Below are 56717 nucleotides of genomic sequence, written 5' to 3'. Positions count from 1 at the left end.
CGAGGCGCCGGTTGAGGGTGACGACGTACGAGTGCGAGACGGTGACGAGTCTGCGAGGCCGCTGCACGGAAGCTCCAGTGAGCGGCGGACGAAACCAGAGCCCCCCAGGGTGGTCAACCCGCGCGAGAGGCGGGCTGTCCGCCCAGCAGCGAGCGGTACACGGCGAGAATCTCGCGGGCGTAGCGCTGGCGGGAGAAGCGCTCCACGGCGGTGCTCCGGGCCGCGGTGCCCAACCGGGCACGCAGGGACGCATCCGTCAGCAGCCGACGCAGCGCCTCCGCCAGGGCATGGGCATCGTTCGGCGCCAGCGTGAGCGCATCCACGCCATCGGTGAGCGCCTCGGCCGCGCCGCTCGCGCGCGAGACGATGGAGGGGCGGGCACAGGCCAGGGCCTCCGCGATGGTGAGACCGAAGGGCTCGCGCCGCGTGCTGGCGTGTACGAAGACGTCCAGCGCGCGGTAGACGGGCGCGGAGTCGGGCTGGAAGGGCACCAGCCCGACGCGTCCGGTGAGGTTGCGCCGCGCGATGAGGCGACGCAGCTCGTCCTCGGTGAACTGCGAGCCCGCCGTCTGGTACAGCGGCGAGCCGACCACGTAGAAGCGCACGGGCAGCGACGGCTCCACGCGCGTCAGCGCCTCGGCGGCCTCCAGGAAGAGGTCCTGGCCCTTCCAGCGTGCATAGGTGGCGACGAGTCCCACGCGCGACGTCCCCACCGGGGCGGGAGGCAGGCCCGCGAGCGCGTCCAGGTCGGCGGTGTCTCCCGTGTCCGGCGCGAAGCGGCTCACGTCCACGCCGTTGTAGACGACCTGCACGGGCACCTTGGGGAGCACCTCACGGGTGTCGTCTCCCACGGCTCGCGAGTTGGCGATGGCCGCCGAGGCCAGTGGTGCGAGGGCGCCCATCGCACGTCGCACCAGGGGACGCTCACCGAGGAAGTCGTGGACGTGCCAGACGCGCCGGAGCGGCAGGCCCGCGGTGACGGCACTCAGCAGGTGGGACTTGATGCCGTTGGAGTGGATGAGGTCCGGGCGCAGGCGAGAGACCTCGCGTCGCAGCACGTGTCCGTGGCTCGCGAGCAGGGCGGGCACCGGGAGCAGCTTGCTTGCGAAGCGCAGCGTATCTCCCAGGTTCTGTCCGCGCAGCGCGCTGTCCCCCAGGCTCGACAGGCGCTCGGGCAGTGGCAGGCAGCGCGCGTCCACGCCCAGCCGACGGGCCTGCTCCAGCAGCGGCCCCTCTGTCCCCGAGAACAGGTGGAGCGACAGCCCCGCGTCCAGCTCGCGCAGGCAGGACATCAAATCGAGCAACGCGCGCTCCGCGCCGCCGACAATACCTACAGGATTGAGGAAGAGGACGCGCACGCGTGATGGACCGAAGCAGAGCCCTTCGAGGGCGTCAATGAGGGTTCATGAAGTCGTGCGGGACCGCACCCCTGGGTCACAGTCCGTCAAGGACTCATGGGGATGCCGCGATGTCTTGGAAATGAAATCAAGCCAGAGAAGTGAATCCAGAAAAGTGTTTTCCGAGCCGTTGGGAGACCCGCGGGTGAGATGGCTTCCGGCCTGCTTGCCGAGCCATGATGCGAGCGACGATGAGTCCTGCGCGTAAATGTCCTCGCTGTGGTGCGAACCACAGGCCGGGAGTGACGGTGTGCCCGCGCGAGGTCTTTCGTGCGGGTGTCGCCGCTGGCGCGGGGGCGTATCGCTCCGAGTCGCGTGACGACACGGATGAGGCCACGTTCAAGCGAGGCCGGCAGACGCGCACGGAGGTCGTGCGCCCGCTGGTGGCGAAGGCTCCCGCGGGCGACATGACGTGGGAGGACTCCGTCACCCGCGACGTGCTCGTGGGCACGAAGGTGGGCGACTACCTCATCAAGCGCCGCATCGGCCATGGCGGCATGGGCATCGTCTACGAGGGCGAGCACGCCGTCATCGGTCGCCGGGTGGCCGTGAAGGTGATCCGCCCGGACTACGTCGAGGGCGGTCGCGCCAGGGACCTGGCCACGGAGGCGCGCTCGGCGGCGGCCATCCGTCATCGCGGCATCATCGACATCTTCGGCTTCGGCACCATCCCCGACGTGGGCCAGTACCTGGTGATGGAGTACCTGGACGGTGCGCCGTTGGACGAGGTGCTGCTCCAGCGCGCGCCGATGCTGGAGGTGGAGGTCATCCGCATTCTCGATGCGCTGTTGAGCGCGCTGGGCGCGGCGCACGGCGTGGGCGTCATCCACCGCGACCTCAAGCCCGGCAACGTGTTCCTGGTGCGTGAGGGGGATGGCTCGGAGTCGGTGAAGGTGCTCGACTTCGGCATCGCCAAGCGCAGCGAGGCGCCGTACGGGAGCACGCCGCAGACGCACGCCAACGCGTTGGTGGGGACGCCGGAGTACATCGCGCCGGAGCAGGCCTGTGGTCAGCAGGTGAGTCCGCAGACGGACCTGTACGCGGTGGGGGTGATGGCCTTCGAGATGCTCACGAAGCGGCTTCCCTTCGAGGGGGAGTCGGCGATGGGTATCGTGCTGCAGCATGTCCGCACGCCGCCGCCGCCCGTGTCGCGTTATCGGGAGGTGAATGCCTCGCTGGCGGCGCTGGTGGCGCGGCTCTTGGAGAAGGCTCCCTCGGCGCGGCCCGCGTCGGCGGAGGCGGTGCGTCGGGAGCTGAAGGGCATCCTCGCGAGCTTCTCGGAAGGGGCCACGCGGCTCTCCATGGCGCCGTTGCAGGCGCCTCCCAAGGCGAAGGTGCGGCGGGCGAGGGTGCCTGAGCGTCGCGCCCCGGCTGCGGATTCGGACCAGCGCACGAATGTGGAAGCGCCCACGATGTTGCTGGAGCAGACGGCGTTGGACCACCGCACGGTGCGTCCTCGGCGTTCGCGCAAGTGGTGGATGGGCGGAGCGCTGGCGCTGGTGCTGGTGGTCGGAGGCTGGGCGTTCCTGTCACAGGCGCGAGCGGCCTCCATGCGTCGCCAGTCGACTCCGGCGCTGGTGAGCGAGGCGCCAGGGACGGGCACCGTGGTGCTCAGGGTGAGCGGGCCTCCGCTGAGGGAGGTGCTCGTGAACGGGAAGAGTCACGGGGAGCGCTACGTGCTCGAGCTGCCCGAGGGCATCCATCGGCTGGAGGTGCGGGGCCGGGATGCCGCGACGACGTACAGCGGCTCGCTGGAGATTCACGCGGGCGCGTTCATCGAGCACCACGTCACGCTGTGAGCCGTGTGTCGGTTTCAGCGCAAGAGGTGCTGATACGCGTCCAGGATGGTTCGACCGTGAGCCTTCCACGTGAAGCGCGAAGCGCGAGCGAGGCGGGCGTCTAGTGGAGGCGGGGACAGCTTCCCCGAGAGAAGTGCGTCAACGGTCATCGTCCACGCAGCGAGGTCGCCGACAGGGCAGTAGAGACACGTGTCCGCGCCCACTTCGCGCAGCACGGGCAAGTCACTCGCCACCACTGGGACGCCGCAGGCGAGGGCCTCGATGAGGGGCAGGCCGAAGCCCTCGGCCTCGCTCGTGATGAGCACGGCCTGGGCGTGTCGGTACAGTCCCGCGAGCGTGGCGCGAGGCTGGAAGGGGGGCTGCACGAGCGCATCGCCGAGCCCCAGACGAGCGACCTGCTCTCGCTGCGCCGCATTCAGCGCGCCACCTTGCTGAACGAGCCGCAGGTCTGGATGCCGTGCACGCAGCGCGGCGAACAATTCGAAGAGGACATCCAGTCGCTTGCGCGGAATCGCGCTCCCGACGTGCAACAGGTACGGACGGCCCTCGAGGGACGCGAGCACCTGTTCGCTCTGGTCGCCGGGAACGGGCTCGGGCCTGTACTCCGGCGAGGTTCCGAGAGGCGCCCAGACCAGGCGCGCGGGGTCGACGAGTCCGTGGGCGAGGAGCTCGTCACGAACGGCCTGGGAGTTGTGGAAGACGATGGCGGCGCGCTCGAGTCCATGGAGCTGCGCTCGCGCCAGGAGCCGGAACCACGCGGGCCGTTGCTCACGGTGCGGCTCCACGATGGAGCGGAACGCATCCAGGTCATGACAGTAGACCCCCGTGCGCGAAGCCGGGAGCGCGTGGACGAGCTGGGCATAGCTGTGGTCCACGACATGGAAGGCGTCGAACCAGGGCCGCGAGAGCAGCGCCCGAGCCGGGTAGAGACCGAAGCGGGTCAGCAGCCGGTCCACATTGAACGCGGCGTTCCGCGCGCCCACTCCCGGCATCCGTCGCGCCACGGAGGGGATGGGGGGACGAAGCGCATGCGCGGAGACTTCGGAAGGGTGTGCAGCGAGCTCCTCCAGGAGCGCCTCGCCCACCAGGTCCATGCTGTGCCAGCCCTCCTCACGAGGGTCCATCAGCACCGCGAGCTCGAGTGACGTCTTCACGAGCGACTCCCGATATCCGAGAGGAGCGTCTCCACGGTGTGCTCCAGCGCGAAGCGCTCCCGATACAGCCGAGCCGCGCGCTCACCGAGCGCCACGGGTTCCTCCGGCCGAGCGAGGAGCCGTTCGGCGACTTCAATCATCGCACCGGGGCTCGTGTCACCCGCAAGGGCGACGGCGTGCGACTCACGCCAGAGCGGCTCCGTCAGGAGTCCCGTCTGCGTGACGAGCGCGCGGCCCAGCGCAAGTCCCGCCATGGCGGACGTGCGTCGGGTGCTGACCCCATCCGGGTAGGGCTGGATCAACGCGTCCATCGCGGACAGATGGGCCGCAAGCTCCAAAGGCGCGAGGTCCTCGCGCGCGACGATTCGCGCGGTGAGCCCGGGATGTTGCTCGCCCAGCTCCCGCGCGACGTGACGACTGCCTCGGCCCAACAGCAGGAACCGCCGCCGCTCGTCCGCGCGCAGCAGCGACACGAGCACCGTCTCGAGCGGCCCGCGAATCGCGGCTCCATAGGTTCCGAAGTGGCCCAGCCAGAGGCCCGCGTCCAACTCCTCGCGCACCGCGCGCACGAGGTCCTCGGGCACCTCCGTGGGCAGCGTGCTGGGAACCGGTCTCCATTCCGCGCGTCCGCGAAGCGCGGAGGGCAGATGGTCCGCCCAGGTGGGAATGGAGACGAACATGCGCCGAGCGTCCCGGGCCACCAGTCGCGCCATCACACGGGTGACGCCCGCGAGCACCTGGTGCCGCACGGGCGAAGCCAGACTCCACGGGTAGACAATCTCGTGGAAGAACACCCAGCGCTCGTCCCGCACCCGCGAGGAGAACCAGGCGCAGAATGGCACGTTCATCGCCTTCATCCCGAAGGCATGCGGCACGTACTGGAGCAGCAACCGCCGAGGTCCGGGACACCGGTCCAGCTCACGCGTCAGCCGGACCAGGCCCGGTGGAGTGAAGATCCCGGGGATGCGGTGGACCGTGACGCCCTGCTCGTCGAGCGTGCCCGTGTCACCGGGAGCCCAGACGTGGACCCGCTGACCTCGGAGCGCGAGCCCCCGGGCGACGAGGGCCGTGTAGTCACTGACGCCGCCGGGCTGGGGCGGATACTCACCCGTGAGCAGATGCCACGTGGGGGCCTCCACGGCTCAGGAGGCCTCCATGTCGCGGACGGCGAAGAGCTGGAAGGCGAGCTGGGGAACACGCGTCGCCAGCGGCTCGGTGAGGATGGACAGGCGGCTGCCCAGGCGCGCGGGCCGGATGCGCGGCAGCGCGAAGTCTCCGCGCAGGGGCTTCAAGCCGCTCATGCCGGTGACACGGTAGCCGCGCAGCTCGAAGTCATAGACCTCCCAACCCGAGCGGTGCACCTGGTGCACGTTGTTGTCCCACTCGTCCTGCGGGAGGAAGCCGTTGGGCGTGAAGATGACGACGCGCTTGCGTGCGAGCGACTCCATCATCTCCAGCAGCCGATAGCCCTCGGGCTTGTCGAAGTGCTCGATGACGTCGAGCGCGATGACCGCGTCGAAGCTCTTGGGCGCGAAGTGCTGCCCCACCTGGAGCAGGTCCAGTTGGTGGTACTCCTGATGGATGCCCGCGGCGCGGCTGCGCTCGATGCTCGCGGTGTAGCCATCGACGCCGACGGTGCGCGAGAACTCGCGGGAGATGTGCTTCAGGGGAGAGCCCGAGCCACAGCCGATGTCGAGCACGCTGTCGCAGGTGCCCACGAGCGTCTCTCGCAGCGTGCGGTGGAACACCTCGTGCTCGGCGACGAGGACCTCGCGCTTGAGGAACTGGAAGAGGGATGGGCTCGGTGACATGGCGGGCGGACCGTAGCCTCGCGCCTTCCTGGGTGGCAACCACGAGTGAGGCACCCGGGCGACCGAGCGGGCCCTGGTCCTCTGGCGACCCACGCCGCACACGCGCGTGTCGCTTGTGAGGGGAGAGGTGCCTCGCTAGCATCGAGCCCTCATTCGAGCCTCGAGCGCGGGTGGGTGCCGTCCACGCAGGCCGGCCTTCTCACCGCGGCCCGGAAGCAGACAGCCCCCCATTGCGATGAATGCGACCGCGGCACCCCAGGTGGACACCGGCGAGGTCAAGGCCCGTGCCCTGAAGGGCATGGTCGTCCTCGTGCTGCGCACCGTGGCCTCGCAGGGCCTGCGGGTCATCAGCGCGCTGGCGCTCTCCCGGCTGCTGTTCCCCTCGGACTACGGCTTGTTCGGCATCGTCGCCTACGCCAGCTCGCTGGGTGTGTTCCTGGGCGACCTGGGGCTGAGCGCCGCGCTGGTGCGTCAGTCACACGAGCCCACCCAGGACGAGACCTTCACCATCTTCTGGAGCCACCAGGCCCTCACCGCCGTCATCGTAGCCGCGGTGTGCGCGATGGCACCCGTGCTCACCGAGGGCTACGCGCTGGGCGCGGAAGCCGTGCCCATGGTGTGGGCCATGGCGCTGGGGTTGTTCCTGTCCTCGCTGCGCGTGATTCCGTTGATGGCGTTGGAGCGGAAGCTCGCGTTCCCGACCATCGCGCGAGCGGAGCTGGTGGAGAACGTGGCGCAGGTGGCCGCCACCCTGGCCCTGGCGGCGGCGGGGATGGGGGCCTGGGCCTTGGTGGTGGGCTCGCTCGTCCGAGGCGCGGTGGGGCTGGTCTGCATCGCGTGGGCGTCCCCGTGGCGTCCGAGCGGGACTTTCCAGCGGGACGTGTTGAAGCGGCTGTTGGGATACGGGCTGGCGTTCCAACTGCCTCCGCTGGTGGCGGCGCTGGTCGCGGGCTGGGTGCCCTTGGTGGTGGGGCAGGTGCTGGGCAAGGACGTGGTGGGGTTGGTGAACTGGGCCTGGGCGCTCGCCTCCACGCCGATGATGCTGAGCGTGGTCCTCAACCGTGTGGCCTTCCCCGCGTACTGCCGGATGCAGGATGACCCGAGCGGGTTCGCGGAGTACCTGAAGACCTCGTTGCGACGACTGTCCGCGGCGCTGCTCCTGACGTTGCCGGTAGCGGTGCTGGGGATGCCGGTGTTGGTGCCGCTGTTCTTCGGTCAGCGCTGGATTGCCGCGGTGCCGCTGGTGCAGTGGTTCACGCTGGAGTGTCTGCTCATCACGCTCACGGGGCTGTTGGCCACGGCGCAGAACGCGGGTGGTCGGCCCTGGGAGCGCTTCGCGGTGGTGGTGGGCATCGGCGTGGCGAAGTGGAGTCTCGGCACCTGGGCCATCCATCGCTGGGGGCTGGAGGGAATCGGCCCAGTGGGCCTGGTGGTGTCGATGCTCGAGGTCGGGGTGACGGCGTGGCGGGTGTCGCACCTGAACCCGGGGCTGCGAGGGTTGATGTGGCAGGTGGTGGAGCCGCTGGTCTCGGTGGGGCTCCTGCTGGCGGTGTCCGCGCTGGTGGCGCTGAAATGGGGCCCTGAGGGAGATTGGGCGCGGTGGGGCGTGGGCGGGGTGTCGTTCCTGTTGCTCGTCCTCGCGCGTGAGTGGCTCCCGGGGCTGCGCTCCATGGTGGGCGAGGTGCGAGACATCATCGAGTTCGTCCGGGCGCGACGCGCGGCCCGGTCCGCGCCGGCGAGCCCGGCGTCATGAAGGACGTGAGGCATTCGATGTCGAAGCCCGACCTGATCATCTCCATCGTCAACCACAGCAACCCGGAGCTGCTGCACGACTGCCTGCGGACGCTGTACGCGACGACGCGCGAGTGCACCTTCGAGGTGTGGGTGGTGGACAACGCCACGGATGGACGGGGCGTGGAGGCGATGCGGCGCGACTTCCCGCAGGTGCGCTGGCTCTTCAACACCGCGCGCAAGGGGTTCTCCGCCAATCACAACCAGGTGCTGCGGCAGGCCTCGGGGCGCTACTTCTGCATCTTCAATGACGACACCATCGTGCACGAGGGGGCGTTCGACTCGCTCGTGCGGTTCATGGATGAGAACCCGCGGGTGGGGATGGCGGGCGCGCGGCTGTTGAACGCGGATGGCACCATCCAGAACTGCACCTTCCGGCCGATGTCGTTGTCGGGGCAGTTGTTCGACCTGGTGTTCCTGCCGCGTCCGTTGCACTTCTTGAAACGCAAGGACATCGACCCGGCGCAGTACGGGCACGAGGAGGCCCGAGTGAACTGGGTACTCGGCGCGTGCATCGTGGTGCGCGAGGAGACGCTGGCGGAGGTGGGGCTGCTCGACGAGGCAATGTCGCCCCTGGGGAACACGGAGGACACGGACTGGTGTGTCCGGGCGTGGAAGGCGGGCTGGGAGGTGGCCTTCTGTCCCGAGGCGGTGATTACGCACCTGACGAGCCGCTCGTTCCGTCCCTCGGCCACGGGTCCGGACAAGGTGCGCGTGGAGCTGTGGCGCACGCGGGTGGCGTACTTCCGCAAGCATCACGGTCGGATGCGCGAGTGGATGCTGCGCGCCATCTTGGTGGGGACGCTGCCGTACAACTCGCTGGTGCTGACGCAGACGTTGCTGCGAGGGCGCATGGAGTTGAGGGAGTATCGGCGGCAGCTCGCCACGTTCCTGCGCATCTCCGAGATGGGGCTGCGGACGCGGGTCTGAGGACATGCCCTTCTTCTCCATCGTCATCCCCACGTACAACCGGGCACGGCTGTTGGAGCGGACGCTGGCGTCGGTGTTCGCGCAGGAGGAGCGGGACTACGAGGTGCTCGTCGTGGACGACGGCTCCACGGACGACACGCTGGAGGTCCTGTCGCGGCTGGGCGAGCGCGTGAGGGTGCTCCAGCAGGTGAACGCGGGACCGGGAGTCGCGCGCAACCGGGGCATCGAGGCGGCCCGGGGCGAGTACGTGGTGTTCCTGGACAGTGACGACCTGTGGTTCCCGTGGACGCTGTCGTCGTATCGGCAGGTGATCGAGGAGCACGGGAGTCCGACGGTGGTGATGGGCACGTCGGTGACCTTCCGTGACGAGTCGGAGCTGGCGCGGGTGGTCCGTGAGCCCGTGCGCGCGTCACCGTTCGCGGACTATCTGGCGAGCGCCCTGGACCGGACGCCGCGCACGGCCTGTGTGCTGGCGGTGCGGACGGAGGCGCTGCGAAAGGTGGAGGGCTTCACGCCGCTGCGCATCGTCGCGGAGGACTACGACCTGCTGTTCCGGTTGGGGACGGAGCGGGGCTTCGCGTGGGTGCGCTCGCCGGTGATGGTGGGCTATCGCCAGCACCACGGCTCCGAGTCGACGATGCTGGAGGCGGCGCATCAGGGCATGGCGTACCAGTTGATGCAGGAGCGACTGGGCCGCTATCCCGGAGGCCCTGAGCGCAGGCGCGAGCGGCTGGAGATGTTGCTGTACGCCACGCGGCACGTGTCACACGTGATGGTGGACCACCAGCGGATGGACCTCGCGCTGGACTTGTACTGGCGGGGGCTGCCGTTCCATCGGGAGGTTCCCCGGTGGCGCTATCTGTTGGGGTTCCTGCCCAAGGTGGCGGTGAGGCGGCTGGCGCACGTCGTGCGCCGTCGCTGAGTCCGGCCGAGCGGCCAGGGCCTTGTCCGTCTTGAGTCTCTCCACAGCAGGCGGCCCTACGGGCTGCCGGACGGAGCGAGGTCTGCGCATCTTCCGAGGGACGTTTGTGTGGCCCTTGCTCGGAGGCTGGACATGGATCGGGTCCGCTCGAAGAGGACGGTGGCGTCTCGCAGGTCGCGAACTCCGCGACGCGGGAAGGTGTGGGGAGGCATCGACCTGGGCGGGACGAAGATCGAAGCCGTGGTCATCGACGGGCACGGCAAGCCGATAGGTCACGCGAGGCATCCGACGCCCACGCAGGGCGAGCCGGAGGACGTGGTGCGCGAGATGTACGGCGCGCTGGAGGACGCGGTGCAGACGGCGGGGCTGCGGCTGACGCGATTGGGAGGCGTCGGCGTGGGGGCGCCTGGGGCGGTGGATGCGAACGCGGGGACGCTGGCGCGGGTGAGCAACGTGGGGCGTGGATGGACGGCTCCGTTTCCGCTGGCGGGGAGTCTGTCCGAGCTGACCCGAGGTGAGGTGGTGTTGGGCAACGACGTCCAGGTGGCGGTGGCGGCGGAGTATCGGCTGGGGGCGGGGCGTCCCTATCGCTCGGTGCTGGGGGTGTGGTGGGGCACTGGGGTGGGGGGAGGATTGGTGTTGGACGGTGTTCCCTGGCGAGGCCGAGGGGCGGCCGGAGAGATTGGCCACATGGTGGTGAAGCCCGGAGGGGCGCGGTGTGGATGTGGCCGGCGGGGTTGCATGGAGGCGTACGCCGGACGCGGAAACCTGGAGCGTGACGCGCGTAAAGCGGAGGAGAAGGGCGAGAAGACGCAGTTGTTCGAGCTGATGCGCAAGAAGCAGCGCACTCGGTTGACGAGCAGCATCTGGAAGAAGGCGTTGGAGGAGGAGGACGCGCTGGCCACGAAGCTCATCGAGCGCGCGGTGCACATGCTGGGTGTCGGAATCGCGTCGGCCATCAACCTGCTGGACGTGGAGGCCGTCATCCTGGGCGGAGGATTGGGCTCACGCCTGGGCGCCAAATACGCCGGGCTGATTCACGAGGCCATGAGCCCCCATGTCTTCATGACGGAGCGACAGCCGCCGGTGCTGGTTGCGGAACTGGGTGAGCTCTCAGGCGCGATTGGCGCGGCGCTGCTGGTCGAGCCTGACGTGACGTAGTCCGTGCCACTCGTTCTTGGGTCGAGCGGCACAGGTCCGACGAGAGCGCCGCGGGTGTGTGGACACTGCTCCGCTGCGCCGGGCAGAATCATGTCACGTGGACAGTCCGCGTGAACGCTCGACGCGAGGGGACCGTGTACACCAAGGACGCCTTCTCGACGGTCGCTCTTTCAGGCGGGGTGCTGCTCGGATTGATTGGGATTCTGGGGATGCGCGTGTTTGTAGGGGCCGCCGTCATGGGGCGATTACCCCTGGGGTGGCGGGAGTGGGGGCAGTTCATGCTCCTGCTCGGGGGCATCAAGTCTCGCCGCTTCCAGTTGTTAGGCATCGCGTGGTTCTTCGTGTGCGGGGCCCTCGCGTTCGGGTTCATCATCGCGGTGATGCTCTACGGCCAGCGGACATACGGTTGGCCGTGAAGACCGATGACGCAAGAGTGTGAGGCGAAATGGATGCCAGAACCCTGGTGACCTTTCTTGCGTTCTCTGGCGGGACTGCAATCGGTCTGATGGGAATCTTGGGGATGCGTGTCTTGGCCGCGGTCGCGGTCACGGGCCAATGGCCGCAGAAGCGCAGCGACTGGGTGGAGTATGTGGTTTTCGTGACGGGCCCGGTTCGGCGTCCGCGCTTCCAGCTCTACTCGATACTCTGGTTCCTGGGATGCGGCGCGGCCTCGATGGTCTTCACCGTGGGCGTGATGCTGTTGGGGCGATGGCTGGGTTAGACCGGCCTTGATTGAACCCGAGGCTCCACGTGGGGCTTCACGGGTTTGAGCCGGATGCAGGGGTGCTCGACGAGTCGCCAGGACAAGACGGCGAGCAGGAGCGTGGGGAGGAACGCCAGGGTTGCGTTCAACCACCACGGCGTGGCGCCGTTCATCAGCGCCGCCACCGCCTGCTGCACCGGAAACGCGTAGATGTAGAGCCCGTACGAGAAGTCCCCGTAGCGCCCGAAGCTCGCGAGCCGGCTCGGGAGGAATGCGAGGTAGACCACCAGGTACGCGCCACAGGAGCCCATGGCGATGGACAGCCCCTTGCCCAGCAGTGACGTGGCCACGAGCACCAGCACACAGCCCGCGGCGATCCACGGGCTCATTCTCACGCGCTCGCGCCAGAGATAGAGCACCAGCCCGCCCCCGAAGGCGAGCCCCAGGTTCGGCCAGAACCCCAGCCGCCCGATGTGCAGCAGCGACAACCCCGCCGTGACACACCACCCGACCAGCGCCAATTCCTTGCGCAACAACCCCGTGACGCCCAGGCCCAGCACGAGCAGGTAGAAGCCCACCTCGTACTTCAGCGTCCACAGCGAGCCGTTGACGGCTCCTGGGTACACGTTCCCCTCGAACACCCCGGGCAACATCCACTGCGGCTCCACCAGGGTGAAGTTGCGCAGGATGAACGTGTACGTGTCCTTCGACGTGAAGTACTCCGCCAGCGGGGACGCGGTGAACACGGCGCCGAGCACGAAGACAGTCAGTAACAGCGACACCGCGAGCCCGGGGAAGATTCGCAGCGTGCGCGCCAGGAGGTACGCTCGAACGTCGGGCCTGCGCTCCCAGCTCCGTGTGATGAGCACGCCGCTGATGACCAGGAACACCGCCACACAGACCAGCCCGAGCGAGAGCTGTCCGCGCGTGAAGTCCATCAATGGCTCGGGAGCCTTCGCGGCGCCTTCGCCCAATGGGAACGCATGGCTGACGATGACGCCCGTGGCCGCGGCGAAGCGCAGGAAGTCCAGGTTGTTCCCCCGGCCTTCGAGACACTCACCCAAGGTGCGACGTGACCGGAGCGCCATGAGCGTCAATCAGCGCGACTCGTGCAGTTGCGCATACGGGCCCTGCACCTGCGCCCAGCGGCTCGCCAGCACGAACAACACCTCGCGCACCGAGTCTCCCCGGAGCGCCAGCGCCGGACTCGCGAGTCCCGCTCCCACCAGCCGCGCGCACTCCTTCAGCCGGGACAGCGCTCCCATGCGTCGCCCCAGGTAGCGCGCCTCGAGCGTCTTCTCGCTGCGCACCACGCCCATGATGAGCCGGATGAAGTAGCGCGTCTCGAAGCGGGTGCTCGGGATGACGTGCCACACCTTCAGCGTGGGCCCGTAGATGCGACGATGCCCCGCCTTGCCCAGCAGGTACCCGAGCTCGATGTCCTCCCCACTCACCATCAGCTTCCCCAGCCGGCCCGGCATGAGCCGCTCCGGCGTCCGCCAGGGGACCGCGTCCAATATCGCCGAGCGGCGCATCCACAAGCCCGCGCCAATCGTCGGCGCGAGCGTCGCCTCCGCTCCGAAGTCGATGAGCGCATCCCCCATCCGGTGGTTGATGGCCAGCAGGTGCTCGCGCCGCGAGATGCTCGGCGGAGGCGGCGTCTCGTACCGGGGATAGATGCGCGACACCACCATGCCGACGCCCGCGTCCTCGAAGTGCGCCAGCCCGTCGGCGATGAAGTTCGGCTCGGGGATGTTGTCGTCATCCAGGAAGCAGATGACCTCGCGCCGCGCGTTGTGGATTCCGCACAGGCGCGCGAAGAGCAACCCCTGGCGAGGCTCGGGGACCACGCGCACGTCCACGCCCCGGCGACGCAGCTCCGCGACGGACGCGCTCTCCTCCACCACGCGCGCCGTGCCGTCCGAGGAGTTGTTGTCCACCACCACCACCTCGAAGCACCCGCTCGGCGCCTGCTGCTCGACCAGGGCCTGCAGCGGCGCCTCCACGCGCCGGGCTCCGTTGTACGTGGGGATGACCACCGTCGCGCCCGGCGAACTCATGGACGCGCCTCGGCCTCACGAGGACGCGCCCAGAGCAGCCCGTTCACCTCGCTGCTCCAGATGCCTTGCGTGACTTCGTAGCCCAGCGCCGCGAGCCGCTGCTCGCACCAGACCTTGCCGTCCGGCCGCTCCCGGGTGCGATGCCACTCCATGATGAGCGTGCGGATCTTCAGGCGCGCGAACCGAGGGTCCTCCAGCAGCGCGTACTCCCCTCCCTCGATGTCCATCTTGAGCAGGTCGATGGGCTCGTCGCCGATGGCCTCGAAGAAGTCGACCAGCGGCACGCGCAGCGAGCGGCCCTCGCTCGCATCCACGATGGTGGACGCGCTCTCCGCGTCGAGCAGGCCCACCTCACCCGCGCTCACACCCGCCGCCGCTCGGTGCAGGGACACTCGCGGCGTCAGCGCGTTGAGCGCCAGGTTGCGCTCCAGCATCGCCAGATGGACGGGGTGCGGCTCGAAGGCGACGACGTGCGCGCGCGGGTAGTGCTTCGCCCAGAACAGCAGCGAGTGTCCGCAGTTCGCTCCGACATCGACGATGCGCAGCGTGGTGTCCGTCCGCACGGAGAACGGGGGACGGTAGACCTCCGCGACGAACATCTCGTACGCCGTGGCAAGGTCCTCGGCGGGAGGCGGCCTCAGGGAGAGCCTCTCTCCCGAGCGCAGCTTCACCGTCACCTCACGCCCCAGCGGCATCGCCCGCCAGGCGAGATACCGGAGCTGGCTCAGCGGCGTCAGGTGATCCCTCAGTCGTTGCATGGCATTCCTACGGAGACAAGACGCCGGGCGGGAGCGCCCCTCGGGTCAACAGCCAGTCTCGCAGCTTGAGGCACGGCTTCTCCACCGCGACGTAGGTCACCCACGAAACGCCCAACGTCAGGGCGAGGTACGCGAGGAGGTCCAGCCCCCACGCGCCCAGGCGGAGGTCCAGCCGCTCCACTATTCGCAGCACGAGCCCGTGCCAGAGATACGCGCCATAGGACAGCAGCGCGATTTGATAGATGGCCCAACGCGGAACCCGGGGGAGCTGGAGCGACTCGAGGCCCACGAGCACCCCGCCGAAGCCCATCGCCAGTCCAGCGAACAGCCAGACGTGGTTCGTCGTCGTCACGATGGCGCCGTGGTGCCCCACCGTCAGCGCCAGCACTCCCACGCCCAAGAGGCCACACATCATCCGCCCTCGCGGCGACCAGCTCCGCCACGTGGGCGCGGTCTTCGCCAGGAACACGCCGATGCCCAGCCCGTCCAGGTGCAGCTCGGTGGACCAGGGCGCGAGCGTGTCCAGGCTCGACATGCTGACGTCCGCCGGCAGGCCGCGCGAGAAGAGCCAGCGCGCCGCGACGCTCAGCGCCACCGAGCCCAGCCACGCCCAGGCGGGCCAGCGTCGCCCACCCAGCGCGAACGCGAGCAGCGGCAGCACCAGGTAGAAGTGCTCCTCCACGCACAAGGACCAGCTCTGCACGAAGTCGCGCGGGTGGCCGAAGTTCTGGAGGAACAGGGCGTAGTGCCAGCCGCCTCCCACGAACGGCGTGCCCACCAGCCACGGCTTGAGCGAGTAGAGCGCGAGCACCACGAAGTACAGCGGCAGGGTGCGCATCCAGCGCTTCAGCCAGAAGGTGCGCAGCTGCGCACCCAGCGTGGGCCCCTCTTCCGTGGCGAAGACCTGCCGACCCACGAGGTAGCCCGAGAGCACGAAGAACAGGTCCACGCCCATCCACCCGTGCGCGAACGCGAAGCGCACCGCGTACGGCACGGCGTCATGCACCGCCGCGGGCGCATGGAACACCAGGACGCCGAGGATGGCGAAGGCCCGCAGCACATCCAGCCCATCCATGCGCCGCGGAGACGCGAGCTCGCCACTCAACGGGTTGCTCCCAGCGGCAGTGGCCCGTGGGCTTGTAGGCGGATGGATGTCCTGGGAGGCATGCGCAAGCGGTGGGCGCATTGTGTCCCCCGAAGCGAAGGCGTCAACAGCGGACGACGAAGGGCCTGCCAGCAGGGCCGGCCTCTCGCATTCTCCGCCGACGAGGAATCGGTTCCGTTCGAGGTCAACAATGACACGCCGCAGCCCGCATGGTTGCTCGGCGAGGGACGACTCGTGCGACATCGGGGTGTCGCACAACGACATTCATTGACGCGCCGTGACGCTCACCGTCAGCATGACGAAGGCGGCCCATCTCGATGATCACCTTCTTCGTTGCCTTCCTCGTTTCGCTGATGGTCGCCCTGGGGCTCACGTACGTCGTGCGCAACCAGGCCCTGGCGTGGGGCTGGCTCGACCAGGCCAATTCCAGTCGCAAGGTCCACGTGCGGCCCATTCCCCGGCTCGGGGGAATCGGAATCGTCGCGGGCTTCTTCGCGCCCCTGTGCGCGCTGTTCCTGGTGGACTCGGGCGTGGGGCACAACTTCCGCTCCCACACCGACCTCGTGATGGGCCTGTTCGTCGGCGGTGGCGTCATCGCCGCGCTGGGGCTCTACGACGACCTGCGGGGCGCGAACGCGCGGCTGAAGTTCAGCGTGCAGTTCGCGGTGGCGCTCGGCCTGTATGCGCTGGGCTTCCGCATCGAGGTCATCGCCAATCCCTTCGGCCCCGAGCTGAGCCTGGGCGCGCTGAGCCTGCCCTTCACCGTGCTGTGGATGGTGGGCGTGGTCAACGCGCTCAACCTCATCGACGGGCTGGATGGGCTCGCGGGCGGCGTGGCGTTCTTCGGCGTGAGCACCAACTTCATCCTCGCGCTGTCGCGAGGCGACGTGCTGCTGTGCCTGCTGATGGCGGCGCTCGCGGGGGCCATCCTCGGGTTCCTCGTCTTCAACTTCAACCCGGCCTCCATCTTCATGGGGGACACGGGCAGCATGTTCCTGGGCTTCGTGCTCGCGGCGGTCTCCATCAAGACGAGCACCAAGAGCGGCACCGCGGTGGCCATGCTCGTGCCCATCATGGCGCTGGGCCTGCCCATCATGGACACGCTGCTCGCGGTGATTCGCCGCTCGCTGCTGGGCCGGCCCCTGTTCAGCGCGGACAAGGAGCACATCCATCACCGGGTGATGAGCCGCATGGTGCTCAGCCACCGCTCCACCGTGCTGGTGCTGTATGCCCTGTGCGGCCTGTTCATGCTCACCGCGCTGGGCCTGAACTTCGCCAACAGCGCGCAGAGCGCCCTGCTCCTGTGCGGCATGGGCGTGGTCATCGCGGTGATGATGCGCAAGCTGGGCTACCTGGACCTGGGACGGGCCGGGGACATGCAGCAGCGCCGTCAGCGAAACCTCCGGCTGCGCTCGGTGGTGAAGCAGGTCATCGGCTCGGTGCGTGAGGCTCGCTCGCCGCAGGAGGTCTGGAGCGCCGTGCGCCCGCTGGCGGACATGCTGGGCGTGTCTCGCCAGGAGCTGCGCTTCCAGCAGGCCCACGACGAGCTCGTGGAGGGCATCGTCTTCGAGACCGAGCGCGCCGCGGGGCTGTCGCTGCCCTTCGAGCGGAGGCTCGAGGTGAAGGACGAGGACCAGGTGCTCGGCTCGCTGCTGCTCGTCTGGCGCGATGGCCGCGACGCCATCGACCGGGACGAGGAGCTGGCGCTGGAGCTGGTGGCGGATGCCATCGCCGAGCGCGCCGTGAAGTTCCTGTCCGTCGCGGACGCTGAACCCGGGCGCGTCATCGCGCTGCGCCGATGACGACCCGCCCAGGCCCGAGCCCCCTCGTCGGGCTGCTGCGCGCCTGGCCCGAGCCCCCGGAGATTCGCGCTCCCCAGGGCGCCGAGGCGGATGCCTTCGTGCGGAGCGCCGTCCGCCACGGGCTCGCCGGGTTCGTAGCCCACGCGGTGGGACAGGCCGGGTGGCAGCTCCCCTCGGAGTCGAGCGCGCTGCTGCGCCGGGAGTCACTCGCCGGCGCGGCCCGCTCGCTCCAGGTCAAGGCGCTGTTGCTCAAGAGCCTGGAGGCGCTGTCCCGCGAGGGAATCGTCCCCGTGTCGCTCAAGGGCTACGGCCTGGCGCTGAGGCTGTACCCGGACCCGCTCCAGCGCGCCACGCGCGACGTGGACCTGCTCGTGTCCCGCACCGAGGTGGCGACGGCGGTGCACCAGCTCTCCAGCCTGGGGCTGACGGTGCGCCCGTCGCGCGATGGGCGCCACTCGGACGTGGACTCGCACCACCTGGAGCTGGAGGGGAAGGCGGGGCTCGTGGAGCTGCACTTCCGCGCGCTGGCGGGCTGGGGCAGGGCGCTCGAGGGGGACGCGCTGCTGGCGCGCGCGGTGGAGGGGACGGTGGATGGCCAGCGGGTGCGGTGGCTTTGCCCCGAGGACGAGGCCGTCTACCTGGCCCTCCACGCCAGCCACCACCTGCTGCAGCGGCTGGCCTGGCTGTTCGACCTGAAGCTCCTGGCGGCGCGGGGCCTGGACTGGGACCGCGTCATCGAGGGGGCTCGGGACTCGGGGCTGCCCCAGCTCGTCTTCCACGGCTGGGAGGTCGCTCGGCGGCTGCTGGGCGCGCCGGTGCCGGAGGACGTCCTGGCGGCGCTCGCGCCCTCGGGGTGGCGCAGGCGCCTGGGGCGGCGGTTCTTCTCCGAGCCTCGGCTGGTGGCCACCGAGCTGGTGCACAGCCGGCCTCGCTGGATGGCGGCGAAGCTGCTGCTGTCGCCCGAGCCCGGGGCGATGGTCCGCTATGCCCTGCGGCGCCTGGACACCCTGCTGCGCGGCCCGCCCGACAGGTGAGCGGGTGGGGGCTCGCCCTGGGGGACGGGCCGGATGTCCGCTGTCCACCACGGCGTCGTCCCGAGGGGCGCAGGCAGTGATTGCAGGGCATGCGGTGGGCCCGTTAAAGGGGGCCACCATGCCGCTCAGCCTGCTCGACACCTTCCGCGTCCTCGCCTCGTTCGACCCACCGCGAGGTGCCCTCAAGGGCGCGCCCTGGGAGGAGTACGTGGACTGGGCCATCGCCCAGGGCCTGGCGCCGCTGGCGGCCTACAACCTGGAGTACCGCCTGGGCGCCAGCGCCGCGCCCGAGTGGGCCCGCGACAGGCTGCTCTCCGTCTACCAGGGCTCCGTCAACGACAACGTGATGAAGCTCGTCAACTTCAAGCAGGTCGTCGACGAGCTGGAGGGGCGCAAGCTGGTCCTCATGGGCTCGGCCGCCTTCGCCGAGGCGCTCTATCCGCACATCGGCTTCCGCCCCGTCCTCGAGCTGCAACTGCTCCTGCGCCGCATGGACGTGGACGGCTTCGCTGGCTTCCTCTCCAACCACGAGTTCAAGCCGGAGGCGGACACCTCCCACAGCGGTGCCACCAAGGTCGTCACCGACGGCCGCACCGCCATCCACCTCTACTCCGACATCCTGGGTCCCCAGCGCCGCGAGCAGACCGCCGGCATCATCGAGCGCGCCAAGCCCATGAAGGTCTACGGCCCCTCCATGTACCGGGCCGACCTGGAGGATTCGGTCCTCCTGGTCTGCCTGGAGCACGCGCGTCAGGGGTACGACGTACCCTGGCTGTCCTTCATCGACCTCCGCGAGCTCGTCACGGGCGCGAAGTGGATGGGTGGTGTCTACTCGCGTCCCTTGGATGTGCCCGCGCTGCTCGCCCGGGCCGCCGACTGGCGCCTGGAGCGCGCCCTGTACACGTCGCTGTCCATCATCGCCCGTCTCTTCCCGGAGGCCGCGGCCGACGCCACCGCCGCACTGCCGCCCCTGCGCCGGGCGACGCGCGAGCTGTTGGACCGCACGGTGGTGGGTCCAGTCAGCACCCCCGGCCGGACCTCGGCTCTCAGGGGCTTGGAAAGAGTGCGTCGCCTGCTCACCGGGCAGTGAGCCCGCCCGGTTGCTGAACTGCCCCGGGGACGGGCTTCCTTTCCGAGCGCGTCCCGGCGTATGAGTTCTGGTCAAGACACCTCCCCACTGGGACTCCTTCAATGCGTATTGCCATCATCGGAACGGGCTACGTCGGCCTGGTCGCGGGCACCTGCTTCGCGGACTCGGGCAACGACGTCACGTGCGTGGACATCGACGAGCGGAAGATTCGGATGCTCCAGGCGGGCGAGGTGCCCATCTACGAGCCCGGGCTCGAGGAGCTCATCAAGAAGAACGTGCGCGAGAAGCGCCTGTTCTTCACGCGCGACCTGGCCGAGGCCGTCTCCAACGCGCACGTGGTGTTCATCGCGGTGGGCACGCCCGAGGGTGAGACGGGCGACGCCGACCTCCAGTACGTGCTGACCGCCGCCGAGCAGATCGGCAAGGCGATGAAGCAGTACACGGTGGTGGTGGACAAGAGCACCGTGCCGGTGGGCACCGCGGACAAGGTGCGCGAGGCCATCCGCAAGGTGACAAGCGTGGAGTTCGACGTCGTCTCCAACCCGGAGTTCCTCAAGGAGGGCGCCGCGCTGGACGACTTCCTCAAGCCGGACCGCGTGGTCATCGGCGTGGACTCCGAGCGCGGCCGCAAGGTGATGGGCGAGCTGTACGCGCCCTTCGTGCGCACCGAGAACCCGGTGCTCTTCATGGACACGCGCTCGGCGGAGCTGACCAAGTACGCCGCCAACGCGATGCTCGCCACGCGCATCTCGTTCATGAACGACATCTCCGCGCTCTGCGAGAAGGTGGGCGCGGACGTGGACTTCGTGCGCAAGGGCCTGGGCTCGGACAAGCGCATCGGCTACCCGTTCCTCTTCCCGGGCGTGGGCTACGGCGGCTCGTGCTTCCCCAAGGACGTGAAGGCGCTGGGCGCCACCGCGCGCGAGTTCGGCCTGGAGCTGGACCTGCTGCGCGCCGTGGAGCGCACCAACGAGCGGCAGAAGAAGCTCCTGGTGAACAAGGCGGCCAAGCACTTCGGCGGCTCGCTGGAGGGCAAGAAGTTCGGCGTGTGGGGCCTGGCCTTCAAGCCGAAGACGGACGACATGCGCGAGGCGCCGTCCATCGAGGTCATCGAGGGCCTCATCGGCAAGGGCGCCACGGTGGTGGCGCACGACCCGGTGGCCACGCACACGGCCAGGCGCGTCTTCGGTGACCGCATCCGCTACGCCAGCGTGCCCTACGAGGCGCTGGAGGGCGTGGACGCGCTCTTCGTCGTCACGGAGTGGAACGAGTTCCGTCACCCGGACTTCGAGCGCATGAAGTCGCTGATGAAGGCGCCGGTCATCTTCGACGGCCGCAACGTGTTCGACCCCGTGCGCATGCGCGAGCTGGGCTTCACGTACTACGGCATCGGCCGGCGGTGAGCCGGGGCGGTTCACTCGATGCGTTGACGGGGCTGCGCTTCTTCGCGGCCCTGCATGTCGTGCTGTTCCACTTCGCGCGTCCGGCCCTGGCGCCGGCGCCGGAGTGGCTGCAGAACCTGGTGGGCGCGGGCTTCTCGGCCGTGGGCGTGTTCTTCGTCCTGTCCGGCTTCGTGCTCGCCTGGAACTACCTGGACGCGGACGGGCGCATGGAGACGGGCACGCGCGCCTTCCTCGCGGCCCGCGTGGCCCGCGTCTATCCCGTGTATCTGCTCACCTTTCTGCTGTCCGCGCCGCCCACCATGCTCGCCTCGTTCGCGAGCAACGCGTGGCACGTGGCCTTGGTGAAGCTCGCGGTGGCGGCGGTGGCGACGCTGGCCCTGGTGCAGGCGTGGGTGCCGCTGCTCGCGCTGTACTGGAACCCGCCGGGCTGGTCCGTGGCGGTGGAGGCGTTCTTCTACGCGCTGTTCCCGAAGCTCGCGCGCGGGCTGTCGCGCCTGAAGCCGTCCTTGTTGCCCGTGGCGCTGGGCGCGACGTGGGTGCTGGGGCTCGTGCCGCCGGTGCTCTACCTCGCGCTGCGGCCCGATGGGCTGGACACGGTGGATGCGCACTCGTGGGGCGCGTGGCTGGCGGTGCTCAAGTTCGCGCCGCTCTCGCGCCTGCCGGAGTTCCTCTTCGGCGTGCTCCTGGGCTGGTGCTTCGTGCGCGAGCGGCAGGTGGGTGCGGCGAAGGGCTCGGGCGCGGTGCTGGCGGCGCTGGGCGCGGCGCTGCTGGTGGCGGCGGGCGCGGCGGGCGAGCGGATTCCGTACGTGCTGATGCACAACGCGCTGTTGGCGCCCGCCTCGGGGCTGCTCGTGTACGGGTTGGCGCGGGGTGGGGGCCTGTTGGGCAGGGTGCTGTCACGCCCGTGGGCGGTGCACCTGGGCTCGGCGAGCTACGCGCTGTACCTGCTCCAGTACCCCGCGGGCGAGGCGGCGATGAAGCTGGAGCGCGTGCTGTCGCCGTGGGTGGACCTCAACACGCCGTGGGGCTGGCTGGGCTCGGTGCTGCTGTTGGCGCTGCCCGCGTCCGTGCTGGTGCACCGGTACGTGGAGACGCCGATGCGCTCCCGGGTGCGCAAGGCGCTGCAGCCGTGGGTGGACGCGGAGGGTGCATCCACGCGCGCGCGGCCGGTGGCGCCGGGGGCCTGAGGGCTACCGCCTCCTCAGTCGATGCCGCCCTCGCGGGCGATGCCGCACTCGCGCTTGCCCTCGGCGGTTTCAATCTTCTTGCAGTCGCAGCCGGCGAGCTTCGTCTCGCAGACGGCCTCCTGCTCGGGGGTGGGCTCCACCCGGCTCTCCTCGCGCGAGGCGTTCTGGAGGCAGAGTTCCTTCTCCACCGAGTTGATGGAGCAGTCGCACAGCTTCTCGGACAGCTCGCGGCAGGGCCCCTTGCAGCCGGCGAGGCCGGACAGGGTGGCGCAGAGGAGGGCGGTGGCGAGCAGGAAGCGGCGCATGGGTGCGGGCGAAGATGCCAGAAGGTCTTCGGGATGCAAGCCCACTCGGGGGCCGGAGGGGTTTTCAACGCCGGACAGGGAGGGAGGGGCTCCGCGCCTGCCGGCCCTGTCAGCCGCCGAGCAGGAGGTGCGGGCCGGAAAGCAGAGGGTTGCGGAGCCCATGCCATACTCGCAAGCCCTCTCGCATGGCCCCCTCGCAACGCAGCAGCTCCCGGTACACCCGGCTCGCCGAAGTGGCCCTGGCCATGCTCGTCGTCGTGTGTCCGCTGGCGCTCGGCGGCGCGGCGAAGTGGGTGCTCGTCCCGCTGGGCCTCCTCTCCGGCGCGGCGGCCCTGCTGGCGTGCATCGGCGCGCGGCGACACGGTCAGTCGCTGCGCTTCCCGCTCATGGCCGCGCCCCTGGCCGCGGGCGCGGCGCTGTGCGCGGTGCAGCTCGTCCCCCTGCCCTCGGGCGTGCTGGGGTGGGTGAGCCCCGAGGCCGCGGCGCTGCGGGAGTTCGCGCTGGAGCCCCTGGGCCTGGGCGGCGCGCGGCCCGTGTCGCTGGACCCGCCGGCCACGTGGCGTGAGCTGTCGAAGCACCTGGCGTACCTGCTCGTCTTCCTCGCCACGGTCCAGGTGTCGCGCTCGAAGGACAGCCGTCGCAGGCTGCTCGCGGTGGTGACCTTCACGGGCGCGGCGGTGACGCTGGTGGGGCTGGGCCACGCGCTCATGGGCGTGACGTCGCTGTTCGGCCTGCGCTCCTGGGTGCACGCGCATCCGACGCTGGTGACGTTCTTCGGCAACCCCAATCACCTGGCGGGCTTCCTCGGACTGGGGGCGTCGGTGGGCGTGGGGCTGGCGCTCACGATGCGGCCTCCCATGAAGGCGCTGCCGTATGCGCTGGCGGCGGGCGCGTGTGGGCTGGGCGTGGTGCTGACGCTGTCACGGGGCGGCATCGTGTTCCTCGTCCTCGGTCAGGGACTGCTCGCGCTGTGGCTCGCGCGAAGGCGCCAGGAGGACCGGCGCGGCGTCACGTCCGCGCGGAGCTTCGTCCCGGTGCTGGGGCTCGTGGCGGTGCTGGCCGTGGGCGCGTACGCGGTGGCGGAGCCGCTCTGGGCCGAGGCCCGCTCGGCGGACAGCCTGGAGAAGCTGGGCCAGTCCAAGGTGTCGCTGTGGCCGATGATGGCGAGGGCAGCCGCGTCCTTCCCGGCGCTGGGCATGGGGCGCGGCGCGTTCGAGGCGGCCTTCCCGCGCTACCAGTCCGAGCTCAACCCGAACACGCTCACGCACCCGGAGAACGCCGTGCTCCAGCTGGCGGCGGAGCTGGGCCTGCCCGGGTTGCTGCTGCTGGTCCTGGCCGTCTGGGGCTTCGCGCGGCTGGCGCGACGCGAGGGGCTGGACGCGCTGGAGGTGTCCGCGCTCGCGGGCGTGGCGGCGCTGGCCCTGCACAACCTCTTCGACTTCAGCCTGGAGCTGCCGGCCTGCGCGGTGGCGGCGCTGGTGGTGCTCGGCACGGTGGCGCGCCCTCGCGAGCGCGACACCGCGGATGCGTGGGCGCTGCCTTCGTCCCTCGTCTCGCTGGGCGCCAGTGGTGCGCTGATGGCGGTGGCGTTGGTGGCCTTGCTGCCCGGTGCCTCGCGACTCTCGGACGCGGAGACCGAGCTGGCGGAGCAGGTCCGCGCGCGGGCGCCGGTGGAGACGGTGCATGCGCGGGGGCTCGCGCTCATCGACCGGCACCCGGCCGACTACCTGCTGTATCGACTGGTGGCCTCCGCGCACGCGGCGCGAGGGGTCGAGGGCGCGAGCCAGACGCTGGCCTTCGTGAATCGCGCGCTGTACCTGGCGCCGCTGGACGCGGTGTCACATCGGGTCGCGGCGCATGCGCTGCTGGCGATGGGGCACCGCTCGCAGGCCTTCCTGGAGTACCGGCTGGCGTACGAGGCGGGCGAGAAGGGCGCGCTCGTGGGCGACGCGGTCCGACGGGCGCGCACGGTGGAGGACCTGGTGGCGATGACGCCGGACTCGCCCGACATCGCCGGGGCGCTGCTGGACGCGCTGTCCTGGCATCTGAATCGTTCGGACCTTGCGCTGGCCTATGGTGCCTGGGCGCGAGAGCACTTCGAGGGCCGCCCGGGTGTCACGGCCCTGTGGGCCCGGGAGGCGCGGCTGCGGCTGACGCGCAAGGAGCTGCCCGAGGCGGAGGCGGCCTGCGTGCAGGTCGAGCGTCGAGCGCCGGGTGAGCGTGACACCGCGCTCCTGCGCGCCGAGGTGCTCCGGGGGCGAGGAGAGAGCGACGCCGCGTTGAGGGACATCGAGGCCCTGCGCTCACGTCACCCCGAGGACCTGGAGCTGGCCCTCATCCTGGCCTCCTGGCAGATGGACGCGGGCCTGACGCGGCGGGCGCGCCAGACGCTCCAGGAGGTGGGCGGCCTCGTCACGGACTACCGTCAGCGGGCGCGCCTCTTGTCGATGGAGGCGGACGGGCTCGAGCGCGAGGGGCTCCTGTCGCGCGCGGTGGACCGGCGGCAGACGGTGGCCCGGCTCCTGCCGAGCGCGGAGGCCCACTTCGCGGTGGCGCGGCTGCAGGAGTCACTCAAGCGCTACGACGCGGCGGCCCGCTCGGTGAGCGAGGGGCTGGCGCTGTTGCCGCCCGATGCGCGCGAGGCCGCGCGGGCCTGGATGACGCGGCTGGAGTCCGCCGAGCGTGCTCGCGTGGACTCGCGTCGCAAGGAGCTCTTGAGCGACCCGCGCGCGCAGGAGCTGGAGCACCTGCTGGGAGACTCCCGCGAGCCGCTCGTGGAACCCTGACCCTCCTCACGCCGGAATCGGCGCGTCCTGCTCCATCAGGATGGGAGGGATGACGGTGACGGCCGAGGCCGAGGGTTGAAGCCGCTCGTGGATGAACGAGGCGACGAGCGGCCACTCCAGCGTGGCGAAGTCCTGGAAGCGCATCTCCAGGGCCTCCTCGTGCGAGCCCGCGCGGAAGAGCAGGTGCTCGGTGAGGCTCAACGTCTCATCCACCGCCACGGGCAGGCCGTACAGCTCGCCGAAGGGCGGCTCCGCGCCCACCTCGCAGTCCGGGAAGTGGTCGGAGAACTCCCGCTCGGTGGCGAGCCGGGCGGTGCGCACGCCGAGCAGCTCCCGCACGCGCTCCAAATCCACGGTGCCCGCTGCGGGGACGACGAAGATCCAGGGCTGACGGTCCGCCATCACGATGACGGACTTGGCCACGCGCCAGCCGGAGACATGGAGCGCCTCGGCCAGCTCCTGGGCGGTGACCGCCCGGGGGTGCCAGTAGCGCTCGTAGAGGACTCGGTTGCGACGCAGATAGTATTGGATGGAAGCCGGAATCACGGGACGCCACCTCCTTGAACGAAAGGTGTGTCACCGCGACGGTTGGGGCCACGGCACTCCTCGCCCCTCGGGACGGAGCCCCCGGTGCGAGGGCTCGGCGTCCTGTCACTGGAGCAGGCGGGCGGGCGTCACTGCTGGAAGTCGTAGACGCTGCCGAGCTTGAGGATGCGCGTCAGCTCGTCCAGCGCCGTCATCGTCTCGCGCGCGAGCAGCGGGTCCTGCAGGTCCTTGGGACGCAGCACGTCGCGGTAGTGGCGGCGCACCCATGCGGCCAGGGATTCGTGCAGGGCGGGCGTGTAGAAGACGTCCGCGTGGATGGCGCGGCGCTCGGTGTCCGTCAGCCACACGCGCTGGCGCAGGCAGGCGGGCCCGCCGCCGTTGTTCATGGACTGGCGCACGTCCAGGTAGTGCACCGCCTTCACCGGCGTGTCCTCGGCCACCACGCGCTCCAGGAAGCCTCGGGCCGCGGGCGTCTCGCGGCTCTCGATGGGCGCGACGATGGCCATCGTCCCGTCCGGCAGCGTCAGCACCTGCGAGTTGAAGGGGTACGCCTTCACCGCGTCCTTGGGGGGCAGCTCCGCGCTGCTGGCCACCACCGCGCGGAAGTCCGGGCCCAGCTTCTCGCGCAGCACCTGGAGCAGCCCCGGGTGGTCCACGAAGGCCAGCTCGTGCAGCATGAGGAAGCGCTCGTTGCCCACCGCGAGCACGTCCGTGTGGAAGGCCCCCGCGTCGATGCCCTCGGGGTGCTGCTGCGGGAAGAGCACCGAGCGCGCGTCCAACTGGTGCAGCCGCGCGAGCGCCTGGCTCGCCTCCAGCGTCTGGCGCGCCGGGAAGCGCTTGGGGCCCGTCACGTCCTGCCACGCGCTGCGGCCCCAGGCGAGCAGGTGCACCCCCGCGTGCCCCGGGGTGGCCAGGCGTGTGTGGTTGGCCGCGCCCTCGTCCGCGAAGTGGCTGCCGGGCGGCAGGGGCGCGTGCACCGCGAAGTGCTTCTCGTCGGCGAAGATGGCGCGAAGCACCGCGTGCGTGGTGTCCGCCTCCAGCGCGCGGTGGAACATCTGCGACAGGTTGGCGGGCGTCAGGTGCACCCGGCCGTCCGCCGTGTCGGAGCTGGGCGCCACGGTGGCCGCGTTGGCGGTCCACATGGAGGATGCGCTGGAGGTCAGCCGCAGCAGGTGCTCGGCCTCGCGCGCGGCGCGGGTGATGACCTCCTCGTCGGTGCCGGTGAAGCCCAGGGTCCTCAGGGCGCGCAGCGAGGGGCGCGGCTGGGGTGGCAGCACCGCCTGGCCGACCCCCAGGCCGGAGACGAAGCGCATCTTCTCCAGGCCCTGGAGCGCGGCCTCCCGGGGATGGCTCGACTCTCCGACGTGACTCTGTGACGCCAGGTTGCCGGGCGACAGACCCGCGTAGTTGTGGGTAGGACCGACGAGCCCGTCGAAGTTGTATTCGCGCATGGGATATGGAGCGACGTGTGGAGCGTCCACCCTTAGCAAAGCGCCTGAAACGTTTCCTCCGGTACCTGCTCATCCGGACGGTCCTGTTGTGCCTTCAACCCCTCCCCCTGGGGTGGGCCCGGGCCCTGGGCTCCCGCCTGGGCGGGTGGGCCTACACGATTGCGGGCGGTGAGCGCCGCAAGGCCCTGAAGTCCCTCGGCACCGCGTTTCCGGAGAAGTCCGACGCGGAGCGGCAGGACCTGGCCCGCGCGTCCTTCCGTCACCTGGGCGCCGCGGCGCTGGAGGTGGCCTGCACGGGCGCGCTGGACCGGGGGCTGGAGTCGCTGGTGGCGTGGCCGGAGGCGGACCGGGCGGTGCTGGACGCGGCCCTGGCGAAGGGCAAGGGCGTGGTCTTCATCTCCGGGCACGTGGGCAACTGGGAGCTGTTGGCCCGGCGGGTGGCGCGGGCGGGCTACCCCAGCCAGAGCATCGCGAAGGAGACCACCGACCCGCGCCTGACGAAGCTGGTGGAGCGCTTCCGGGAGCGGGGTGGGGTGCGCAGCATCTGGCGGGGCCAGGACGGCGCGGCGCGGGCCATGCTGCGCGCGCTCCGGGCCGGTGAAATCCTGGGGCTGCTCATCGACCAGGACACCAAGGTGCAGTCGCTCTTCGTGCCCTTCTTCGGGCAGCTGGCGGCCACGCCCCGCGCGGCGGCGGACCTGGCCGTGCGCACGGGCGCGGCGGTGGTGACGGGCTTCTGTCACCGCGTGGAGGGCGGCGGCTACCGGCTGGTCATGGAGGACGTGCCCCTGCCCGAGGTCGAGGACCGCGAGGCCGCGGCGCTGGCGCTCACCGCCGCCCTGTCGGCGCGAATCGAGGCGGCCATCCGGCGCACCCCCGAGCAGTGGGTGTGGATGCATCAGCGCTGGAAGACGCGGCCCCCCGTCGAGGCCTCCCCCCAGGCCCTGCTCGCCGGGGCGGCGCCGGCCACCGCCCGGTGATAGAAGGCACCCTCGTGTCGCGCTCCGAGCCCGTCCGCCTCCTCGCCCTCTGCCTGCTCGTCGCGGCGTGCTCCCCGCGTCGCCCGGCGGAGGGGGCGTCCCAGCAGCCTCCGCCGCAGGTGGTGCTCCGCGGCGCGCGCCTGGTGTCCTACGAGGGCGAGCGCCTGACGCTGTCGGGCAAGGCCGAGTCGCTGACGTACCAGCGCTCCGGCGGCGACGTGCAGGCCACGAACGCGACCTTGCGCATCCCCCCGGGCACCCCCGAGCAGGGCATGTCGGTGGGCACCGAGAAGGGCCTGGACATCAGCGCCCCGAATATGGAGGGCAGCCTCGCGTCCAAGCAGCTGGTGGCGTCCGGCGGCGTGGTGGTGCGCACGGGCGAGGGCATGGTGGTGGAGACGCCGCGGTTGACCTACGACGCCGTGGAGAAGGGCGCCCGGGGCAACGAGGGCGTGAAGGTACGAGGGCCGGCGTACCGGTTGCGGGCGGACCGCTTCGAGCTGTCCTTCCCGGATGAGACGTTCACCTTCGAAGGCTCGGTGGAGACCGTGCTGGGAGAATCAGGGCGTGATTGAGTTCCTCGTGATGGCCTTCTTCGTGGCGCAGCCGGTGCCCGCCGTCGCCGCCGCCACGCCCACGGATGGGGGCACGCCTGCCGCCGCCGCCGCGGGCAGCCCGGGCCAGGGGCCCCTGGGGCCGGTGGACCTGAAGGAGCCGGTGCAGATCAACGCCGACCTCATCGAGGGCGGCAAGTCGCAGGCCACGCTCACCGGCAACGTGAAGGTGAAGCACCGCACCCTGGACCTGAAGTGCGACCGGATGACCGCCTACTTCGCGCCGCCCCGCGTGGTGACGCGCGTGGTGTGCACCGGCGGCGTGCACGCGGTGGACGGCGACCGCATGGCCCGCGGCGAGCGCGCCGAGTACGACGTCGCCTCGGGCGTGCTCGTCGTCACCGGCACCCCGGAGGCGCGCCAGGGGACCACGTACATGCGAGGGACGAAGGTCCGCCTCACGCTGGGCAGCGAGAAGCTCGAGGTGGAGAACGCCGTCATCATCTTCGAGTCGCCGCCGTCGGCCCCCTCGTCCCCCAAGCGCAAGGCCGCGCCCGCGCCCGCTCGCACGGCCCCCGTGGCCCCGGAGGCGGCGCCGCGATGAGCGACGCGAAGCTGTACGCGGAGGGGCTCAAGAAGGCCTATCGCGGGCGCCAGGTGGTCAACGGCGTGTCCTTCACCGTGTCCCCGGGCGAGGTGGTGGGCCTGCTGGGCCCCAACGGCGCCGGCAAGACGACCAGCTTCAACATGGTGGTGGGCCTGGTGACGCCCGACGCGGGCCGCGTGCGTGTGGGCGACGAGGACCTCACGCACCTGCCCATGCACCGCCGCGCGCGCCGGGGCGTGGGCTACCTGCCCCAGGAAGCCTCCGTGTTCCGCAAGCTCACCGTGCGCGACAACTTCCTGTCCGTGCTGGAGCTGCAGAAGGGCCTGGACAAGAAGGCCCGCGAGGCCCGCGCCAGCGCCATCCTGGAGGAGTTCGGCCTCTCCCACGTCGCGGAGTCCCTGGGCGGCACCCTCTCCGGCGGCGAGCGCCGCCGCGCCGAGATTGCCCGGAGCCTGTTGCCCCAGCCGCGCTTCATCCTCTTCGACGAGCCCTTCGCCGGCGTGGACCCCATCAACGTGGGTGACCTCCAGCGGCAGATCTTCCTGCTGCGCGAGCGCGGCCTGGGCGTCCTCATCACCGACCACAACGTCCAGGACACCCTGGGCATCTGTGACCGGGCCTACATCATCACACAGGGGCAGATCCTCGAGGAGGGCACCCCCGCGGAGATCGCCGCCTCGCCCCGCGCGCGCGCCGTCTACCTGGGGGAGCGGTTCCGCCTCCAGCAGCCGCTTTGAGGGACGACTGGCAAGCGGCCAACCGAGTGCATAGACTCCGGTTGGCCTCGCTTTTGCGTCGACAGGTCAACAAGGCCCAGTCACGCTCAGTGCGTGCAAGCTCTTGGTTTCCTTGTGGAATTTTGAATATGCAAGCAAGGGACCACGATTCGGGCACTAGACGCCGTCAGGGGGCCTTGTTACGTTGGCACGGTCTTTGATTGGTCCCGTGTCGTGTAGGGGCTGAATCACTCGGGGAGACCCTGTCTCATGGCGATGGAACTCAAACAAAGCCTGAAGCTTGCGCAGCAGCTGGTGATGACGCCGCAGCTGCAGCAGGCCATCAAGCTGCTTCAGCTCTCCCGGATGGAGCTGCTGGAGCAGGTCCGCGAGGAGATGGATCAGAATCCACTCCTGGAGCAGCCGGACGAGCAGGCACCGGGCGACGTGGGGGACAAGGAGCCCGGAGAGGCGTCGCTGGAGGCGGACAACGTCGAGATTCCGCGCGACGTGGAGCTGCCGTCGGCCTCCGGGGACAACGCCCCGGAGTTCAAGGCGGACGGGGACGGGCCCCCGGAGATCGACTGGGAGCAGTACCTCAACAGCTACCAGTTCAACGAGCCCACCACGGCGTCCAACAAGGGCAACGTGGCCACGGACGACCTGCCGTCGTTCGAGGCGAACCTGGTCAAGAAGGAGGACCTGGTCGACCACATCCAGGAGCAGCTGGGCACGCTGCGCCTGAACGACGCCGAGCGCCGCATCGCGATGCTCATCCTGGGCAACCTGGATGACGACGGCTACCTCAAGCTGCCGGACATCGAGGGAGACCCGCTCATCCGCCTGGCCAACGAGGCGGACGTGCCGATGCACATCGCCGAGCGCACCCTGCGTCGCATCCAGATGCTGGAGCCGCGCGGCTGCGGCGCTCGCGACTTGCAGGAGTGCCTGCTCATCCAGCTGCAGGGGATGAAGGAGCCGCAGGCGCCGCTGTTGGGCCTCATCATCAAGCGGCACATGAAGTACCTGGAGAGCAAGAACCTGCCCGCCATCGCCAAGGACCTGAAGGTCACCTTGGAAGAGGTGGTGGAGGCGGTGAAGCTGCTCCCCAAGCTGGACCCGAAGCCGGGCCGCAACTTCAGCGGGGACGACGCGCAGTACATCACCCCCGACGTCTTCGTCTACAAGATGGGGGACGAGTACACGGTGGTGCTCAACGACGACGGCCTGTCGAAGCTGCGCATCTCCGGCACCTACCGGAACGCGCTGAAGACGGGCGCGGTGGGCCCCGGCCAGACGAAGGACTTCATCCAGGACAAGCTGCGCAGCGCGGTGTGGCTCATCCGCTCCATCCACCAGCGGCAGCGGACCATCTACAAGGTCACCGAGAGCATCGTGAAGTTCCAGCGCGACTTCCTGGACAAGGGCATCGCGCACCTCAAGCCCCTCATCCTGCGCGACGTGGCCGAGGACATCGGCATGCACGAGTCCACGGTGAGCCGCGTGACGACGAGCAAGTACGTGCACACGCCGCAGGGCATCTTCGAGCTGAAGTACTTCTTCAACTCGTCCATCGCCCGCGTGTCCGGCGAGGACACCGCCAGCGAGGCGGTGAAGCACCACATCAAGCAGCTCGTCGCGCAGGAGGACGCGCGCAACCCGTACTCGGACCAGAAGATCGTCGAGCTCTTGCGCTCGCAGGGCACCGAGATTGCCCGCCGCACGGTGGCCAAGTACCGCGAGGTGCTGGGCATCCTCCCGAGCAGCAAGCGCAAGCGGTACTACTGAGCCCGCGACAAGTGGCTCTTGGCGCGTGGGGACGCGCCGACGGACAGTGGGCACCTCATGAGCGCCCCTGTCCCGCTGCTTCCGTCGGACGAGGGGCTCCCCTGGAGGGAGCCCCTGCCGCTGGTCGTTCCCCCCGTCGTCCTCGAAGGCCGCGCGGTGCGCCTGGAGCCCTTGTCGCTCGAGCACGCCCCGGCCCTCGCCGCGCTGTGCGAGGACGAGCTCTTCACGTACTTCACCGTGGTGCCGCGCACGCTCGCGGACGTGGAGCGCTTCATCGCGGACCGCCTGCGCGGCGCGGAGAAGGGCACCGAGCGCCCCTTCGTCATCCTCGAGAAGGCGACGGGCACGCCGGTGGGCTCCACCAGCTACCTGGACATCCAGCGCGACAGCCGCACGCTGGAGATCGGCTGGACGTGGCTGGGGCGCAGGGTGTGGCGCACGCGCGTCAACACCGAGTGCAAGTTCCTGCTGCTCCAGCTCGCCTTCGAGTCGCTGGGCGTCATGCGCGTGCAGCTCAAGACGGACCAGCGCAACACGCGCTCGCGCGCCGCGATTGAGCGGCTGGGCGCGAAGTTCGAGGGAATCCTCCGCCACCACGTCCTGGTGCGGGGTGGGGTGGTGCGCGACAGCGCCTACTACTCCGTCATCGACACCGAGTGGCCGGATGTGAAGGCCCGGCTCTTGGGGATGCTCCAGAAGGAGGGCTAGCGAGCAGGCGGGCCTCGGTCCGGGGTGGGAAAGGCAACGGCGTCATGCCGTTGGTGCTCCCGTCGGGCGGGCGCGGGCGGTATAGGTGCGGCCCGTATGCACTCTTCCTCTCGTTTCCGTGGTGGCGTGGTGTCGGGTGTCCTGGCCGCGCTCGGGCTCCTCGCGGCCGGCTGTGGCTCCTCGCTGAAGGAGCAGGACGTGGACCTGGCGGGGCTGTCCGGCCGCACGCTCCTGTACACGCACGCGGATGTGGACCTGTTCGAGCTGGAGCAGGCCGCGGGCTCGCACCGCGTCACCGTCACCTTCTCCCAGGCGGGCGGCGACGTCTGCACGCGGTTGAACGAGGGCGTCACGGCGACGTTCAACGGCGAGCCGATGCAGGTGGAGCGGGGCGGGGTGGATGGCACCGCGGGCCGCGACCTGTGCCTGCCCACGCGCGCCTTCTTCGACTACGCCCCGGATGAGTGGGCCGCGCTGCCGCCCACCGATGCGCGCGTCGTCTTCCAGGACGGCTCCGGCACCACCATCACCGTCGTCATGAAGGAGGCCCAGGCCAAGCGCTCCTTCGACGGCGTGTCCGACGTGCAGCGGCTGCTCCGGGGCCAGTCCTATTCGTACCAGTGGATGCCGTCGACCGAGAAGCTCGAGTCCGCCGGCGCCACGCTGCTGGCGGAGGGCAGCGCCGTCACCGCGACGCTCACCACCACGCGCGACGGGGGCCGCATCACCTTCACCGTGCCGCCCAACCTGGGCGCCGCCACGCACCTGCTCACCGTCAGGGGCCAGGTCCAGGGCGAGGTGCTGGAGTGCACGGGCGTGACGAGCTGCTCGGGCACCTATTTCCACTCCGAGGAGCAGGTCGTCTCGGTGCAGTAGCCCTCCGCTCGCATCCCTCCGGGGCGGGCGGGCACGTGAGCCCGCTTCGCCCGGTTGTCGTGGCCGGCCTCGGACGCCACCGTGCAGGGACCCTCTTTCCCCTGAACGGAGCGCAGCCATGGCCCAGAAGAACCCCGACCCGCGTGAGGCGGGCCCCAAGCCTCCCTTCCCCGAGCAGACTCAAGCCCCTCCGGGCAAGGAGGGGCGGATGTCGCCGGAGCCGGACTACGGCGAGCAGTCCTACAAGGGACTGGGGCGGCTGAAGGACCGCGTGGCGCTCGTCACCGGTGGCGACAGCGGCATTGGCAGGGCCGTGTGCCTGGCCTTCGCGCGCGAGGGCGCCGACGTGGCCGTCTCCTACTTGAGCGAGGGGGACGACGCCCGACAGGTGCAACGCGTGGTGGAGGACGCGGGGCGCTCGGCGCTGCTGTTGCCCGGGGACCTGGCGGTGGAGGCGAAGTGCCGCGAGCTCGTGGAGGCGACGGTGAAGCGCTTCGGTCGCATCGACGTGCTCGTCAACAACGCGGCCTTCCAGGGCAAGGCGGTGGAGAGGTTCGAGGAGCTGGACGCCGAGCGCGTGGAGCGCACGTTCCGCGTCAACATCCTCGCGATGTTCCACCTGGTGCGCTACGCGCTGCCGCACATGAAGGCCGGCGGCACCATCATCAACACCGCCTCCATCCAGGCGTATCAACCCACGCCGCCGCTGCTCGACTACGCCACCACGAAGGGCGCCATCGTCACCTTCACCAAGGGCCTGGCGCAGCAGCTCATCGAGCGCGGCATCCGCGTCAACGCCGTGGCGCCCGGCCCCGTGTGGACGCCGCTGATTCCGCAGTCCTTCGATGGCAAGCAGGTGTCGACGTTCGGCGAGGACTCGCCCATGGGCCGCCCCGCGCAGCCGGCGGAGCTGGCGCCGTCCTACGTGTTCCTCGCCTCGGATGAATCGCGCTTCGTGAACGCGGAGGTGTTGGGTGTCACCGGAGGAAGGCTGCTCGCCTGAGCCCGTGTCCCGAGCTACCCGGTGCGCCGTTGTCCGTGCGGCGGCGCACCGCCTGATTCCGAGGGGTTGAAGAGTCTGGTGCCCCGCAGGTCCGAGCACCAGTCACGGCGTGTTGTCAGGCCCCGGACGGCAGGTGCGCTTGGGAAGAGTCAACCTGGGGGGACGGGTTGCTTTCCCGGGGGCAGAACGTTTCTGATCTGTCACGCAGCTCCCCTCACCCTAGGAGGCAGCCACGCATGCAGTTCAACATCACCTTCCGTCAGTTCGGGGCGTCGGATTCCCTCAAGGAGTACGCACGCGAGAAGGTCGAGCGGGTGAACAAGCTGTTGGATAGAGCAGGAGAGGCACACGTCGTCCTGTGGTTGGAAGCCAACCACATCCACCACGCGGACATCACCGTCCACTCCGGCGCCTGGGTGCTCCGCGGGCGCGACAAGAGCAGTGACATGTACGCGTCCATCGACCTGGCGATGGACAAGATCGAACGACAGCTGCGCCGCTACCGCGACAAGCTCAAGACGCATCACGGCAAGGAGCGCGTGCACCACCGTCAGGACCTGGTGAACCACCTGAAGGTGCGTCACGCCGTCTTCGAGGTGCCGGACGCGGAGGAGCTGGCGGACATCGCCGAGCAGTCCACGGTGGACACGCCCGCGCCGAAGCTCGCCGCCGCCCCGCCCGCGCCCCCCGTGGCCGCCACGACGCGCGTGGTGAGCTCCACCCAGCTCACCGTCAAGCCGCTGTCGGTGGACGAGGCGGTGATGCAGATGAACCTGATGAACAACGACTTCTACGTGTTCCACAACGTGGAGTCGGACGCGCTGGGCATCGTCTACCGGCGCAAGGATGGCCAGTACGGCCTCATCGAGCCCCACGAGCCGCCCGCGCTGGCCGCGGCCGCCGGCACCTGAGGCGAGGGCCTGAAGGAAGCGTCGCGCTCCGCCACCCCCCTCGAGGAGGCGGAGCGCGGACGCTCCCATCCAGTCGATGACGGGAGCGTCGTCGGTCCTTCACGGATGCTGCTTCCCACGAGGCTCGCGGTCGGCCACGGCCTTGTCGGTGTCCCCCCAACCGCCCGGGTAGGGCGGCTGGCGCATCCATCCCCAAGAACGCCTGGGCCCACCGCGCATATCGCGGGGGGCTTCCGGTAAAAACGACGCGCCCCATCTCTCCCCCGGGAGATGGAGCGCGCCTCGGCCCTGGCTGGGAGGGGCCGTCAGTAGCCCTTCTTGCAACTGGACATCCCCTGCGCGTTGCGCAGGTCGGTGAACACGCCGGTGGAGACGGCCACGGGCGTGGTGACGGCGGGGGCCCGGACGTTGACGAGCGCCAGCGTCATCAGCGCGGCCCGCTCACCCAGCGGGCGCGAGTGGATGGCGGAGGGGAAGGCCACGACGATGTCCGTCTCGCGCGCTCCCCCGCACTCGCGCATGCCCGAGAGCGCCTCCGCCTCCCGTTTCAGGAGGTAGACGCAGCTGCCCACCCGGCCATGCAGCCACGTGCCGTCCTCGGTGAGGTCCACCGGCTGGCCGCCGAAGGTGCCCCAGACGCGGGTGTCGTCCCCCTCGGCCAGCTCCAGCCGCGTGCCCTGCTGGGCCACCGAGCCCGTGAGCAACTGGTAGTCCCACTGGAGCGCCACGGGGTGGCGGCGGTAGCGCCCGTGCATGCTGTTGTCGGAGATGCTCAGCGTGGAGGTGGGGCCGGTGATGGCGTCTCCCCGCAGGAGCAGGGACTCCTCGGCGGCGTCTCCCAGCGCGGAGCCCTGGACACCGGTCGTGGCGCAGCCGGTGGCCAGCAGCGAGAGGACAAGGCTCGAGCACAGCGTTCGCTTCATGGCGGTCGCTCCCCTTTTCGTTTGCTGTCGTGGTTCACTGAAGGAAACGGACGCTGGGGGAGGGCATATCGTCCCCTGGGGGACGGCGGGGCGGGGAGACATGGGGGCGGCCCGTGGTCCCGGTCCCTGACGCGCAGTGAGCGGGGGTGGCGCCGGGACGACAGGCGACCCTTGCGCGAATCGAGGGTGAGGAGTAATTGCCGCCATCTCAGGAGCGCCAGCGCGGGAGCGTCAGTGAGAATCGCCGAGTTCCTCAGCCCCCAAGCCGTCATCGCGGACATGCAGTCGCGGACGAAGCAGGAGGTGTTGCGCGAGCTGAGCGCCACGTTGGCCCGGGCCCACCCCCCGCTCCTGGAGGAGCGGCTGGTGGAGGTGCTGCGCGAGCGCGAGAAGCTGGGCAGCACCGGCATCGGCGAGGGGGTGGCCATCCCCCACGGCAAGCTGCCGGGCATGACGCAGCTGCAGGCGGCCTTCGGCGTGTCCCGCGCGGGCGTGGACTTCGAGGCCATCGACGGCAAGCCCACCCACCTGTTCTTCGCCCTGGTGGCCCCGGAGAACAGCGCCGGCGTGCACCTGAAGGCCCTGGCCCGCATCTCCCGGCTCTTCAAGAACCCCCGCTTCCGGGCCGCCATCCTCGAGGCGCCCACGACCGCGGAAATCCACGCGCTCATCATCCAGGAAGACGCCCGGCCCTGAGCGCCGGGCCGGGGGGACACCATGGACGTGGTGCTGCGGCCCATCAACGACGCGTTCTTCCACGAGCAGGTGCTCCCGTTCCTCACGCGCGCCATGGGCGACGCCAGCGGGGCCCTGGAATCGTTGCTGGAGCAGCTGGGGGACGGCCAGTCGCGCATGCTGTGCGAGCGCATGCTGGCGACGTCGGTGCCCGGCGGCCTGGGCTCGGTGGACGCGGACCCCTGGGCGGACCTGGTGGACCGGCTCGCCTTCCAGCCGTGGAGGACGGGGCCCATGGGCTGGGAGGTGGACCCTCGCCACGCGGGGTACGCGGACGCCTGGGACGAGGCGCTGCACCTGGCGCTGATGCTGGAGGAGGCCCACTACCCCTACTGGGACAACCGCACGTCCCGCGAGGTGCGCGACGGCTTCCGCCTGCGTCCGCTGGCGGACGTGGGGCTGGCCTCGCTGCTGGCGGGGCAGTGGGACCCCTTCCCGGAGTTCCCCCCGGACCGCGTCTTCGTCACCCAGGGCCGGGGCGAGTACTTCCCCAACGAGCGCTTCGCCTTCGCGGACTGGGCCTGGCGCCCGGCGCGCGCGGTGGCGCACTGGCAGGTGAACCTGCCGCGCAAGCTGGAGCGGCTGCTCACGCGCGAGCAGGAGCGCATGAAGCTGCCGTCGTTGCCGGAGCGTGACGAGGTGCTCGCCTACTGGCTGGGCAAGCAGGCACAACCGCCGCCGCTGACGGTGGCCTTCTCCGGGCTGGGGCCGCGCGCGGCGAACTGGATTCGCGAGCTGGGCGCGCTCACCGGCCACATCCGTCAGGCGGCGCTGGCGAAGCAGGGCCTCGCGGCGCTCGTCACCAAGGGCACCTCCGTCCGCATCTAGGCCTTGGGCGTGGCGGCGGCGGTGCTCCCGGGGCTCTCCAACAGGAGCGTGACGGGCCCGTCGTTGACGAGCGCCACCTTCATGTCCGCGGCGAAGATGCCGGTGCCCACGGACAGGCCGCGCTGACGCAGGCCCTCACAGGCCTTTTCGTACAGGGCCTTGGCCACGGTGGGCTCCATGGCGTCGATGAAGCTGGGGCGCCGGCCCTTGCGCGCGTCGCCGTAGAGCGTGAACTGGCTGACGACGATGAGCTGCCGCGAGGTGTCCTCCAGCGACAGGTTCATCTTGCCGCCCGCGTCCTCGAAGATGCGCAGCGTGGCGAGCTTCTCCACCATCCAGGCCACGTCCGCCTCGGTGTCGCCCTTGCCCACGCCCAGGAGCACCAGCAGCCCCGGGCCGATGTCGCTCACCTTCTGCCCGTCCACCGTCACCGACGCTTCCAGCACTCGCTGCACCACCGCACGCATCGAACTTTCCTCCCAGGGCCGATTGTCCACCGACGACTGTCAGGGGCGCGTGGCATCTTGCGCCCTTGGATTATGAAAAGAAGTCCACATGCCAGGGCGGCCAAATTGTTCTTGGCGGTAGAGCGAGCGCCCAGCCGTGGACTCCCGCACCCCCTCTCCCTTGCCGTGGTTTCACGCGATTCACCATAATGGCCGCCGACTTCCCCGGAGCGTGCGTGCAGGTTCTTCGAGCCAGACACCTCTTGGCCGCGACGGCCATCGTTTCCCTGCTGCTTCCCCCCGGTGCCCTGGCGGCGCCGCCCTCCGCCGAGAAGCGCGCGGACCGCGAGGCGTTGCGCGCGGCGCTGCTCGAGGTGCTCCAGCGTGCCCCGCTCAAGGTGAGCCGGGTGGGCGTGCACATGCAGAGCCTGGATGACGGCGCGGTGGTGTTCACCCACAACGCGGACGAGCTGCTCAACCCCGCGTCCAACGTGAAGCTCGTCACGTCCGCGGCGGCGCTGGCGACGCTCGGGCCGGAGTTCCGCTACGAGACGGAGTTCCTCGTGGACCCGGAGCTGGGCGCGGACGGCAAGGTGAAGACGCTCTACGTGCGCGGCAAGGGCGACCCGTCCGTCACCACCGAGCGGCTGTGGGGCATGGTGTCGGAGCTGTGGCACGTGGGCGTGCGCGAGGTGGGCGAAATCGTCGTGGACGACTCGTGGTTCGACGCCGAGCGCACGCCGCCCGGGTATGACCAGGAGGACTCGGACCGGGCGTACATGGCGCCTACGGGCGCGCTGAGCCTCAACTGGAACGCGGCGGCCATCTACCTGCGGCCCGGCGCGAGCGCGGGCGCCAAGGGCGTGGTGGAGATGGAGCCGCCCAGCGACTACTTCATCGTCGACAACCAGCTCTCCACGGGAGCGCGCCGGGCGCGGCGGGTGTCGGTGACGTCGGACCCGGTGGGGCCGCAGCAGAAGATTGTCGTGCGAGGGCAGGTGCCGCCCGAGCGCGGCGGCGCGGTGAGTGTCTGGAAGAAGATCGACAACCCGCCCATGTACTTCGGCCAGACGCTCAAGCAGCTCCTGAACACGCGGGGCGTCAAGGCGAAGGGGAGGGTGCGCGCGGGGGCGACGCCGTCGCGTGCCCGGGCGGTGTACGTGGCGCAGTCGGACACGTTCGACGTGCTGCTCAAGCGGCTCAACAAGCTCTCCAGCAACTTCGTCGCCGAGCAGCTGCTCAAGACGATGGGCGCCGAGGGGCGGGGCCAGCCGGGCACCTTCACCAAGGGCGTGGAGGTGGTGGAGCAGTTCCTCGAGCGCGACGTGGGCATCCAGCGCGGCACGTACGTGATGAAGAACGGCAGCGGGTTGAACGACGCGAACCGCTTCTCGGCCACGCAGCTCAACAAGCTGTTGCGCTACATGTATGAGCGCTTCCCGTTCGCGCCGGAGTACCTGTCCTCGGTGCCCATCGCGGGCAAGGACGGCACGCTCAAGTACCGCTTCGAGGGCAGCGACGCGGTGGGCCGGCTGCGCGCGAAGACGGGCACGCTGGAGGGGGTGTCCGCGCTGAGCGGCTACGTGACGAGCGCGGGCGGTGAGCGCTTCTCGTTCTCGATGATGGTGAACGACTTCGCGGGCCGGGCCGGGCCCATCGTCGCGGGGCTGGACGCGCTGGGCGCGGCGGTGGCGGCCACGGGCTCCAGCCTGGGGCCCTCGAGCGCGGTGGCGTCGCTGGCGGACGGTGGCAAGGCGGCGGGCGCGATTGGGGACGTGGCCTCGCGCGTGAAGACGTACCTGGAGCTGGGCCGTCAGAGGGATCCGCGCAACCTGGGCTTCCTGCGCACGGCGTGGCGCAGCGAGAGGGACCCGGCGGTGCGCGCGGTGCTGGCGGAGGGCCTGTACCAGTCCAACCCGCACGACTACCTGGGCGCGCGCACGTTGCTGGACAGCTACTCGGCGGGCAGCGACGTGTATGGCCGGCTGAGGGAGGTGGCGCGGGTGCTGGCGGTGGAGGTGCCGGGCGTCACGAGCATGGTGGAGCTGGCGGCCGGTGGGAACACGGAGGCGCTGGCGCGGGTGCTGGAGCTCGCGGGCGCCACGGGCGCGGATGCCACGGCGCAGGGCGAGATGTCGGTGGCCCTGGGGGAGGTGGCTCGCACGGCGCCGGAGGAGCTGGTGGTGGCGCTGCGCGCGGCGTCGACCTCGGACCGCGAGGCGTCCACGACGCTGCTGGCCCGGGCGCTGGTGCAGACGGGCCAGGCGGACCACCCGTTCTGGAAGTCGCTGCGCAAGCTGGTGGGCGCGGCGGATCCGCAGGTGGCGACGTTCGCCAAGGGCCTGGACTCGACGCTGTCGCAGAAGGTGGCGGAGGCCAAGGCCCGCCCGGTGGAAGGCGCGCCGGTGCAGGTGGTGGCTCCGGCGGGCAATCCGCCTCCGGCGTCCTCGAAGCCCCAGGGCAGCGCCCCCGAGGCCCGCACCGCCGAGACGCACCCGGGCGGGTAGCGAGCGTCGCGCCACCGCGGGTCGTCGTACCGGAAGGCGCCCGGGCGGGTGGCCTTCCGGGGCCGGGGCTCGCATCTTTGAGCTGCATCCGGGCGGCGATTCCCTGCCGCGACGCACCTGGCTGCGGGGGCTTTGCCTGCTGTCGCGTGTGCACCGCATCGAAGCGGGCGGCGAGCCCGCCTCAGCTCACCCCGAGCCTCGTTCCACCGAGGGGCATTGCCGGGCGGGTGTCTCCTGGGCGTGACTCAAGGCAGGGCCCCGCCGCGCGACGCTCGGGACGCCCCCACGCCCTGGTTCGCCTCGCGTGCGGTCCTGGGTGCACTGAGCCTTCGGGTTCGCGCCCGGGTGGGCCCGTCCCGCACCCGTCAGGTCCTGTCTGCTCGCCTGGTGCGCTGTCGCCCGGGCGGGCCCCGTGCCGCGGTCCGCCTTCTGGAAATGTCAGGGCGCACTGCTATACGTGGAAGGCAACCTGCCAGGGCTGATGCCCGGTAGGCCCGTATCCCCCCCGTGGCGGGGGGGATCTCGACGAAAAGGAAGAGGGAGCAGTCATGGCAGGAGGCGTGAACAAGGTCATCCTCATCGGCAACCTGGGCGCGGACCCCGAAGTGCGGTTCACCCCGGGAGGTCAGGCGGTCGCGAACTTCCGCATCGCGACCAGCGAGAGCTGGACCGACAAGAACGGCCAGAAGCAGGAGCGGACCGAGTGGCACCGCATCGTCGTCTGGGGAAAGCTCGCGGAGCTCTGCGGCGAGTACCTGAAGAAGGGACGGCAGTGCTACGTCGAGGGCCGCCTGCAGACGCGTGAGTGGACCGACAAGGAGAACCGCAAGAACTACACGACCGAGGTCGTGGCCAACGCGGTGACGTTCCTGGGCGGCCGTGACGCCGGGGACAACATGGGCAGCGGCGGCGGTGGTGGCGGGCGCCGGAACTTCGGCTCGCAGCCGCGCGGCGGCGACAACAACGACTACGGCCAGCCGCCTCCGATGGATGACGGCATGGGCGGTGGCGGCGGCGGCAACAACGAGGACGACATCCCGTTCTGAGCCGTGTCGGGACTCCGGCCGCTCCGGTCGGACACCCCAGAAGCGAACCGGCCGCTCCCCGGAAGGACTCGGGGGCGGCCGGTGTGCTTTTCGAGACGTGTGGACCGTGAGGAGGGCACTCCTCTCGGAGTGCCCGGTGACACAGGAAGGCCTAGTGGCCCGCGGGCCCGAGGGCCCCGCCCGCCTGGTACAGCGCGTAGATGGCGCTCCAGCTCATCGCCGTCAGCAGCAGGAAGATGAGGATGGAGACCGGCTCGAAGCGGCGCATGGCGCGCTCGGAGCCCAGCAGGCCCCAGCCCATCGCGAAGCCCTGGAGGCCGTTGGCCAGGTGGTACGCCGTGCCGAGCGTGCCCAGCAGGTAGACGACGAGCGTGGGGCCGTGGAAGTGCATCTCCCGGGCGATGTCCTCGAACATCTCCGGGTGACCCAGCATCAGGCGCGGGCGCAGGAAGGCCAGCCAGATGTGGGCGCCCAGGAACGCGAGCACGCCCAGGGCGCTGACGCGCTGGAGGATGTACTTGAAGTTGCCGTAGTTGTTGTAGCGGTTGTTGTTGGGCCGGAAGCTGAAGAGCCGCACCAGGCCCCAGCCCGTGTGGAACAGCAGCGGCAGCATCACGATGATGAACGTGAGCGCCTGGGCATACGGGTTGGAGTACGTGGTGACGGACTTCTGCCACGCGTCACCGCCATTGAAGGCGGACAGGTTGTCCCACAGGTGGTTGACGACCCAGAAGCTCAGGGGCACCACCGCGAGGAACGAGCCCAGGCGGGACTTGAGGAGCGGAGTCTTCGTTGCAACGGCGTCGGCGGTGGCGGCCTGGGTGCTCATCGTTTCTCCAGCGATGGCGCGCGGGCAGGTGGCCGCGCCCCAGCTCAAGGTCAGGTGACTGACTGTCGGTCGGCGGTTTATAGCCGTTCCGGCCACGACGCTGGATTTCTTCCGCACATGCGCATCCCAGCCTTCGCGCATGGAGGCATAAGCCTGGACTTATGCGTCACCCCGGCCGGGCCTGCTGCCGGGCCGGCATGCGACGGGGCGTCCGCCTTCTGACGTTGGCGGGCACGCCGGGCTCGGGCACGCTACTCGCCCTGTCATGTCCGATGAGCTCGTCAGTGGATTGCTGAAGAAGTCCGATGTCCGCGTGGTGCTGGCCCTCACCACGCAGCTGTCCCGCCAGGCCCGGGCCACCCACCACACCGCCCCGGCCGCCGCGGCGCTCCTGTCCCAGGCCCTCACCGCCGCCGCCCTGCTGGGCGCCCTCCAGAAGGGCGACTCCCGCGTCAACCTCCAGCTCGAGTGCGACGGCCCCTTGAGGGGCCTCTTCGTGGACGGTGACACGTCCGGCCTGGTGCGGGGCTACGTGAAGAACACGCTCGTGGAGTACACGGGCAGTGACGACCAGTACCACTGGCGTCCCGTGCTGGGGAACAAGGGCTTCCTCTCCGTCCTGCGCGATTTGGGCGGCGGCGAGCACTACCGCTCCTCGGTGGAACTGGAGCGCTTCGACCTGGCGGGCGACCTGGAGCGCTACTTCCACCAGTCCGACCAGCTCCCCTCGCACGTGGTGCTCGCGCAGCTGCCCGCCGAGGTGGGCGGCAAGCCGGAGTCCCTGGGCATCGTCGCGGGCCTGCTCGTCCAACCCTTGCCCAACGCCGACCTGGAGGTCTTCCAGGCGCTCGGTGAGCGGCTGCGTCGTGACGCCGAAGGCGCCCTTCGGGCCCATGCCCCCGCGGGTGCGTCCGCGGTGCTGCGGGCGCTGCTGCCGGAGGCGGACTTCGAGGTGATGGCCCGCTATCCGTTGCGCTTCGGCTGCTCGTGCAGCGAGGACCGCGTGAAGCGCGCGCTGCTCGCCATGGGGCGCGAGGAGCTCCAGGACCTGCTGGAGAAGGAAGGGCAGGCTGAAGCAACGTGTCAATTCTGCACGACGCGCTATGTCATTCCAGGAGATGAAATTCGGCGCATGTTGGAGACCGGCTCGGTTTGACTTGGGTGCGTGGCCTCGGTAGAGGCCGCGCGCCATGAGTTACTTCACGCAACTGCTCGAAGGCGGCTACGAGGCCGTCCATCTGCTCAGCGATTCCCGCACGGGACTTCGCGCCATCGTCGGAATGCACAACACGCGACTCGGCCCTGGGCTGGGTGGCACGCGTGCCTTGTCCACGTACACCAGCGAGGAGGAGGCCGTCGCGGACGCGCTCCGGCTGGCGCGCGGGATGACCTACAAGGCGGCGCTCGCGGGCCTGCCGCACGGAGGTGGCAAGGCGGTCATCATGCTGCCCCGGAGCAACTTCGACCGGGCGAAGCTGTTCGAGTCCTTCGGTCGCGCGGTGGAGTCGCTCGGCGGCCGCTACATCACCACCGAGGACAGCGGCACCAGCACCGACGACATGGAGCACGTGCGCAAGCACACGAAGAACGTCGTCGGCCTGAAGGAGCGCAGCGGAGACCCGTCGCCCGTCACGGCGTACGGCGTGGCGCGCGCCATGGAGGCCACCGCCAAGCACGTCTTCGGCAGCGCGGACCTCAAGGGCCTGCGCGTCACCGTGCTGGGCGTGGGCCACGTGGGCATGTACCTGGTGAAGGAGCTGCACGAGCGCGGCGCCCACATCTTCGTGAGCGACATCAACGCGGCCAGCGTGGAGCACGCGGTGAAGCAGTACGGCGCCACGGCGGTGGACGCGGACACCCTGCACCGCATGGAGGCGGACGTGTACGCCCCGTGCGCGCTGGGCGGCGCCATCAACGACACCACGCTGCCCCTGCTCAAGGTGAAGGCGGTGTGTGGAGCAGCCAACAATCAGCTGCTCACCATGCGCCACGGCGAGCAGCTGGCCAGCCGGGGCATCCTGTACGTGCCCGACTACGCGGCCAACGCGGGCGGCCTCATCAACGTCGCCCAGGAGTGGGCGGGGTACGACCGGGAGAAGGCGTACGCCCGGGCGGCGAACATCTTCGACACCATCGACACGGTGCTGCGGCGCGCGAAGGAGTCGGGCCTGCGCCCCGAGCAGGTGGCGGACCGGATGGTGGAGGAGAAGCTCCAGGCCTGAGGGCCGTGAGGTCCCCACCGCCTCGTGTGTCCGTGAGGTGGTGGGGATGTGAGCGGGGATGTGGCCAGGGCGCGCGCCTCGGGGTATGACGGGGCCGCACTTCAGCCGGAGCTCACCGCCGTGGCCACCAAGCGGGCAGCACCCGGGCCCAAGGCCCAGGGCAAGCGCAAGCCCACCGCGAAATCCTCCCCGAAGCCTTCGTCGTCGAAGAAGGCCCCCGCGAAGTCTCGTGTCGCGTCGCCGTCGCCGGCCGCGCGCGAGCAGGCGCGCAAGCTGGTCTCCATCCCGACGGACATGGTCCTGGCGCCCCAGGCGGAGGCCCCCCGTCAACCGACGGGCAAGGACCAGTCGCGCAAGCGCACCGCGGGCGTGCTGCGCGAGCTGTCCTGGGCGCAGCTGGACCGCGCCGTGCAGCAGATGGCCGACGACATCCGCCAGTCCTTCCAGCCCGAGGCGGTGGTGGGCGTGGCGCACGGCGGCGTGTTCGTGGGCGGCGCGCTGGCGTCGGCGCTCGGGTGCGCGTTCTTCCCGGTGCGCATCAGCCGCCGCAGCAGGGACCGCGGCGACAAGGCGCATCCGCGTGGCGGACCGAAGCCCGCGAACGAGATGCCGCGCGAGCTGAAGGGCAAGCGCGTGCTCATCGTCGACGACGTGGCGTCCAGCGGAGACACGCTGGAATTGGCCATGGCGCTGGCGCGCGAGGCGGGGGCGAAGAAGGTGTCCACGGCGTGCCTGGTGGTGAAGCCGGACGCGTACGCGCCCCAGTTCGCGGGCATCTCCACGGGGGCGCTCGTCGTCTTCCCGTGGGACTACGCGCCGGGCACCGGCGACGCGCGCTTCGACGAGGACCCGGACAAGGCCGGAGCCTGAGCCGTGCCGCGGTGATGCGATGATTGTCGGCACGGCGGGCCACATCGACCACGGCAAGACGTCGTTGGTGAAGGCCCTCACCGGCATCGACACGGACCGGCTCCAGGAGGAGAAGCGCCGCGGCATCACCCTGGAGCTGGGCTTCGCGCACCTGACGCTGGATGACGGCACCGTCGCGGGCGTCGTCGACGTGCCCGGCCACGAGCGCTTCGTGAAGGCGATGGCCGCGGGCGCCGGCGGCGTGGACCTGGCGGTGCTGGTGGTGGCGTCGGACGAGGGCGTGATGCCCCAGACGCGCGAGCACCTGGACATCTGCCGGCTGCTGGGCGTTCGCGCCGGCGTCGTCGCGCTCACCAAGTCGGACCTGCTGGACGAGCCCGGGCCCGAGTGGCGCGCGCTGGTGGAGGCGGACCTCGCCGCGCTCACCGCCGGCTCGTTCCTGGAGGGCGCGCCCGTGGTGCCGTGCTCCACGCGCACGGGCGAGGGGCTCGCGGCGTTGCGCGCGGCGCTCACCCGGGCGGTGGGCTCGCTGGGGAAGCGCCCCTCGGAGGGGCCCACGTTCCTCCCGGTGGACCGCGTCTTCACGCTCAAGGGCTTCGGCACGGTGGTGACGGGCACGCTGCTGTCGGGCACGGTGGCGGTGGACGACGCGGTGTCGCTGCTGCCGGGCACGCCCGGCCCGCTGCGCGTGCGCGGGGTGCAGCAGCATGGCCGGGCGGTGGCGCGAGTGGAGGCGGGCCAGCGCGCCGCGGTGAACCTGCCGGGCGTGGAGCCGGAGGCGCTCCACCGGGGGCAGGTGCTGACGCGCGCCGGAGAGCTGCCCGAGACGCGCATGCTCGACGTGGAGCTGACGCTGCTGCCCTCCGCGCCGTCGCCCCTGCCGCGCCGCCGCAAGCTCCTGCTGCACCTGGGCACCGCGCAGGTGGAGGCCACGGTGGCGCTGCTGGACGTGGAGCGGCTGGAGCCCGGCGAGACGACGCTCGCGCAGCTGCGCCTGGACGCACCGGTGGCCGCGCTCGTGGGGCAGCGCTTCATCCTCCGGGGCTCGCGCGCGCTGCCGGGGCGGGGCGCGACGGTGGCCGGCGGGCGCGTGCTGTCGATTTCCCCTCCCAGGCGCCGCAAGGGCGGCGCGTCCATCGTGGCGCCGCTGCGCGAGGCGGACCCCGCGGGGCAGGTGGCGTGGCTGCTCCGGCAGGCCGGCCATGCGGGGCTCACGCAGCAGGCGCTGTTCGGCCGCTCGGCCTTGGGGCCCAAGGTGCTCACGCGCGCGCTGGAGCTCCTGGGCGCCCGGGGCTCGGTGGTGCTGTTGGACCGGGAGAGCCGGCTGTACCTGTCCGGCGAGGTGCTCGAGGGGTTGCAAGGCCGGGCGCTCGCGGTGCTGGCGGCCTTCCATGAGCGTGAGCCCCTGCGTGAGGGGCTGTCCCGCGAGGAGCTTCGCCAGCGGCTGTCCAGTGAGCTGGATGCGAGGGCCTTCCAGCGGGTGTTGCAGGGGCTGGGGGCCGCCGGGAAGCTGGAGGTCGAGCGGGACCTGGTACGCCTGAAGGGGCGTGGACGCGCGCTGTCGTTGGGGGACGAGGCGGCGCGGGCGCGGCTCGCCGCGGAGCTGTCCGCCGCGGGTCTGGCGCCGCCCACCGAGGGCGAGCTGTCCCAGAAGCTCCAGCTCCCGGCGCCCCGCTTGCGCGAGCTGCTGAAGCTCCTGGTGGCCGAAGGCAAGGTGGTGCGCGTCAGCGAGGAGCTGTGCTTCGACGCGGGCAGTCTGGGGGCCCTGAAGGAACGGCTGGTTGCCCACCTGCGCGAGAAGAAGGACATTACCACCCAGTCCTTCAAGGAATTGGTGGGACAGAGCCGCAAGTTCGTCATCCCTCTGTCCGAGTACTTCGACCGGGAGAAGGTGACGCTCCGGGTGGGCGAGAAGCGGGTTCTGCGTCGCGGATGAGCACCAGCCACTACAGCGAGGCGTCGCTGCGCGCCCTCATCGAGCCCTTCGGCAACCCCGTGCTCGCGGTGGTGGACGGGCGTGTGTCCGCGGCCAATGACGCCTACCTCGCGCTCTTGGGACTGCCCCGCGAGCGGGTGGAGGGGCGCTCCGTGATGGACTTCGTCCAGCCCGAGGAGCGCAGCCGGCTCATCGAGCGCTACCGCCTGGTGGAGTCCGGCGGGGCCATGGAGGCGAGGACGCAGGTCTACCAGGTGCCCTCGGCCGACGGCGTCACGCGCGAGGTCGCCCTCTACGCGTCCCGAATCCCGCTGGAGGGCGGGCGGCACGCGCTGCTGCTCAACCTGCTGCCGCTGACGGACAAGCCCCCCGAGCTGTCCATGGCGGAGCGGTTGGTGGAGACCTCGGCGAGCCTGGTGTCCGCGCACTCCGAGGACGCGGTGCGCCGCGTGGCCCTGAAGGGCCTGGAGGCCGCGGGCTTCCGGGTGCGGCTCCTGCGCTGGGATGGCCTGCGGCTGAACCCGTTGGATGGTGGTGCTCCTCCGCCGGACGTGGCCCTGGGGCTGGAGGCGCTGTCGGACGGGCGCCCCGTGTTCGGCGGCGCGGAGCGGGCCTCGCCCACGCACGTGTACCTGCCCGTCGGCGGCCCCCAGGTGGAGGTCCTTCGCGTGGAGGGCCCGTGGGTGGCGCCCCGGCATGGCTCGGTGCTGACGCTCTTCGCCAAGGTGGTGGGCGCGGCGCTGACGGACGCACGCGTGCAGTCGGACAGCACGCGCAGCCGGTGGGAGGTGGGGGCCGTCGCGGAGATGGCGCGCTTCGTGGCGCGGCCGATTCCGCCCACGCCCGAGGACTTCCTCTCGCGCGTGTCGGAGCTGCTGCTGTCCGAGGCCGCGGCGCTGCACCTGACGCGGGGCGCGGAGGGGCCGCTGGTGCTGTCGGCCCACGTCGGCCTGACGGAGGTGGTGGGCCCGGGCGGCGATGTCGCGCGGCTGGGTGGGGTGATGGGCGGCTCGGTGCCGGACGCGCTGGATGGCGACCTCACCAGCGAGGCGCAGGCCCAGGCGCTGCGCGAGGCCTCGCAAGGCACGCTGGGCAGCGGCGCGGCGGTGCGGCTGGCGCGGGGCGGCGAGGTGTGCGGCGTGCTCCAGGTGCTGCGCGCGCCGGACCGGCCCTTCGACGCGCGGGACGTGCGGCTGTTGGGGACGCTGTCGGAGCTGCTGATGACGTTGCTCGAGCAGCGCCGGCTGCGCTCGGAGTCCGCGCGCCAGCTCACCGAGACGCGCCTGCTCCTGGACCTGGCCCGGACGACGTCGGGCGTGCTGGAGACCTCGAGCATCCTCGACGTGGCGTCGGACTTCCTCGTCCACCTGCTGGACGTCTCCAACTGCTACATCATGCTGTACGACGAGAGCGCGAAGGTGCTCCGGGGCGCGGCGGCCTCCGCGGCGCACCGCGACTTCTTCCGCACGGTGGTGTTGTCGCTCTCCAGTGACAGCGTGGCGGCGCGCGCCGCGCGCGAGCGCAAGCCGGTGGTCATCGAGGACGTGGAGGCCTCCGGCGGCGGCTTCAACCCGCAGCTCGTCCAGCGCTTCGGGGAGAAGGCGCTGCTGGCGCTGCCGCTCACCTCGCGCGAGGAGCTCATCGGCGTGGTGCTGGTGGACGACACGCGCCGCGCGCGGACGTTCAGCCCGGAGCTGGTGGAGCTGGCGGAGGCCACGTGTGGCCAGCTGTCGCTCTCCATCGCCAACGCGCGCCTGTACGAGTCGCTGTGGGCCAGCTACGCGGAGCTGGCCGCCACGCGCGCGGAGATGGTGAAGCGCGAGCGGCTGGCCGCGCTGGGCGAGCTGTCCGCCATCGTCGCACACGAGGTGCGAAACCCCCTGGGCGTCATCTTCAACGCGGTGGCCTCGCTGCGCCGGCTCCTGGAGCCCTCGGGCGACGCGGCCATGCTGCTGGACATCCTGGGCGAGGAGAGCGACCGCCTCAACCGCATGGTCGGCGACTTGCTCGACTACACGCGGCCCCGAGACCCGGTGCTCCAGCACGAGGACCTGAGCCGCGTGCTGCAGGACTCGCTGGAGGCGGCGCGCGCGCAGGGTGGGGCGCCGGACCGGCCGGTGCGAATCGACGCGGAGGTGGAGCAGGGCTTGCCGCCCGTGCCCATGGACCGCCGGCTCATCCGCCAGGCGCTGGTCAACGTGGCCGTCAACGCCATCCAGTCCATGCCGCAGGGCGGCCTGGTGCAGGTGCGCGCGCGCCGCGAGGCCCACGCGGGCCGCGAGCAGCTGCGCATCGACGTGGCGGACCAGGGGCCGGGGATTCCCGCCGAGCTGCTCCACCGCGTCTTCGAGCCCTTCTTCACCACCAAGGCCCAGGGCACCGGCCTGGGGCTGGCTGTCGTGAAACGAATCCTCGAGGAGCACCGCGGCGAAATCGCCGTGGACAGCACCCCCGGTCGCGGTACCACCTTCACCTTCCGGCTTCCCCTCTCGCAGCCCCCGTCCTTCCCATGACCGACGCGAACCTCCCGCCGTCCCGCGGACGCATCCTCGTCGTGGACGACCAGCGCAACATGCGCGCGACCACCGCGCTGCTCCTGCGCGCCGAGCACTACACCGTCTTCGAGGCGGGCACCGGCGAGGAGGCCCTGGCGCACCTGTCCGGTGGCAGCATGGACCTGCTCCTGACGGACCTGAAGATGGAGCCCATGGACGGGCTGACGCTCCTGCGGCGCGCGCTGGAGGTGGCCCCCCGGCTGCAGGTCATCATGATGACGGCCTTCGGCTCCATCGAGAGCGCGGTGGAGGCCATGCGGCTGGGCGCGTACGACTACGTCACCAAGCCGTTCAAGGAGAGCGAGCTGCGCTACCGCGTGGAGCGCGCCCTGGAGCGCGCGCGCCTGCTGCGCGACGTGGACAACCTCGCCACGGACTTCAACGAGCGCCACGGCCTGTCCGCGCTGGTGGGGCGCAGCGCCGCCATGAGGGACCTCACCTCGCGGCTGATGCGCGTGGCGCAGAGCGACGCCACGGTGCTCATCCAGGGCGAGAGCGGCACGGGCAAGGAGCTGGTGGCGCGCGCGCTCCACGCGCACAGCCGCCGCAAGGGGCGCTCCTTCGTGCCCGTCAACTGCGCGGCCATCAGCGAGACGCTGCTGGAGAGCGAGCTGTTCGGCCACGCGAAGGGCGCCTTCACCGGCGCGGTGAAGGCCCGCCGGGGCCTGTTCGAGGAGGCCGACGGCGGCACGCTCTTCATCGACGAGGTGACGGAGACCAGCCCCACCTTCCAGTCGAAGCTCCTGCGCGCGCTGCAGGAGGGCGAGGTGCGCCGCGTGGGCGAGTCCACCGCGCTGCGCGTGGACGTGCGCACCGTGGCGGCCACCAACCGCGACATCGAGCAGGAGGTGCGCGAGAAGCGCTTCCGCCAGGACCTCTACTACCGCCTCAACGTGGTGACGCTGCGCGTGCCGCCCCTGCGCGAGCGCCTGGATGACGTGCCCGCGCTCGCCGAGCACTTCCTGGGACGCGCCAACGCCCGCAGCCCCAACCCCCGGCGCCTGTCCGCCGCCGCGGTGACGCACCTGATGAGCTACGACTTCCCCGGCAACGTGCGCGAGCTGGAGAACCTCGTCGAACAGGCCGCCGCGCTCTCGGAGAGCGACGAGCTGCTGCCCGAGGACTTCCCGCTGCGTCAGGCCCGCCTGACGCCCGTCGCCGGCACCCACTCCCTGGGCACCCTGGACGGCCCGGGCAGTCTGCCCCCTGGCACCAGCGCGGGGCCCACCCTGGCCCAGGTGGTCGAGGACGCCGAGCGCCGCGCCATCGCCCAGTCCCTGGAGCGCCACGGCGTGGACCTGGCCCGCGTCGCCGACGAGCTGGGCGTCTCCTCCACCACCTTGTGGCGCAAGATGAAGCGCCTCAACCTCCGGCCGCCCAACGAGGTGGGTCGGGAGTAGGGTGGAGTTGGACGTGTAACTTTTGCGCACCCGTGGATTCAGATCCGAAATGAACGGGGTTCATCGGTGAAAAACACAACCGCCCGGACTCATTGGAGATTTTCAGTTCTGAAAGCCGATTGCAGGGCTGAAATGCAATCGCTGGGGTGGGCCAGTGTTGGGCAGACCTCTAAGTGCCTGAGAAAACTGGAGTTTGTTTCAAATCGGGGTCTGGCACGGCGACTGCTATAGGTTCACGCGGGACACATCGAAGCGAGGCTGAAGGCGGTTCCCCCCCACCCCTTCAGCACTTCCGGTGAGTCACCTTCAGAAGACCCGCGGCCCGACCCTCCCCTGGAGTGTCGGGCCGCCTTCTTTTGTGCCGTCGGACGTTGAGTCAGGCTCGCGTCGGTATCGCTCCTTCTAACCGGAGGCAGGCCGATGACGGTGGATGTGGGGCCGTGTCCGTGGGTGCAGCGGCCCGGACGCGCCGACGATTACCCGACGTATGTCAGGCTGTTCGCGGAGTTGGGGCTGGAGGACCCTCCGCCGCCGGCGTCCATGTGGGAGCAGGAGCTGGCGGCTCGCACCTTTCTCGTGGAGGGGCCGGGTGGGGTGGTGGGGTACACCTCCACCGAGGCGCTGGGCGTCATGGGGTACGTGGGCCAGCTCGTGGTGGCGCCCGAGGCGCGTCGTCAGGGGCTGGGGCGGTGGATGATGCTGAGGACGGCCGAGCGCTTCCGCGCGCAGGGCTGCCAGCACTGGTCCCTCACGGTGGTGCGCGACAACACGCCGGCCCTGGAGCTGTATGGCTCGCTGGGGATGCGGCGCGCGCGGCAGGCCACGGACCTGGAGGTGACGCGGGCCCACGTGGCCACGTTGCCGGAGGCGCCCCGGGGCCCGCGCGTGTCGCTCGTGGAGTCGTCGGATTGGGCGCCGCTGACGGAGGCCTTCGGGATGATTCCGGGCAAGCTCGCGCGCTTCTCGTCACTGGCCTCGCACCAGCTCTGGAAGCTGACGCGGGGCACGGAGCTGCTGGGGTTGATGGACCTGCGCTCCGGCGGCGCGGTGCTCTATCCGTTCTTCGCGGTGTCCCTCGCGCATGCCCGCGCGCTCCTGGAGGACGCCTTCGCCCGCGTGGGGCCCGCGCGTCAGTCGATGGGCGTGGTGATGACGGACAACGAGCCCCTGGTGGCCGCCCTGCGCAAGGCCGGCGCCCGCACGCGCCTGGAGACGTACGAGCTGCGCGGCGAGCTCCCGGGCTGACCTCACGTGCCCCTGAAAGACGACGCCCGCCCGGGCACGAGGCCGGGGCGGGCGGAGTCGACGGGCTCGAGGCCCGCGAAGGCTACTGACCGAAGAGGCTGCTGGCCTGCACCAGCCACGCGGTGACGGGGCCGGGGAGGATGCCCAGCACCACCACGGCCGCGGTGGAGAGCACCAGGGCCAGCTCGGTGGACCAGCTGCGCTCCAGCACCTGGGCGCCCTCGGGCACCGGGCGCATGAACATGTAGACCACCACGCGCAGGTAGTAATAGACGCCCGCCGCGCTGGAGAGCACGCCGATGATGGCCAGGCCGATGAGGCCCGCGTCCACCGCGCTCTGGAACACGAGCAGCTTGCTCATGAAGCCGATGGTGGGAGGAATCCCGCCCAGCGACAGCATGAACGCGGCCATGGCCACGGCCCAGCCCGGGCGCCGCTGCGCCAAGCCACTGAAGCGCTCCAAATCCCAGGCGGTGCCCTTCTCCTCGTCCTCGCGACGCTCGAGCACGGAGACCAGGGTAAAGGCGCCCACCGCGCTGAAGGTGTAGGCCAGCAGGTAGAAGAGGATGCCGCGCAGCGCCTGCGAGCGCGCCAGCTCCAGCGGCGAGCCACCCGTCAGCTCCGACGGGCCCAGCAGGCGGAACTGCTCGCCCGGCGCCGTCACGAACAGCGCCGCCACGCCCACCAGGAGGTAGCCGGCGTGCGCGATGGACGAGTACGCCAGCATGCGCTTCACGTTGCGCTGCGGAATCGCCAGCAGGTTGCCCACCACCATGGTGAGGAAGGCCAAGGTGGAGAACAGCACCAGCGGCATCTGCGGGTCGATGCCCTTGCCCACCGTCAGGAACACGCGCACCAGCGCCGCGAACGCGGCCGCCTTCACGCCCGCGCTCATCAGCGCGGTGACGGGGGTGGGGGCGCCCTCGTAGACGTCCGGCGTCCACATGTGGAACGGCACCGCGGCCACCTTGAAGGCGAAGCCGGAGCCCAGGAGGATGAGGCCCGCGTAGACCAGCGCCGGCTGCTGGGCGAGCGCCGTCGACAGCGGCCCAGCCATGGCCGTCAGCGTGGTGGTGCCGGTGGCGCCGTACAGCAGCGCCGCGCCGTACAGCAGCACCGCGGACGAGAACGCGCCCAGGATGAAGTACTTGAAGCCCGCCTCCGAGGGCCGCGTCCCGCGCCGCAGGTACGACGTCAGCGCGTACGTGGCGATGGAGAGGACCTCCAGGTTCACGAACAGGGTGATGAGCTCGTTGGACAGGGCCAACAGGCTCATGCCCGCCGCGGCGAACAGCATCAGCGCGTAGAACTCACCGCGCTCCGCGCCTCGCTTGCGCAGGAAGCTCACCGAGCTGAGCGACGCCAGCCCCAGACCCACGCACACCACGAAGGTGAGGAAGCTGGAGAAGGGGTCCAGCACGCCGAAGCCGAGGAACGCCTCGTGCGCCGGCTCGAACATGTTGGACACGGCCACGGCGCCAGCCGCCACCGCCGCCACCACGGAGAGCACGGCCTGGTAGGACCGCGACGCGGTGCTGCTGAGGAACACCTCCGACAGCAGCAGGATGCAGGCTCCCACCACCAGGATGATGGCGGGAATCAGCGGGAGGAAGTCTGCCAGGGTCAGATTGGGCAGGGGCAAGGTCATGGCGAGGGCTCAGTCGGCTTACGGCCGGGACGAGGGGACGGCCCGGGCGGCGAGCGGGGCAGGGGCGCTCGGGGCTGCCACGGTGGGGTTGGCCGGCAGGGACATCACCTCCACGCGCACCTGGTCGGCCTGCACACCCGCTCCGGGCGTGCCCACGCGGGCGCGGGACAGGAAGCGCTCCGTGGACGGCTCGATGCGGTCCAGGAAGGGCTGGGGCATCAGGCCCATCACCCCGACGAGGATGATGAAGGGCAGCACCGTCAGGCTCTCGCGCACGTTCATGTCGCGCAGGTGCTGGTTCTCCCGGTGCGTCAGGCCGCCGAAGAACACCTTCTGCACCATCCACAGCATGTACGCCGCGCCCAGGATGACGCCCGTGGTCGCGAACGCGCCGAACACCGCCGTCAGGTGCGGGTTGCCGGCCGCCGCGCCCAGGTCGCTCTTGAACGTGCCGAGCAGCACCAGGAACTCGCCGATGAAGCCGTTGGTGCCGGGCACCGCCACCGAGGAGAAGGTGATGATGATGAAGGCGGTGGTGAACACCGGCATCACCTTGGCGATGCCGCCGAAGTCCGCCATCAGGCGGCTGTGGCGCCGCTCGTAGAGGAAGCCGAACAGGAGGAACAGCGCGCCCGTGGACACGCCGTGGTTGAGCATCTGGTACGCGCTGCCCGTGGCGCCCTCCGCCGTCAGCGCGAAGATGCCGAGCATGCAGTAGCCCAGGTGGCTGACGGACGAGTACGCGATGAGCTTCTTGATGTCCCGCTGCGCCAGGCACATCAGCGCCCCGTAGACGATGCCGATGACGGCCAGCGTCGCCAGGAACGGCCGGGCCTGCTGCGCGGCCACCGGGAACAGCGGAATCGCGTAGCGCCAGAAGCCGAAGGTGCCCATCTTCAGCATCACGCCGGCCAGGATCATGGAGCCGGCCACCGGCGCCTGCACGTGCGCGTCCGGCAGCCACGTGTGCACCGGCCACATCGGCACCTTGATGGCGAACGCCAGCGCGAACGCCGCGAACAGCCAGGGGCCGTAGGTGTGCAGCGTCGCGGCCATGCCCGTCAGCGAATCACACGCGCCCGCGGGTCCCGCCGAGCACGCGGACAGCTGCCGGTTCGCGTCCAACAGGCCGTTGTAGATGCTCGCGTAGTCGAACGAGCGCGCGCCCGCCGGCGAGCTGATGAAGTACACCGCGATGAGCGCCACCAGCATCAGCAGCGAGCCCACCAGCGTGTAGAGGAAGAACTTCACCGCCGCCATCTGGCGGTCCTCGGCGCCCCACACACCCACCAGCAGGTACATGGGGATGAGCATGGCCTCGAAGAAGATGTAGAACAGCAGCACGTCCAGCGACACCAGCGCGCCCAGCATCGTCGTCTGGAGCACCAGCAGCGCCAGGTGGAACTCCTTGATGCGGTGGCTGATGTACGTGGTGGAGGCCAGCACCACCAGGGGGCCCAGGAACACCGTCAGGAGGATGAGGCTCACCGCCAGGCCATCCACGCCCAGGTGGTAGCTCAGCCCGAACTCCTGGAACCAGGGCACCCGGTACTCGAGCTGGAACTCGGGACCGCCGACCTCGAAGCGTGAGTACGCCCACACGCCGAAGACCAGGTCCACCACCATGCCGATGAACGTGACGGTGCGAATCTGCCCCGCCTCGCCGGCGGGCAGCATCAGCACCAGCGCCGCGAAGACGAGCGGCAGGAAGACGACGAGGTTGAGCAGGTGGGTGTCGAAGAAGCTCATTGCAGCACCTGGATGAGGGCGTAGGCCACGCCGCCGAGCAGGGCGAGGGCCATCACTGCGGCATAGGCCTGGGCGTCGCCCGACTGGACGTAGCGCAGCGCGCTGCCCACGCGCGCCGTCACCCACGCCGTGCCGCGCACCGCCACGGTGTCGATGAGGAGCGCGTCCACCACGCGGAAGAGGATGAAGCTCATGAACTTGATGGGCCGGATGATGGCCAGCTCATACAACTCGTCCACGTAGAACTTGTTCTGCGCCGCGCGGCGCACCGCCCGGGCATAGGCCGGCGCGGGCTGACCCGCGCGGGACGGGAAGAAGCGCAGGTACAGGAACGCCGCCAGCGCGCCGCCGGACACCGCCACCAGCCACGCGAAGCCGTAGTCACCCAGCGTGGGGACGCTCGTGTCGAGCTCCACCGTCTTGCCCGTGGCGACCACGCG

General features: G+C 70.5%; 51 protein-coding genes (2 of these 51 running past the window's edge). 33 read left to right on the top strand and 18 right to left on the bottom strand.

The genetic code is table 11. The annotated features are described in order from the left end of the window. Both K8625_RS18880 and K8625_RS18875 read right to left on the bottom strand, forming a co-directional pair. Positions 1–67, bottom strand: the 5' end (the start) of a protein-coding gene (locus K8625_RS18880; protein WP_223783474.1) for a glycosyltransferase family 4 protein. Its footprint begins 1082 nt before the window's first position; the window shows 67 of its 1149 coding nt (coding positions 1–67); it begins with the start codon at positions 65–67; its stop codon lies beyond the left edge, outside the window. 46 nt (positions 68–113) lie between these two features. After that, positions 114–1358 (bottom strand): glycosyltransferase family 4 protein, encoded by a 1245-nt coding sequence (locus K8625_RS18875; protein ID WP_223783473.1) that lies wholly within the window; start codon positions 1356–1358, stop codon positions 114–116. 287 nt (positions 1359–1645) lie between these two features. On the opposite strand from K8625_RS18875, the gene K8625_RS18870 reads away from it, so the two are divergent. Continuing rightward, complete coding sequence (locus K8625_RS18870) at positions 1646–3196, top strand: serine/threonine-protein kinase (RefSeq protein ID WP_223783472.1); 1551 nt, start codon at positions 1646–1648, stop codon at positions 3194–3196. A 14-nt stretch (positions 3197–3210) separates the two neighbouring features. Here K8625_RS18870 and K8625_RS18865 read toward each other — a convergent pair whose 3' ends face one another. The 3 genes from K8625_RS18865 to K8625_RS18855 are packed head-to-tail and all read right to left on the bottom strand — an operon-like array spanning position 3211 to position 6161. Further along, entirely contained in the window at positions 3211–4320 is a 1110-nt protein-coding gene (locus K8625_RS18865) for a glycosyltransferase family 1 protein (protein ID WP_223783614.1), read from the bottom strand. Positions 4321–4346: 26 nt separating this feature from the next. Continuing rightward, on the bottom strand, positions 4347–5489 hold the full coding sequence (locus K8625_RS18860) for a glycosyltransferase (RefSeq protein WP_223783471.1): 1143 nt from the start codon (positions 5487–5489) through the stop codon (positions 4347–4349). A 3-nt stretch (positions 5490–5492) separates the two neighbouring features. After that, complete coding sequence (locus K8625_RS18855) at positions 5493–6161, bottom strand: bifunctional 2-polyprenyl-6-hydroxyphenol methylase/3-demethylubiquinol 3-O-methyltransferase UbiG (protein ID WP_141323392.1); 669 nt, start codon at positions 6159–6161, stop codon at positions 5493–5495. Positions 6162–6396: 235 nt separating this feature from the next. Here K8625_RS18855 and K8625_RS18850 point away from each other — a divergent pair, with 235 nt between their 5' ends. The 6 genes from K8625_RS18850 to K8625_RS43775 all read left to right on the top strand — a co-directional run bounded on the left by K8625_RS18850 (position 6397) and on the right by K8625_RS43775 (position 11686). Beyond that, entirely contained in the window at positions 6397–7914 is a 1518-nt protein-coding gene (locus tag K8625_RS18850; RefSeq protein WP_223783470.1) for an oligosaccharide flippase family protein, read from the top strand. Positions 7915–7931: 17 nt separating this feature from the next. Beyond that, positions 7932–8882 (top strand): glycosyltransferase family 2 protein, encoded by a 951-nt coding sequence (locus K8625_RS18845; RefSeq protein WP_223783469.1) that lies wholly within the window; start codon positions 7932–7934, stop codon positions 8880–8882. A gap of 4 nt (positions 8883–8886) precedes the next feature. Then, the gene (locus K8625_RS18840) at positions 8887–9804 is read left to right on the top strand and encodes a glycosyltransferase family A protein (RefSeq protein WP_223783468.1); all 918 of its coding nucleotides are present in this window, start codon (positions 8887–8889) and stop codon (positions 9802–9804) included. A gap of 132 nt (positions 9805–9936) precedes the next feature. Next, positions 9937–10965, top strand: a complete 1029-nt coding sequence (locus K8625_RS18835; RefSeq protein ID WP_223783467.1) for an ROK family protein — start codon at positions 9937–9939, stop codon at positions 10963–10965. Positions 10966–11099: 134 nt separating this feature from the next. Then, the gene (locus tag K8625_RS18830) at positions 11100–11381 is read left to right on the top strand and encodes a hypothetical protein (protein ID WP_223783466.1); all 282 of its coding nucleotides are present in this window, start codon (positions 11100–11102) and stop codon (positions 11379–11381) included. Positions 11382–11563: 182 nt separating this feature from the next. Beyond that, complete coding sequence (locus tag K8625_RS43775; protein ID WP_255665753.1) at positions 11564–11686, top strand: hypothetical protein; 123 nt, start codon at positions 11564–11566, stop codon at positions 11684–11686. Here K8625_RS43775 and K8625_RS18825 read toward each other — a convergent pair. From K8625_RS18825 to K8625_RS18810, 4 genes are read right to left on the bottom strand one after another with little or no spacing between them, the layout of a single operon-like run. Beyond that, entirely contained in the window at positions 11683–12756 is a 1074-nt protein-coding gene (locus tag K8625_RS18825; protein ID WP_223783465.1) for an acyltransferase, read from the bottom strand. The genes K8625_RS43775 and K8625_RS18825 overlap by 4 nt on opposite strands. Positions 12757–12765: 9 nt before the next feature. Beyond that, positions 12766–13728 (bottom strand): glycosyltransferase, encoded by a 963-nt coding sequence (locus tag K8625_RS18820; RefSeq protein ID WP_223783464.1) that lies wholly within the window; start codon positions 13726–13728, stop codon positions 12766–12768. Continuing rightward, complete coding sequence (locus K8625_RS18815) at positions 13725–14486, bottom strand: FkbM family methyltransferase (protein WP_223783463.1); 762 nt, start codon at positions 14484–14486, stop codon at positions 13725–13727. Before K8625_RS18815 ends, K8625_RS18820 begins: the two co-directional genes overlap by 4 nt. Before the next feature lie 7 nt (positions 14487–14493). Further along, positions 14494–15591 (bottom strand): acyltransferase, encoded by a 1098-nt coding sequence (locus K8625_RS18810; RefSeq protein ID WP_223783462.1) that lies wholly within the window; start codon positions 15589–15591, stop codon positions 14494–14496. 317 nt (positions 15592–15908) lie between these two features. Between K8625_RS18810 and K8625_RS18805 the strand changes: the two genes are divergently transcribed. From K8625_RS18805 to K8625_RS18785, 5 genes are all read left to right on the top strand, one after another. Next, positions 15909–17393 carry an MraY family glycosyltransferase gene (locus tag K8625_RS18805; RefSeq protein WP_223783461.1) on the top strand — a complete coding sequence of 495 codons (1485 nt, stop codon included), beginning with the start codon at positions 15909–15911 and terminating at the stop codon, positions 17391–17393. Then, positions 17390–18427 carry a nucleotidyltransferase family protein gene (locus K8625_RS18800; protein ID WP_223783460.1) on the top strand — a complete coding sequence of 346 codons (1038 nt, stop codon included), beginning with the start codon at positions 17390–17392 and terminating at the stop codon, positions 18425–18427. The genes K8625_RS18805 and K8625_RS18800 overlap by 4 nt, the downstream gene beginning before the upstream one ends. 118 nt (positions 18428–18545) lie before the next feature. Beyond that, entirely contained in the window at positions 18546–19517 is a 972-nt protein-coding gene (locus K8625_RS18795; protein WP_223783459.1) for a nucleotidyltransferase family protein, read from the top strand. A 101-nt stretch (positions 19518–19618) separates the two neighbouring features. Then, positions 19619–20920 carry a UDP-glucose/GDP-mannose dehydrogenase family protein gene (locus K8625_RS18790; RefSeq protein WP_223783458.1) on the top strand — a complete coding sequence of 434 codons (1302 nt, stop codon included), beginning with the start codon at positions 19619–19621 and terminating at the stop codon, positions 20918–20920. Beyond that, complete coding sequence (locus K8625_RS18785) at positions 20917–22107, top strand: acyltransferase (RefSeq protein WP_223783457.1); 1191 nt, start codon at positions 20917–20919, stop codon at positions 22105–22107. Before K8625_RS18790 ends, K8625_RS18785 begins: the two co-directional genes overlap by 4 nt. Before the next feature lie 14 nt (positions 22108–22121). On the opposite strand, the gene K8625_RS18780 is transcribed toward K8625_RS18785, so the two are convergent. After that, the gene (locus tag K8625_RS18780; protein WP_141324650.1) at positions 22122–22412 is read right to left on the bottom strand and encodes a hypothetical protein; all 291 of its coding nucleotides are present in this window, start codon (positions 22410–22412) and stop codon (positions 22122–22124) included. A 185-nt stretch (positions 22413–22597) separates the two neighbouring features. Between K8625_RS18780 and K8625_RS18775 the strand changes: the two genes are divergently transcribed. Next, positions 22598–25198: an O-antigen ligase family protein gene (locus K8625_RS18775; protein ID WP_223783456.1), complete on the top strand. Its 2601-nt coding sequence runs from the start codon at positions 22598–22600 to the stop codon at positions 25196–25198. Positions 25199–25204: 6 nt separating this feature from the next. Here the strand turns inward: K8625_RS18775 and K8625_RS18770 are convergent, their stop codons facing one another. After that, a complete protein-coding gene (locus K8625_RS18770; RefSeq protein WP_141324648.1) occupies positions 25205–25744 on the bottom strand; it encodes an aminoacyl-tRNA deacylase in 540 nt (179 codons plus the stop codon). Positions 25745–25872: 128 nt separating this feature from the next. Then, on the bottom strand, positions 25873–27195 hold the full coding sequence (gene astB / locus K8625_RS18765; RefSeq protein ID WP_141324647.1) for an N-succinylarginine dihydrolase: 1323 nt from the start codon (positions 27193–27195) through the stop codon (positions 25873–25875). 5 nt (positions 27196–27200) lie between these two features. Here astB and K8625_RS18760 point away from each other — a divergent pair, with 5 nt between their 5' ends. The 9 genes from K8625_RS18760 (at position 27201) to hpf (ending at position 35338) form a co-directional block, all read left to right on the top strand. After that, the gene (locus K8625_RS18760; protein ID WP_223783455.1) at positions 27201–28175 is read left to right on the top strand and encodes a lysophospholipid acyltransferase family protein; all 975 of its coding nucleotides are present in this window, start codon (positions 27201–27203) and stop codon (positions 28173–28175) included. 14 nt (positions 28176–28189) lie between these two features. Then, the gene (locus K8625_RS18755; protein WP_223783454.1) at positions 28190–28750 is read left to right on the top strand and encodes a hypothetical protein; all 561 of its coding nucleotides are present in this window, start codon (positions 28190–28192) and stop codon (positions 28748–28750) included. Beyond that, on the top strand, positions 28743–29333 hold the full coding sequence (locus K8625_RS18750; protein ID WP_223746141.1) for an LptA/OstA family protein: 591 nt from the start codon (positions 28743–28745) through the stop codon (positions 29331–29333). Before K8625_RS18755 ends, K8625_RS18750 begins: the two co-directional genes overlap by 8 nt. Next, the gene (gene lptB / locus K8625_RS18745) at positions 29330–30073 is read left to right on the top strand and encodes an LPS export ABC transporter ATP-binding protein (protein WP_046711212.1); all 744 of its coding nucleotides are present in this window, start codon (positions 29330–29332) and stop codon (positions 30071–30073) included. Before K8625_RS18750 ends, lptB begins: the two co-directional genes overlap by 4 nt. 249 nt (positions 30074–30322) lie before the next feature. After that, the gene (gene rpoN / locus K8625_RS18740) at positions 30323–31840 is read left to right on the top strand and encodes an RNA polymerase factor sigma-54 (RefSeq protein WP_223746142.1); all 1518 of its coding nucleotides are present in this window, start codon (positions 30323–30325) and stop codon (positions 31838–31840) included. Between the two features lie 57 nt (positions 31841–31897). Beyond that, the gene (locus tag K8625_RS18735; RefSeq protein WP_223783453.1) at positions 31898–32548 is read left to right on the top strand and encodes a GNAT family N-acetyltransferase; all 651 of its coding nucleotides are present in this window, start codon (positions 31898–31900) and stop codon (positions 32546–32548) included. 96 nt (positions 32549–32644) lie between these two features. Further along, positions 32645–33424, top strand: a complete 780-nt coding sequence (locus K8625_RS18730) for a hypothetical protein (RefSeq protein WP_223783452.1) — start codon at positions 32645–32647, stop codon at positions 33422–33424. A gap of 118 nt (positions 33425–33542) precedes the next feature. After that, the gene (locus K8625_RS18725) at positions 33543–34427 is read left to right on the top strand and encodes an SDR family oxidoreductase (protein WP_223746145.1); all 885 of its coding nucleotides are present in this window, start codon (positions 33543–33545) and stop codon (positions 34425–34427) included. A 236-nt stretch (positions 34428–34663) separates the two neighbouring features. After that, positions 34664–35338: a ribosome hibernation-promoting factor, HPF/YfiA family gene (gene hpf / locus K8625_RS18720; RefSeq protein ID WP_223783451.1), complete on the top strand. Its 675-nt coding sequence runs from the start codon at positions 34664–34666 to the stop codon at positions 35336–35338. 305 nt (positions 35339–35643) lie between these two features. On the opposite strand, the gene K8625_RS18715 is transcribed toward hpf, so the two are convergent. Beyond that, positions 35644–36261, bottom strand: a complete 618-nt coding sequence (locus tag K8625_RS18715) for a hypothetical protein (RefSeq protein WP_223746147.1) — start codon at positions 36259–36261, stop codon at positions 35644–35646. A 234-nt stretch (positions 36262–36495) separates the two neighbouring features. Here K8625_RS18715 and K8625_RS18710 point away from each other — a divergent pair, with 234 nt between their 5' ends. Next, entirely contained in the window at positions 36496–36957 is a 462-nt protein-coding gene (locus tag K8625_RS18710) for a PTS sugar transporter subunit IIA (RefSeq protein ID WP_046711218.1), read from the top strand. Between the two features lie 21 nt (positions 36958–36978). Continuing rightward, positions 36979–37824, top strand: coding sequence for a hypothetical protein (locus K8625_RS18705; RefSeq protein ID WP_223783450.1), 846 nt, complete (start codon positions 36979–36981; stop codon positions 37822–37824). On the opposite strand, the gene dtd is transcribed toward K8625_RS18705, so the two are convergent. Further along, entirely contained in the window at positions 37821–38291 is a 471-nt protein-coding gene (gene dtd / locus K8625_RS18700) for a D-aminoacyl-tRNA deacylase (RefSeq protein WP_223783449.1), read from the bottom strand. The genes K8625_RS18705 and dtd overlap by 4 nt on opposite strands. 215 nt (positions 38292–38506) lie before the next feature. Here dtd and dacB point away from each other — a divergent pair, with 215 nt between their 5' ends. Both dacB and K8625_RS18690 read left to right on the top strand, forming a co-directional pair. Beyond that, positions 38507–40777 (top strand): D-alanyl-D-alanine carboxypeptidase/D-alanyl-D-alanine-endopeptidase, encoded by a 2271-nt coding sequence (gene dacB, locus K8625_RS18695; protein WP_223783448.1) that lies wholly within the window; start codon positions 38507–38509, stop codon positions 40775–40777. Between the two features lie 548 nt (positions 40778–41325). Then, entirely contained in the window at positions 41326–41823 is a 498-nt protein-coding gene (locus tag K8625_RS18690) for a single-stranded DNA-binding protein (RefSeq protein WP_223746150.1), read from the top strand. 151 nt (positions 41824–41974) lie between these two features. On the opposite strand, the gene K8625_RS18685 is transcribed toward K8625_RS18690, so the two are convergent. After that, positions 41975–42652 carry a succinate dehydrogenase gene (locus K8625_RS18685; protein ID WP_223746151.1) on the bottom strand — a complete coding sequence of 226 codons (678 nt, stop codon included), beginning with the start codon at positions 42650–42652 and terminating at the stop codon, positions 41975–41977. Between the two features lie 265 nt (positions 42653–42917). On the opposite strand from K8625_RS18685, the gene K8625_RS18680 reads away from it, so the two are divergent. The 7 genes from K8625_RS18680 (at position 42918) to K8625_RS18650 (ending at position 52880) form a co-directional block, all read left to right on the top strand. Further along, entirely contained in the window at positions 42918–43808 is an 891-nt protein-coding gene (locus K8625_RS18680; protein WP_223783447.1) for an Hsp33 family molecular chaperone HslO, read from the top strand. A 34-nt stretch (positions 43809–43842) separates the two neighbouring features. After that, complete coding sequence (locus K8625_RS18675) at positions 43843–44874, top strand: Glu/Leu/Phe/Val dehydrogenase dimerization domain-containing protein (protein ID WP_141324630.1); 1032 nt, start codon at positions 43843–43845, stop codon at positions 44872–44874. A gap of 120 nt (positions 44875–44994) precedes the next feature. Beyond that, positions 44995–45744 carry a phosphoribosyltransferase gene (locus K8625_RS18670; protein WP_223783446.1) on the top strand — a complete coding sequence of 250 codons (750 nt, stop codon included), beginning with the start codon at positions 44995–44997 and terminating at the stop codon, positions 45742–45744. A 19-nt stretch (positions 45745–45763) separates the two neighbouring features. Further along, entirely contained in the window at positions 45764–47680 is a 1917-nt protein-coding gene (gene selB / locus K8625_RS18665) for a selenocysteine-specific translation elongation factor (protein ID WP_223783445.1), read from the top strand. Next, positions 47677–50193 carry an ATP-binding protein gene (locus K8625_RS18660; RefSeq protein ID WP_223783444.1) on the top strand — a complete coding sequence of 839 codons (2517 nt, stop codon included), beginning with the start codon at positions 47677–47679 and terminating at the stop codon, positions 50191–50193. The genes selB and K8625_RS18660 overlap by 4 nt, the downstream gene beginning before the upstream one ends. Next, positions 50190–51635 carry a sigma-54 dependent transcriptional regulator gene (locus tag K8625_RS18655; protein WP_223746157.1) on the top strand — a complete coding sequence of 482 codons (1446 nt, stop codon included), beginning with the start codon at positions 50190–50192 and terminating at the stop codon, positions 51633–51635. Before K8625_RS18660 ends, K8625_RS18655 begins: the two co-directional genes overlap by 4 nt. 420 nt (positions 51636–52055) lie before the next feature. Beyond that, complete coding sequence (locus tag K8625_RS18650; RefSeq protein ID WP_223783443.1) at positions 52056–52880, top strand: GNAT family N-acetyltransferase; 825 nt, start codon at positions 52056–52058, stop codon at positions 52878–52880. A gap of 82 nt (positions 52881–52962) precedes the next feature. On the opposite strand, the gene K8625_RS18645 is transcribed toward K8625_RS18650, so the two are convergent. The 3 genes in view from K8625_RS18645 to nuoL are tightly spaced (at most 24 nt apart) and all read right to left on the bottom strand, a layout consistent with a single transcriptional unit that may run on beyond the window. Continuing rightward, on the bottom strand, positions 52963–54522 hold the full coding sequence (locus tag K8625_RS18645; RefSeq protein WP_223746474.1) for an NADH-quinone oxidoreductase subunit N: 1560 nt from the start codon (positions 54520–54522) through the stop codon (positions 52963–52965). 24 nt (positions 54523–54546) lie between these two features. Continuing rightward, on the bottom strand, positions 54547–56277 hold the full coding sequence (locus K8625_RS18640) for a NuoM family protein (protein WP_223746159.1): 1731 nt from the start codon (positions 56275–56277) through the stop codon (positions 54547–54549). Continuing rightward, positions 56274–56717, bottom strand: the 3' portion of a protein-coding gene (gene nuoL, locus K8625_RS18635) for an NADH-quinone oxidoreductase subunit L (RefSeq protein WP_223746160.1). 1791 nt of this gene lie beyond the right edge of the window; only the last 444 of its 2235 coding nucleotides appear in the window; its start codon lies beyond the right edge, outside the window; the stop codon is at positions 56274–56276. Before nuoL ends, K8625_RS18640 begins: the two co-directional genes overlap by 4 nt.

This window comes from Myxococcus sp. AS-1-15 (assembly GCF_020037055.1).
GTDB classification, from domain to species: Bacteria; Myxococcota; Myxococcia; order Myxococcales; family Myxococcaceae; genus Myxococcus; species Myxococcus fulvus.
The sequence above is the reverse complement of the archived record's forward strand: the minus strand, read 5'-3'. Positions and strand labels throughout refer to the sequence as shown.

What these genes read in the sequence shown, in the direction of transcription:
- K8625_RS18820 (WP_223783464.1), bottom strand. Translation starts at nt 13,728, where the DNA reads ATGAGTTCGCCGGGCGCGACGGTGGTCATCCCCACGTACAACGGAGCC.
- K8625_RS18805 (WP_223783461.1), top strand. Translation starts at nt 15,909, where the DNA reads ATGATCACCTTCTTCGTTGCCTTCCTCGTTTCGCTGATGGTCGCCCTG.
- K8625_RS18840 (WP_223783468.1), top strand. Translation starts at nt 8,887, where the DNA reads ATGCCCTTCTTCTCCATCGTCATCCCCACGTACAACCGGGCACGGCTG.
- K8625_RS18865 (WP_223783614.1), bottom strand. Translation starts at nt 4,320, where the DNA reads ATGGACCCTCGTGAGGAGGGCTGGCACAGCATGGACCTGGTGGGCGAG.
- K8625_RS18855 (WP_141323392.1), bottom strand. Translation starts at nt 6,161, where the DNA reads ATGTCACCGAGCCCATCCCTCTTCCAGTTCCTCAAGCGCGAGGTCCTC.
- selB (WP_223783445.1), top strand. Translation starts at nt 45,764, where the DNA reads ATGATTGTCGGCACGGCGGGCCACATCGACCACGGCAAGACGTCGTTG.
- dtd (WP_223783449.1), bottom strand. Translation starts at nt 38,291, where the DNA reads ATGCGTGCGGTGGTGCAGCGAGTGCTGGAAGCGTCGGTGACGGTGGAC.
- K8625_RS18660 (WP_223783444.1), top strand. Translation starts at nt 47,677, where the DNA reads ATGAGCACCAGCCACTACAGCGAGGCGTCGCTGCGCGCCCTCATCGAG.
- K8625_RS18730 (WP_223783452.1), top strand. Translation starts at nt 32,645, where the DNA reads ATGCACTCTTCCTCTCGTTTCCGTGGTGGCGTGGTGTCGGGTGTCCTG.
- K8625_RS18685 (WP_223746151.1), bottom strand. Translation starts at nt 42,652, where the DNA reads ATGAGCACCCAGGCCGCCACCGCCGACGCCGTTGCAACGAAGACTCCG.
- K8625_RS18690 (WP_223746150.1), top strand. Translation starts at nt 41,326, where the DNA reads ATGGCAGGAGGCGTGAACAAGGTCATCCTCATCGGCAACCTGGGCGCG.
- K8625_RS18715 (WP_223746147.1), bottom strand. Translation starts at nt 36,261, where the DNA reads ATGAAGCGAACGCTGTGCTCGAGCCTTGTCCTCTCGCTGCTGGCCACC.
- K8625_RS18835 (WP_223783467.1), top strand. Translation starts at nt 9,937, where the DNA reads ATGGATCGGGTCCGCTCGAAGAGGACGGTGGCGTCTCGCAGGTCGCGA.
- K8625_RS18655 (WP_223746157.1), top strand. Translation starts at nt 50,190, where the DNA reads ATGACCGACGCGAACCTCCCGCCGTCCCGCGGACGCATCCTCGTCGTG.
- K8625_RS18790 (WP_223783458.1), top strand. Translation starts at nt 19,619, where the DNA reads ATGCGTATTGCCATCATCGGAACGGGCTACGTCGGCCTGGTCGCGGGC.
- K8625_RS18640 (WP_223746159.1), bottom strand. Translation starts at nt 56,277, where the DNA reads ATGAGCTTCTTCGACACCCACCTGCTCAACCTCGTCGTCTTCCTGCCG.
- astB (WP_141324647.1), bottom strand. Translation starts at nt 27,195, where the DNA reads ATGCGCGAATACAACTTCGACGGGCTCGTCGGTCCTACCCACAACTAC.
- K8625_RS18795 (WP_223783459.1), top strand. Translation starts at nt 18,546, where the DNA reads ATGCCGCTCAGCCTGCTCGACACCTTCCGCGTCCTCGCCTCGTTCGAC.
- K8625_RS18725 (WP_223746145.1), top strand. Translation starts at nt 33,543, where the DNA reads ATGGCCCAGAAGAACCCCGACCCGCGTGAGGCGGGCCCCAAGCCTCCC.
- rpoN (WP_223746142.1), top strand. Translation starts at nt 30,323, where the DNA reads ATGGCGATGGAACTCAAACAAAGCCTGAAGCTTGCGCAGCAGCTGGTG.
- K8625_RS18680 (WP_223783447.1), top strand. Translation starts at nt 42,918, where the DNA reads ATGTCCGATGAGCTCGTCAGTGGATTGCTGAAGAAGTCCGATGTCCGC.
- K8625_RS18675 (WP_141324630.1), top strand. Translation starts at nt 43,843, where the DNA reads ATGAGTTACTTCACGCAACTGCTCGAAGGCGGCTACGAGGCCGTCCAT.
- K8625_RS18845 (WP_223783469.1), top strand. Translation starts at nt 7,932, where the DNA reads ATGTCGAAGCCCGACCTGATCATCTCCATCGTCAACCACAGCAACCCG.
- K8625_RS18760 (WP_223783455.1), top strand. Translation starts at nt 27,201, where the DNA reads ATGGAGCGACGTGTGGAGCGTCCACCCTTAGCAAAGCGCCTGAAACGT.
- K8625_RS18735 (WP_223783453.1), top strand. Translation starts at nt 31,898, where the DNA reads ATGAGCGCCCCTGTCCCGCTGCTTCCGTCGGACGAGGGGCTCCCCTGG.
- K8625_RS18850 (WP_223783470.1), top strand. Translation starts at nt 6,397, where the DNA reads ATGAATGCGACCGCGGCACCCCAGGTGGACACCGGCGAGGTCAAGGCC.
- K8625_RS18650 (WP_223783443.1), top strand. Translation starts at nt 52,056, where the DNA reads ATGACGGTGGATGTGGGGCCGTGTCCGTGGGTGCAGCGGCCCGGACGC.
- K8625_RS18780 (WP_141324650.1), bottom strand. Translation starts at nt 22,412, where the DNA reads ATGCGCCGCTTCCTGCTCGCCACCGCCCTCCTCTGCGCCACCCTGTCC.
- lptB (WP_046711212.1), top strand. Translation starts at nt 29,330, where the DNA reads ATGAGCGACGCGAAGCTGTACGCGGAGGGGCTCAAGAAGGCCTATCGC.
- K8625_RS18775 (WP_223783456.1), top strand. Translation starts at nt 22,598, where the DNA reads ATGGCCCCCTCGCAACGCAGCAGCTCCCGGTACACCCGGCTCGCCGAA.
- K8625_RS18825 (WP_223783465.1), bottom strand. Translation starts at nt 12,756, where the DNA reads ATGGCGCTCCGGTCACGTCGCACCTTGGGTGAGTGTCTCGAAGGCCGG.
- K8625_RS18800 (WP_223783460.1), top strand. Translation starts at nt 17,390, where the DNA reads ATGACGACCCGCCCAGGCCCGAGCCCCCTCGTCGGGCTGCTGCGCGCC.
- K8625_RS18705 (WP_223783450.1), top strand. Translation starts at nt 36,979, where the DNA reads ATGGACGTGGTGCTGCGGCCCATCAACGACGCGTTCTTCCACGAGCAG.
- hpf (WP_223783451.1), top strand. Translation starts at nt 34,664, where the DNA reads ATGCAGTTCAACATCACCTTCCGTCAGTTCGGGGCGTCGGATTCCCTC.
- K8625_RS18815 (WP_223783463.1), bottom strand. Translation starts at nt 14,486, where the DNA reads ATGCAACGACTGAGGGATCACCTGACGCCGCTGAGCCAGCTCCGGTAT.